Source organism: Embleya sp. NPDC008237, from assembly GCF_042956465.1.
In the GTDB taxonomy this organism is placed as follows: Bacteria; Actinomycetota; Actinomycetes; order Streptomycetales; family Streptomycetaceae; genus Embleya.
On the sequence record NZ_JBIBGL010000005.1, the window covers coordinates 38573 to 92986 of the forward strand.

At 72.2% G+C, this 54414-nt stretch carries 49 protein-coding genes and 2 riboswitches; of the genes, 19 read left to right on the forward strand and 30 right to left on the reverse strand.

Annotated features, from left to right (window positions below):
- Positions 1-1157: 1157 nt before the first annotated feature.
- Together ACFZBU_RS14025 and ACFZBU_RS14030 are read left to right on the forward strand one after the other, a co-directional pair.
- Complete coding sequence (locus ACFZBU_RS14025) at positions 1158-1961, forward strand: peptidoglycan-binding protein (protein ID WP_391583787.1); 804 nt, start codon at positions 1158-1160, stop codon at positions 1959-1961.
- Between the two features lie 1734 nt (positions 1962-3695).
- Positions 3696-4682: an aldo/keto reductase gene (locus ACFZBU_RS14030; protein ID WP_391583788.1), complete on the forward strand. Its 987-nt coding sequence runs from the start codon at positions 3696-3698 to the stop codon at positions 4680-4682.
- 824 nt (positions 4683-5506) lie between these two features.
- Here ACFZBU_RS14030 and ACFZBU_RS14035 read toward each other — a convergent pair.
- A complete protein-coding gene (locus tag ACFZBU_RS14035) occupies positions 5507-5632 on the reverse strand; it encodes a hypothetical protein (RefSeq protein ID WP_391583789.1) in 126 nt (41 codons plus the stop codon).
- Between the two features lie 126 nt (positions 5633-5758).
- Here ACFZBU_RS14035 and ACFZBU_RS14040 point away from each other — a divergent pair, with 126 nt between their 5' ends.
- Complete coding sequence (locus ACFZBU_RS14040; protein WP_391583790.1) at positions 5759-7252, forward strand: amidohydrolase family protein; 1494 nt, start codon at positions 5759-5761, stop codon at positions 7250-7252.
- A gap of 296 nt (positions 7253-7548) precedes the next feature.
- On the opposite strand, the gene ACFZBU_RS14045 is transcribed toward ACFZBU_RS14040, so the two are convergent.
- The 3 genes from ACFZBU_RS14045 to ACFZBU_RS14055 form a co-directional block, all read right to left on the reverse strand.
- Positions 7549-8799 carry a sensor histidine kinase gene (locus tag ACFZBU_RS14045; protein WP_391583791.1) on the reverse strand — a complete coding sequence of 417 codons (1251 nt, stop codon included), beginning with the start codon at positions 8797-8799 and terminating at the stop codon, positions 7549-7551.
- A 535-nt stretch (positions 8800-9334) separates the two neighbouring features.
- Positions 9335-10120, reverse strand: coding sequence for a CmcI family methyltransferase (locus tag ACFZBU_RS14050; RefSeq protein WP_391583792.1), 786 nt, complete (start codon positions 10118-10120; stop codon positions 9335-9337).
- A 102-nt stretch (positions 10121-10222) separates the two neighbouring features.
- The gene (locus ACFZBU_RS14055; RefSeq protein ID WP_391583793.1) at positions 10223-10603 is read right to left on the reverse strand and encodes a MerR family transcriptional regulator; all 381 of its coding nucleotides are present in this window, start codon (positions 10601-10603) and stop codon (positions 10223-10225) included.
- 133 nt (positions 10604-10736) lie between these two features.
- Between ACFZBU_RS14055 and ACFZBU_RS14060 the strand changes: the two genes are divergently transcribed.
- The gene (locus ACFZBU_RS14060; protein WP_391584339.1) at positions 10737-11669 is read left to right on the forward strand and encodes a hypothetical protein; all 933 of its coding nucleotides are present in this window, start codon (positions 10737-10739) and stop codon (positions 11667-11669) included.
- 133 nt (positions 11670-11802) lie between these two features.
- On the opposite strand, the gene ACFZBU_RS14065 is transcribed toward ACFZBU_RS14060, so the two are convergent.
- Positions 11803-12228 carry a nuclear transport factor 2 family protein gene (locus ACFZBU_RS14065; RefSeq protein ID WP_391583794.1) on the reverse strand — a complete coding sequence of 142 codons (426 nt, stop codon included), beginning with the start codon at positions 12226-12228 and terminating at the stop codon, positions 11803-11805.
- Between the two features lie 402 nt (positions 12229-12630).
- Entirely contained in the window at positions 12631-13254 is a 624-nt protein-coding gene (locus tag ACFZBU_RS14070; RefSeq protein WP_391583795.1) for a TetR/AcrR family transcriptional regulator, read from the reverse strand.
- Positions 13255-13458: 204 nt separating this feature from the next.
- Between ACFZBU_RS14070 and ACFZBU_RS14075 the strand changes: the two genes are divergently transcribed.
- The 4 genes from ACFZBU_RS14075 (at position 13459) to ACFZBU_RS14090 (ending at position 15935) form a co-directional block, all read left to right on the forward strand.
- A complete protein-coding gene (locus tag ACFZBU_RS14075) occupies positions 13459-14724 on the forward strand; it encodes a cytochrome P450 (RefSeq protein ID WP_391583796.1) in 1266 nt (421 codons plus the stop codon).
- A 20-nt stretch (positions 14725-14744) separates the two neighbouring features.
- Complete coding sequence (locus ACFZBU_RS14080) at positions 14745-14936, forward strand: ferredoxin (protein ID WP_391584340.1); 192 nt, start codon at positions 14745-14747, stop codon at positions 14934-14936.
- 260 nt (positions 14937-15196) lie between these two features.
- Positions 15197-15589, forward strand: a complete 393-nt coding sequence (locus ACFZBU_RS14085; protein WP_391583797.1) for a hypothetical protein — start codon at positions 15197-15199, stop codon at positions 15587-15589.
- Between the two features lie 112 nt (positions 15590-15701).
- On the forward strand, positions 15702-15935 hold the full coding sequence (locus ACFZBU_RS14090; RefSeq protein ID WP_391583798.1) for a hypothetical protein: 234 nt from the start codon (positions 15702-15704) through the stop codon (positions 15933-15935).
- Between the two features lie 293 nt (positions 15936-16228).
- Here ACFZBU_RS14090 and ACFZBU_RS14095 read toward each other — a convergent pair whose 3' ends face one another.
- Positions 16229-17488 (reverse strand): glycosyltransferase 87 family protein, encoded by a 1260-nt coding sequence (locus ACFZBU_RS14095; protein ID WP_391583799.1) that lies wholly within the window; start codon positions 17486-17488, stop codon positions 16229-16231.
- 392 nt (positions 17489-17880) lie between these two features.
- Between ACFZBU_RS14095 and ACFZBU_RS14100 the strand changes: the two genes are divergently transcribed.
- The gene (locus ACFZBU_RS14100) at positions 17881-18207 is read left to right on the forward strand and encodes a nuclear transport factor 2 family protein (protein ID WP_391583800.1); all 327 of its coding nucleotides are present in this window, start codon (positions 17881-17883) and stop codon (positions 18205-18207) included.
- Between the two features lie 104 nt (positions 18208-18311).
- The gene (locus tag ACFZBU_RS14105) at positions 18312-18842 is read left to right on the forward strand and encodes a hypothetical protein (RefSeq protein WP_391583801.1); all 531 of its coding nucleotides are present in this window, start codon (positions 18312-18314) and stop codon (positions 18840-18842) included.
- 209 nt (positions 18843-19051) lie between these two features.
- Here ACFZBU_RS14105 and ACFZBU_RS14110 read toward each other — a convergent pair whose 3' ends face one another.
- Positions 19052-20365, reverse strand: a complete 1314-nt coding sequence (locus ACFZBU_RS14110) for an alpha/beta hydrolase family protein (protein WP_391583802.1) — start codon at positions 20363-20365, stop codon at positions 19052-19054.
- Between the two features lie 277 nt (positions 20366-20642).
- Here ACFZBU_RS14110 and ACFZBU_RS14115 point away from each other — a divergent pair, with 277 nt between their 5' ends.
- Complete coding sequence (locus tag ACFZBU_RS14115) at positions 20643-22016, forward strand: cytochrome P450 (RefSeq protein ID WP_391583803.1); 1374 nt, start codon at positions 20643-20645, stop codon at positions 22014-22016.
- Between the two features lie 43 nt (positions 22017-22059).
- On the opposite strand, the gene ACFZBU_RS14120 is transcribed toward ACFZBU_RS14115, so the two are convergent.
- Together ACFZBU_RS14120 and ACFZBU_RS14125 are read right to left on the reverse strand one after the other, a co-directional pair.
- Positions 22060-22668, reverse strand: coding sequence for a hypothetical protein (locus ACFZBU_RS14120; protein WP_391583804.1), 609 nt, complete (start codon positions 22666-22668; stop codon positions 22060-22062).
- Complete coding sequence (locus ACFZBU_RS14125; protein ID WP_391583805.1) at positions 22665-23591, reverse strand: oxidoreductase; 927 nt, start codon at positions 23589-23591, stop codon at positions 22665-22667. Before ACFZBU_RS14125 ends, ACFZBU_RS14120 begins: the two co-directional genes overlap by 4 nt.
- A gap of 70 nt (positions 23592-23661) precedes the next feature.
- Between ACFZBU_RS14125 and ACFZBU_RS14130 the strand changes: the two genes are divergently transcribed.
- Positions 23662-24651 carry a DUF5937 family protein gene (locus ACFZBU_RS14130; RefSeq protein WP_391584341.1) on the forward strand — a complete coding sequence of 330 codons (990 nt, stop codon included), beginning with the start codon at positions 23662-23664 and terminating at the stop codon, positions 24649-24651.
- 168 nt (positions 24652-24819) lie between these two features.
- A riboswitch (guanidine-III (ykkC-III) riboswitch) is annotated at positions 24820-24882 on the forward strand.
- 14 nt (positions 24883-24896) lie between these two features.
- A complete protein-coding gene (locus ACFZBU_RS14135; protein ID WP_391583806.1) occupies positions 24897-25211 on the forward strand; it encodes a DMT family transporter in 315 nt (104 codons plus the stop codon).
- Positions 25212-25371: 160 nt separating this feature from the next.
- Here the strand turns inward: ACFZBU_RS14135 and ACFZBU_RS14140 are convergent, their stop codons facing one another.
- The 9 genes from ACFZBU_RS14140 to ACFZBU_RS14180 all read right to left on the reverse strand — a co-directional run bounded on the left by ACFZBU_RS14140 (position 25372) and on the right by ACFZBU_RS14180 (position 36048).
- Positions 25372-25695: a putative quinol monooxygenase gene (locus ACFZBU_RS14140; protein ID WP_391583807.1), complete on the reverse strand. Its 324-nt coding sequence runs from the start codon at positions 25693-25695 to the stop codon at positions 25372-25374.
- A gap of 92 nt (positions 25696-25787) precedes the next feature.
- Positions 25788-26624, reverse strand: a complete 837-nt coding sequence (locus ACFZBU_RS14145) for an SMP-30/gluconolactonase/LRE family protein (RefSeq protein ID WP_391583808.1) — start codon at positions 26622-26624, stop codon at positions 25788-25790.
- A 248-nt stretch (positions 26625-26872) separates the two neighbouring features.
- Entirely contained in the window at positions 26873-27316 is a 444-nt protein-coding gene (locus ACFZBU_RS14150; protein WP_391583809.1) for a GNAT family N-acetyltransferase, read from the reverse strand.
- A 47-nt stretch (positions 27317-27363) separates the two neighbouring features.
- Positions 27364-28971 (reverse strand): glycoside hydrolase family 13 protein, encoded by a 1608-nt coding sequence (locus ACFZBU_RS14155; protein WP_391583810.1) that lies wholly within the window; start codon positions 28969-28971, stop codon positions 27364-27366.
- Between the two features lie 103 nt (positions 28972-29074).
- Positions 29075-29926, reverse strand: coding sequence for a sugar ABC transporter permease (locus ACFZBU_RS14160; RefSeq protein WP_391583811.1), 852 nt, complete (start codon positions 29924-29926; stop codon positions 29075-29077).
- A complete protein-coding gene (locus ACFZBU_RS14165; RefSeq protein WP_391583812.1) occupies positions 29923-31548 on the reverse strand; it encodes an ABC transporter permease subunit in 1626 nt (541 codons plus the stop codon). Before ACFZBU_RS14165 ends, ACFZBU_RS14160 begins: the two co-directional genes overlap by 4 nt.
- A gap of 23 nt (positions 31549-31571) precedes the next feature.
- On the reverse strand, positions 31572-32837 hold the full coding sequence (locus ACFZBU_RS14170) for an extracellular solute-binding protein (protein WP_391583813.1): 1266 nt from the start codon (positions 32835-32837) through the stop codon (positions 31572-31574).
- The gene (locus ACFZBU_RS14175; protein ID WP_391583814.1) at positions 32834-34306 is read right to left on the reverse strand and encodes an alpha/beta hydrolase; all 1473 of its coding nucleotides are present in this window, start codon (positions 34304-34306) and stop codon (positions 32834-32836) included. The genes ACFZBU_RS14170 and ACFZBU_RS14175 overlap by 4 nt, the downstream gene beginning before the upstream one ends.
- Positions 34303-36048, reverse strand: coding sequence for a glycoside hydrolase family 13 protein (locus tag ACFZBU_RS14180; protein WP_391583815.1), 1746 nt, complete (start codon positions 36046-36048; stop codon positions 34303-34305). The genes ACFZBU_RS14175 and ACFZBU_RS14180 overlap by 4 nt, the downstream gene beginning before the upstream one ends.
- Positions 36049-36304: 256 nt before the next feature.
- Here ACFZBU_RS14180 and ACFZBU_RS14185 point away from each other — a divergent pair, with 256 nt between their 5' ends.
- The gene (locus ACFZBU_RS14185) at positions 36305-37321 is read left to right on the forward strand and encodes a LacI family DNA-binding transcriptional regulator (RefSeq protein WP_391583816.1); all 1017 of its coding nucleotides are present in this window, start codon (positions 36305-36307) and stop codon (positions 37319-37321) included.
- 102 nt (positions 37322-37423) lie between these two features.
- Here ACFZBU_RS14185 and ACFZBU_RS14190 read toward each other — a convergent pair whose 3' ends face one another.
- Complete coding sequence (locus ACFZBU_RS14190; RefSeq protein WP_391583817.1) at positions 37424-39415, reverse strand: GTP-binding protein; 1992 nt, start codon at positions 39413-39415, stop codon at positions 37424-37426.
- 456 nt (positions 39416-39871) lie between these two features.
- Between ACFZBU_RS14190 and ACFZBU_RS14195 the strand changes: the two genes are divergently transcribed.
- From ACFZBU_RS14195 to ACFZBU_RS14210, 4 genes are all read left to right on the forward strand, one after another.
- Positions 39872-40381, forward strand: a complete 510-nt coding sequence (locus ACFZBU_RS14195; RefSeq protein WP_391583818.1) for a GNAT family N-acetyltransferase — start codon at positions 39872-39874, stop codon at positions 40379-40381.
- A gap of 263 nt (positions 40382-40644) precedes the next feature.
- The gene (locus ACFZBU_RS14200; RefSeq protein ID WP_391583819.1) at positions 40645-41148 is read left to right on the forward strand and encodes a GNAT family N-acetyltransferase; all 504 of its coding nucleotides are present in this window, start codon (positions 40645-40647) and stop codon (positions 41146-41148) included.
- Between the two features lie 322 nt (positions 41149-41470).
- A complete protein-coding gene (locus tag ACFZBU_RS14205; RefSeq protein WP_391583820.1) occupies positions 41471-43114 on the forward strand; it encodes a GMC oxidoreductase in 1644 nt (547 codons plus the stop codon).
- A 91-nt stretch (positions 43115-43205) separates the two neighbouring features.
- Complete coding sequence (locus ACFZBU_RS14210; RefSeq protein ID WP_391583821.1) at positions 43206-43517, forward strand: NIPSNAP family protein; 312 nt, start codon at positions 43206-43208, stop codon at positions 43515-43517.
- 69 nt (positions 43518-43586) lie between these two features.
- Here ACFZBU_RS14210 and ACFZBU_RS14215 read toward each other — a convergent pair whose 3' ends face one another.
- The 5 genes from ACFZBU_RS14215 to ACFZBU_RS14235 form a co-directional block, all read right to left on the reverse strand.
- Positions 43587-44648, reverse strand: coding sequence for a lanthionine synthetase LanC family protein (locus tag ACFZBU_RS14215; RefSeq protein ID WP_391583822.1), 1062 nt, complete (start codon positions 44646-44648; stop codon positions 43587-43589).
- Between the two features lie 124 nt (positions 44649-44772).
- On the reverse strand, positions 44773-44907 hold the full coding sequence (locus ACFZBU_RS14220; protein ID WP_391583823.1) for a hypothetical protein: 135 nt from the start codon (positions 44905-44907) through the stop codon (positions 44773-44775).
- Positions 44861-47605: a class IV lanthionine synthetase LanL gene (gene lanL / locus ACFZBU_RS14225; protein ID WP_391584342.1), complete on the reverse strand. Its 2745-nt coding sequence runs from the start codon at positions 47603-47605 to the stop codon at positions 44861-44863. Before lanL ends, ACFZBU_RS14220 begins: the two co-directional genes overlap by 47 nt.
- A gap of 157 nt (positions 47606-47762) precedes the next feature.
- Positions 47763-48866, reverse strand: coding sequence for a glutamate--cysteine ligase (locus tag ACFZBU_RS14230; protein ID WP_391583824.1), 1104 nt, complete (start codon positions 48864-48866; stop codon positions 47763-47765).
- A gap of 226 nt (positions 48867-49092) precedes the next feature.
- Positions 49093-49314: a hypothetical protein gene (locus tag ACFZBU_RS14235; RefSeq protein ID WP_391583825.1), complete on the reverse strand. Its 222-nt coding sequence runs from the start codon at positions 49312-49314 to the stop codon at positions 49093-49095.
- 392 nt (positions 49315-49706) lie between these two features.
- Positions 49707-49837, forward strand: a riboswitch (FMN riboswitch).
- Between the two features lie 251 nt (positions 49838-50088).
- Between ACFZBU_RS14235 and ribB the strand changes: the two genes are divergently transcribed.
- Entirely contained in the window at positions 50089-50760 is a 672-nt protein-coding gene (gene ribB, locus ACFZBU_RS14240; protein WP_391583826.1) for a 3,4-dihydroxy-2-butanone-4-phosphate synthase, read from the forward strand.
- A gap of 83 nt (positions 50761-50843) precedes the next feature.
- On the opposite strand, the gene ACFZBU_RS14245 is transcribed toward ribB, so the two are convergent.
- From ACFZBU_RS14245 to ACFZBU_RS14265, 5 genes are all read right to left on the reverse strand, one after another.
- Complete coding sequence (locus ACFZBU_RS14245; RefSeq protein ID WP_391583827.1) at positions 50844-51758, reverse strand: SigB/SigF/SigG family RNA polymerase sigma factor; 915 nt, start codon at positions 51756-51758, stop codon at positions 50844-50846.
- Positions 51759-52004: 246 nt separating this feature from the next.
- On the reverse strand, positions 52005-52508 hold the full coding sequence (locus ACFZBU_RS14250) for a hypothetical protein (protein WP_391583828.1): 504 nt from the start codon (positions 52506-52508) through the stop codon (positions 52005-52007).
- Complete coding sequence (locus tag ACFZBU_RS14255; protein ID WP_391583829.1) at positions 52505-52792, reverse strand: helix-turn-helix domain-containing protein; 288 nt, start codon at positions 52790-52792, stop codon at positions 52505-52507. The genes ACFZBU_RS14250 and ACFZBU_RS14255 overlap by 4 nt, the downstream gene beginning before the upstream one ends.
- Before the next feature lie 276 nt (positions 52793-53068).
- The gene (locus ACFZBU_RS14260; RefSeq protein WP_391583830.1) at positions 53069-53578 is read right to left on the reverse strand and encodes a hypothetical protein; all 510 of its coding nucleotides are present in this window, start codon (positions 53576-53578) and stop codon (positions 53069-53071) included.
- Positions 53575-54054 (reverse strand): RNA polymerase sigma factor, encoded by a 480-nt coding sequence (locus ACFZBU_RS14265; RefSeq protein WP_391583831.1) that lies wholly within the window; start codon positions 54052-54054, stop codon positions 53575-53577. The genes ACFZBU_RS14260 and ACFZBU_RS14265 overlap by 4 nt, the downstream gene beginning before the upstream one ends.
- Positions 54055-54414: the final 360 nt, after the last annotated feature.

Sequence of the window (54414 nt, forward strand, 5' to 3'; positions counted from 1 at the left end):
ACCCCGGAGCACCGCTCTCCCCTCGGTCCGGCGCTCACCACCCGGAGCACCGCTCTCCCCTCGGTCCGGCGCTCACCACCCGGAGCACCGCTCTCCCCTCGGTCCGGCGCTCACCACCCGGAGCACCGCTCTCCCTTCGGGGCGGCGCTCACCACCAGAACAGCGCTCACACTCGAGAGCACCTCTCCCGCCCCCACCGAGCCCACAAACCAACACCCCACCCATATTCCCGAGCGCCTGCCCCGACCGCGTTCGGCGCCCACAAAGCGATACGGTGCTCACAACTCGGAGCACTGCTCTCGCTTTTGTGCGACGCTCACCACCGAGGCGGTGCTCACTTGTGAGAGCACTGCTCTCGCCATCTCAATGACGATGTCGCGCGACCCTGGCACTCCGGGAAGGCGATGGCCACCAGGTCCCGCACAAGGGCGCGATCGCCCCGAGCGAAGGCTTGGATCCGCGGCTACGCCGAGTGCGTCGCCCCTCCGGCCTCCGAGCCTTCCAGGTACGGGACGCACGCCCGCTGCGGAACCAAACCATGGGAGTGCGCGCTCGGGGCTGTGCGGTAGTGCCTTCCGTCCGAGACAGATGGCGAACGTCCCTCGCCTGCCATGTCTTCTTCGCGCGCTCGCGCGCCCGCCGCCGTCGGCTTCACCGGCCCGGCGAGGATGGCCGACTCCCGGCCGACCCGCGACTCTCGCGACTGATGGCGCCCGCGCCTCTTTCGGTCCGATCGACGAGCGACGGGATCGGTGGGTTGCACCGAGTGCGCCGATGCGGGATTTGCCGCTAATCACTCGGGACGGAGTCGTGGCCTCGATGCCGATTTCGCCGACTCGGAGGGCTGACGCGACCCAGCAAAGCTTGGCAAGTGCCCCACCGCTGGCGGGAATTCGGAACATCCGGCAGAGCTGCGGCGGCCCAACGCACACCGAGGCTTGGGTAGGGCGATACATATTATGGTCTGATTACTTAAAGTCATCGAACATACACTCGTGGTACACGATGCAGGTCACTGGGTATGCCCCGGTCGACGTCAGAGTGCGCTTCGTGCCGGTTGCGGGGCGTGCCCGAGGTGTGGGTGGGTCCATCGGAACGGGGCCTCTCGCCTCGGCCATCGTGTGTACGTTCCGCCTGGCGTGAAATGGGGGGCGTCCATGGCTACATGGGACGACCTGATCGCACATCTGCAAGCTGTTCCCGAGGGCGTGTACGAGGGCTGGGACGCCCGGAACGGATACGACAACCACACCACGTGGGGTCGGGAGTTCGGCGAGGACGGCGTGCCGTGGTGCGTCATCTTCGACTGGTGCATGTACAACGACGTCGGTCTCGCTCGGATCGTGCCGAAGGTGGACAACGTGTCCGCGTTTGCCGATTGGGCGCGGGCGCGCGGCCAGTGGTCGGAGTATCCGAGTTGGGGGGCGTGGGTCGACTTCGGCAATGGGGCGCACACCGAGATCGTGGTGCGCTTCGACGACGTGCACGTGTACACGAAGGGCGGCAATACGATCCCGACCGGTGGCGACGCGGGCCAAGGCAACGGCGTGTACTCGCACACGTTCCGCCGCACCGACCCGAGGGTGACCGGCTACCTCGCACCCCGCTTTCCCGACGGATGCCCACCGACGGCGGATCCGCACGACCCGCGCGGCAGCGCACCGAGCAGCGGCAGGCCCACGGTTGCCCTTGCGAACGTGATCGACTCGGCCCGGCTCGACCCGCCTGCGGCACAGGGGGCCGCAGCGCACCGCACCGACGTCCTTCTGGTCGAACAGGCGCTTCAGGCGGAGGGATTGCTCGCGTCCGGTTTGGTCGACGGGTCCTACGGCACCGCGACGATCCGGGCGTACGCGGCCTATCAACGTCGTCTGGGCTTTTCCGGTACCGACGCCAACGGCATACCGGGCCAGACCTCCCTGACCCGCCTCGGCAACCAACACGGTTTCCGAGTGCGCTGACCCTCGAACCGTGACGGCCGACGAACGGAAGTGATCTACGAGGGCACGAACCCTGGGCCGAGCTGTGTGTGAGGCATCGAACCCTGTGGGTCGATCGAACCCGACGGGATCAGGCTCTGCGGGATCAGACCCTCTGGGATCGAGACGTGTGGGATCGAACGCTGTGGCGATCGGACCGGTTCCGACAACCGAACCCGGTCCGATCGCCACCCCACCTCCCACCGCTCGCCGGCGCCGCCACCCCACCTCCCACCGCTCGCCGGCGCCGCCGCGCCACCTCCACCGCCACCGCTACCGCGACCCACCCTCCGATCGCCCCACCGAGGCCCATGCCGCCTGTCGCCCCGGCCGGAGGGAGTGGAACCCAACGCCCGCGGTGCGTTCCGACCGCCCTGACTCCGCCGCCTCGTCTCGGCACGTGCGTGCCTTGCGGTTGGCCGCCCGTGGTGTGGAGGACGACTGCCGCAACAACGGGAACTCGAAGCGGTGGCAGCGCTGTTCGGCGTGCACGGAACTCGAGTCGGTGCACGCGGACTTCCTCGTACAGCACGGCTTCGCCCACGTCGTCGACCGCGACGTGGGGGCGGGGTTGGAGGCGGTCGAGCCGGACTTGCGATACGACACCTCCGCCCGACCACCTCGTCTCGGCGCGTGTATGCCCTCACGGTTGGACCGTGGCGTTGAAGTCGACTGCCGCCACAGCCTCGAAGTGGACGCCGCGGCGGCGCTGTCGGAGGGCACGGAACCGGCCACGGTGCTCGCCGACTTCCCTGCGCGCAGCATGGCTTCGGCCACGTCGTCGACGGCGACGTGGGGACGGCGTTCGACGCGGTCGAGCCGGACTTGCGACGCGACATCCCCGCCCGACCACCTCGTCCCGGCCACAACCGTGAGGGTCGATGCGGCGGCGGCGCTGCAGGCGGGCACGAAACTGGCCGTCGCGTGCGCCGACTTCCTGGCGCACCACGGCCGGCCGCGCCGGCGACGGAGACAGCGCCGGCGACGGCGACGTGTGGTGGGGTTCGAGGCCGTGGAGCCGGGCTTGCGATACGACGGCGGCCCTCGCCCGATCGGCTCGTCGCGATGCGTGCGTGCCACGGCGGTTGGGCGCTCGTAGTGGAGGGCAGTTGCCGCCACAACGTGGGAGTGGAGGCGGCGGGGGCGCTGTCGCGGGCGCGGACTGGCCTCGGTGCACGGTGACTTCATTGCGCGCCAGGGCTTCCGGTTACGTCGTCGACGGCGACGTGTGGACGGGGTTCGACGCGGTCGAGCCGGACTTGCGATACGGCACTCGGCTGCCCGAGCACCTTGGACGCAATGCGCGGGTCGGCCTCGATCACGACTCCGACTCGCTTCCCGGCTTCTACAGCCCGTCGTTCAACGACCCGGCGCTCGGTGGCCGCGCATTCGACGACTCCTCGTTCGTCGACCCGGCCTTCAACGACCCCGTGGTCGCCGAGGCCGATGCCGATGCCGACGCCCCGCATACGTCGAGCACGCGGCGGCGATGGTGGTGGTGGTGGTGGTTGCCCCTGTCCAGGAGGTGGCCCGCGTACGCATGGCCCCCGGATGCCGGCTGGCCCCGCGCAACTCCGTGGCCGGTATCCGGATGTCTGGCGGGAGGGGCCGGGCTCATCGGGGTCCGCTGTGCTCGATGCTTGACCTGGAGCGCGCTCCAGGTTGTTGACTCCCGTTCCAGGCCCGACACGAGGGGCCGAACGGAAGGGAAGACCCATGAAGTACCGCACCATAGGCACCGATCCGGCCACCCGCCGCACCGTGAGCGTGCTCGCTCTCGGCGCGATGCTCTTCGGTACCCGGACGGACGAGAAGACCTCCTTCGCGGTGCTGGACCGCTACGTCGAGGCCGGTGGCACCTTCATCGACACCTCCGACAACTATGCCTTCTGGGAGGACGACGGCGTGGGCGGCCAGAGCGAGGCGCTGCTCGGGCGGTGGCGGCGCAGTCGTGGCGTCGGCGACGAGATCGTGATCGCCACGAAGTTGGGCGCGGCCCCGCTGGCGCCGGGCACCGGCTACCTCGACAACCCCGAGGGCCTGTCCGCGAAGGCGATCCGCGAGGCCGCCGAGCGCAGCCGCGAACGTCTGGGGGTGGACCGGCTCGACCTGCTCTACGCACACATCGAGGACCGGACCGTACCGCTGCGCGAAACCGTCGAGGGCTTCGGTGAGTTGGTACGGGAGGGCACGGTCGGGCTGCTGGGTGTGAGCAACCACGCGATGTGGCGGGTGGAGCGGGCGAGGGCACTGGCTGCGGCAGCCGAATTGCCCGGCTACGAGGTATTGCAGTATCAGCACAGCCACTTGCGGCCGCGCTACGACATGCCCGACGCGCTGTTCGAGGACGGCAGCCTGGGGCACGCCGGTCCCGATCTGCTGAGCTACCTGCGGGCCGAGCCCGACCTGACCCTGGTCGCCTATTCGCCGCTGCTGGGCGGCGCGTACGGGCGGGCGGACAAGCCACTGCCGCCGGACTACGACCACCCGGGGACGCCCGCGCGGCTGGCGGTTCTGCGCGAGGTCGCGCAGGAGACCGGAGCCACGGTGAACCAGGTGGTGTTGGCCTGGCAGATGGGCGGGGCGTTCCCGATCATCCCGCTCGCCGGCGCCTCCTCGGTCGAACAACTGGAGGAGAACCTGGCCGCGGTGGACCTGGACCTGACCCGCGACCAGCGCACCCGACTGGACGCGGCCCGCTAGGCCGACGAACCCCGGCACCATCGGCACCGGCACGGCAACGGGCCCGTCAGCACTGCAACCACCATCGCCGAAACCGGCATTGCTGCCCCTACCGGAACCGCCACCGAACGGGACGGCACCTCCCCACGCGAGCCCGTCGCCATCGCCGGTACCACCGGACCAGTCACCGCCACCGCCGCTGCCGCCACGACCGGACCCATCACCGCCGCCGCCATCTCCGGAACCGGAACCTGCACGGCACGGCACGGCACGGCACGGCACCGGCAGTATCGCCGCTACCGGAATCGGAACCGCACAGTCGCCACCGCCCATCGGGCGCGAAAGCACCTCGTCACCCGCGCCCGTCGCCTCCCCGGTGCCGGCCGGGCGGGCCGGGCGGGCCGGGCGGGCCGGGCAACCTAGGCTCCGTCCGGCTGCGGGGGATCCATGCCGGATCCGTCACCATCGCCACCTCCGGAACCAAGCTGGCACCGTCGCCGTAACCGCCCCACCGGACGCGCCAAACGTCTGCCCACCCAGCCCATCGCCACCACCGCCGCCTCCGCCGCGCCACCGCCCCCGGAACCGGCACGGGCACCACCGCTACCGCCCCACCCAACGCGGCAACACCTCCCACCCCAGCCCGTCACCACCGGCACCATCACCGCATCCGCAACCGGCGCAACCATCCCTAGCGAACGCGGCAACACCTCCCTACCCCAGCCCGTCACCACGCCACTTCCGCCGCGCCACCGCCACCGGAACCAGCACGGCTACCACCATCGCCACCGCCACCGCCCCACCCGACCCGACCCGCCCCACCCACATCTCCCCACCCCAGCCCGTCACACCACCGCCACCCCCCGCCGCGCCACCGGCACCCGCACCCGCACCCCAACCGTCGCCACCTCCACTGCCATCGCCATCACCGGCGCCACCGCCACCGCCACCACCGGCACCGCCACCACCACCCCCTCATCGACGCCCCCATCCTGGTAGAACCCGTGCCCGGCTGGTCGGTGTGTACGAAGACGTGGGCCGAATTTCAGTCGCTCGGACGGATCCGCCCCGGCGTCGAGTGCCTACTGTGTGGTCCCATGACGCAATCAGCCGCTCTGCCGTCCGGGACCCACGACCTCGTGTTGCGAGGTGGTCGCGTGCTCGACCCCGAAACCGGGTTCGACGCGGTGGCCGATGTGGGGGTGACCGCCGGCGCGATCAGTGCCGTTTCCCGGGAGCCACTGACCGGCCTGCGGACGTTGGACGCGCGCGGGCTGGTGGTCGCTCCGGGCTTCATCGACATGCACAGCCATTCGCACGACGTGGCCGGCCACCGCCTGCAGGCCATGGACGGGGTCACCACCGCGCTCGACCTCGAAGCCGGCCTGTCGCCGGTCGACGAGGGCTATCGGCAGGCCGGCGCCGAGGGCCGACCGCTCAACTACGGCTTCTCCGCGTCCTGGTGCCAGGCTCGGATGACGGCCGTCGGCGGGTTTCCGCACGGCGGAGGCATCGGCGTCGCGCTCGGCCAACTCGGCGCGCCGGCGTGGCAGCGCGAGGCGGACGACCGCCAGGTGGACGAGTTGCTCGAACTGCTGCGCCAGGACCTCGCCGCCGGTGCGCTCGGCATCGGGATCGTGGTCGGCTACGCACCGCGGGTCAAGCCCGAGGAGTACCTCGCCGTCTCGCAGTTGGCCGCCGGCGCAGGCCGCCCGACGTACACGCACGCCCGGAACCTGGTCGAGCAGGACGAGAACACGCTTGTCGACGGTGCCGAGGAAATCGCCCGCGCGGCGGCGGAAACCGGGGTGCATGCACACTTCTGCCACGTCCAGTCCACCTCGCTCCGGCACACCGACCGGGTGATGCGGCTGATGGACACCGTGCGCACCGAGGGCGGGCGGGTCTCCACCGAGGTCTACCCCTACGGCGCCGGGATGACGGCCATCGGCGCGGCCTTCCTCGCCCCCGAGCACCTCGGCTGGGCCGGCATCACGCCCGGCGACATCGTCTACGCCCCCACCGGCGAACGCCCGGCCGACGCCGCGCGGCTGCGCGAGTTGCGCGCGAAGGACCCGGGCGGCCTGGCCATCGTGCACTTCCTGGACGAGACCGACCCGCACGATCGCGCGTTCGTGGACCGGGCCCTGCTCAATCCGGGCAGCGTGATCGGCTCCGACGCGATGCCGTTGACCTGGACGAACGGGCCGGCCGACCCGATGGCGTGGCCGCTGCCGCCGAGCGCGATGACCCACCCGCGCACCTCGGGCACCTTCTCGAAGGTGCTGCGCCGCTACGTACGCGAGCAGGGCGCGCTCACCCTCATGGACGCGATCGCGCGCAGCAGCTTCGGGCCCGCGCAGATCCTCCAGGAGAGCGTGCCCGCGATGCGCCGCAAGGGCCGCGTGCAGGCGGGGTGCGATGCCGACCTGATCGTCTTCGATCCCGACACGGTCACCGACCAGGCCACCTACGAACACAGCACGCGCCCGTCCACCGGATACGCGCACGTCCTGGTCGGCGGCGTACCCGTCGTCCAGGACGGGATCCTGTGCCTCGACGCCCTCCCGGGTACCCCGGTCCGCGTCTGACACCCCCGGCCGCGGAGCGCACGGGCAGCCCCGACGGGGCGCAGCCGACCACACGTACGCCCCGCGGCCGGGTCCGTCCGCGCCACGGCTCGGCCGAGGTTCCGTTCGCCCCGCGCCCCTGCGGATGGCTCCGTCGGCTCCGTCCGCTCCGCCTCGCAACGCCCCCGAACTTCGCACCCGGCGCGGGCCCAGCGCTCCACCCCCACCCCGGCCCGCCCCACGTACCCGGCCCGGCCCCACCACCTACGGACACCACCCCCACCCCACGTACCCGAACACCCACACCCACCCCCGCCCTACGTCCCCGCCCCGGCCTCCGCGTCGAAGGGCAGTGTGAGGTGGACGCGGAAGCCGCCTTCCGGGCGTTCGCCGGCGGACAGGGTGCCGCCGAGGATCTTGGCTCGCTCGTGCATGCCGATCAGGCCGTGACCGGTGCCCGAGCCGACCCGTGGTCGGGCCGCGTCGCGCCCTGGGCCGTCGTTGGCAATGCTGACGGACAGCCGGTCCGACAGGTGCCGGATCCGGACGTCGGCACGCGGCGTCCCGGCGTGCTTGACCACGTTCGTCAGTGCCTCCTGGACGATCCGGTAGACGCACAGTTCCAAACCGGGGGCCAGGTGCCTCGGTGCGCCCTCCGTGGTCAGGTCGACCGTGACGCCGACCGCGCTCATCCGCTCGGCCAGATCCGCGAGCCGATCCAGCCCCGGCATCGGATCGGCTGCGCCATCGACACCGCCGACACCGCCGACACCATCGACTCCGCCGACTGCGCCGACTGCGCCGACGCCATCGATGTCGCCCACACCGTCGGCCCGTTGCCCCTCGCCGCCGTCCTCGTCGAAGTCGACGCGGAGCAGCGACAACAACCGCCGCATCTCGTCCAACGCGTCCCGCCCCGCGTCCCCGATGACGTCCAGGGCGGCGCGCGCCGCGCGAGGGTCGGAATCGAAGACGTACGAGGCCAAGCCCACCTGCACGGTGATCACCGACATGTGGTGCGCCACCACGTCGTGCAGTTCCCGGGCGATCCGTACCCGCTCGTCGACGATCGCGCGCCGGGCCCGTTCCTCCTGCTCGCGTTCCAGGCGCGCGGTGAGCAGGACCAGTTGGCGGTTGCGCTGCGCGAGTCTGCGCACGGCGTCGCCGATCACCACCGCAACGACCGGGACCAGTACGGCCTGGGCGAGTACCAGCGCCGGCCCCAGCCGGCCCCGCATGCCGCTGAAGGCGACGACCGCGGCTACGAATACCGCTCCCATGGCCGCGCTCCGCGGTGGTCGCTGACCGGCCAGGGTCACCAGCGCGATCACCGGCGCCCAGAAGTTCAACGAGGGCTGGTAGCCGGCGGCCAGGTACACGGTGTACATCGACCCCGACGCGATCAGCACCGGTACGGGAGCGCGCCGGCGCAGCGCGAGCGGCAGGCTCAGCGCACAGGTGAGCAGGTACGCGGTCGCGTCGAAGCGCACCCAGCCGTCCGGATGCAACTGCTGCCCCGCCACGCAACCGCCCGCGGCCATCGCCACCGCCAGGATCGCGTCGACCATCCACGGGTCCGGGCGCCGGATCAGGGCCCGGACGTGGGCACGTCCGGGCCCCTCCCGGCGCGAGCCGCGCGGCCTATCGCGGAACACTGGGCCTCCGGCTCCGCCGCCCGATGGGCGGTACCCGTTCGTTCATGTCCTACCGGCGACGGTCGACGGAAGCCGAGAGGGATCCGCGCAGATCCCGGCAGTCCGAACCGAGCCCCCGTCCCCCGAGTCGCGGCTACGTTCCACCACACGCATCGCGCTTCCGTCTCCCGTCGACCACCCCGCGCCGCCGCCCGGCGTCCTTCGACGTCGACCGGCCGAGACCAACGCTATGAATCCGGCGCCGGTTCGACATTCCCTCGTCGGATGAGAACCGAGTCGAACTCCGGCGGTACATGCCGCGCCGACTCCACCCACCGCGGTATACGGCGCCCGCCGCGCGGCCGGGCCCACCCACCGGCAAGTCGCCACGCGGATCCGCGAGCGGCTCGTCACCAGGCGGCACTCCGCCCGCGGCCACTCCGCCCGCCGCCGCTCAGCCCCCAGCCGCTCAGCCCCCGGCCTCGATCCGTTGCAGCCACCCGTGCGGATGGCTGGTGACCCCGTACAGCTCCAGGTCGCGGCGGGTGGTGAAGGCGCCACCCTGTTCGGTGGCCAGCCAGTCGGCGATGGCGGGCAGCACGCCGCCGGGCATGCCGGGCGGGCACAGGTCCGGGTCGTCGACGATGCCGTCCTCGACGACGAAGAACCCGCCCTCCGGGACCAGATGGGCGAAGTTGCGCAGCGCGGCGGTGGTCGTGGCGTATTCGTGCAGGGTGTCCTCGACCACCAGGCAGCGCGCACCGGGCGGGATCAGGTCCGCGACGCGGTCGACGAGCCTCGGGTCGGTGACGTCGCCGGCCACGAGGGTGATCTCCCGTTCGAAGGCCGGGTCGGCGGCACGCAGCAGGCCGGCGGCACGATCCTGATCGAGGTCCACCGAGATCACCCGGATCGCCTCCGGCACGCGCCCGTAGCCGGCCTGGGTGCGCAGCCGGTCACGAAACCACAGGGCCGAGCCGCCCAGGTGGGTTCCCAGTTCCACCACCACCTGCGCGCGTGAGGACCACATCACGTGCTCGAACACGCGCAGGTCCTCGGGAAACTTCTTGATCCGCAGCCCGGCGTACCAATCGCGGACGTGTTGCCGGCCGCGCGCTCGCCGGTATTCCAGAAGCGTCGCCTCGTGGTCGGCGGTGACGGTCGGCGGCAGTTGTGCGACCTCGATGTGATCGGTGATGGTGATCCTCTCCTGTCCCGGTGTCTCGACGGGTCGGGCCACGGGCGGGCCGCGCACGGCTCGACCCGCTTTCCATTGAAAAGGTGGATCACCGATTCGGGCAGCCTTTTACCGATCGTTTCACCGTAATTGGGGCAGTCGACGCCTCGCCGTTCGGAATCAGTCCGGCAGGATCGAGCGGTACCAGTCGATCTTGCCGCGCAGGTGCCCCTGCTGGGTGCGCAACAGCGCGATCTGCCGTTCGACGGCGGTGTCGTGCTTCTCCAGCAGGGCGATGCGCTCGGCCAGGGATTCCTTGTCCCCCGTGCGCGCCAGTTCGGCGTAGCGGAGCATGTCCGCGATCGGCATGCCGGTGTCCCGCAGACAGCGCAGGATGCCGAGCCACTGGAGGTCGTCCTCGGTGAAACGGCGGTGGCCGCTGGGCGCCCGGTCCACGTCCGCCAGCAGGCCGATGCGTTCGTAGTAGCGCAGGGTGTCAAGGCTGAAACCGGATCGTTCCGCCGTCTCGGCCGGGGTCAGGTAGCGCGTCGCGGTGGTCATGACCGCATTGTGCCCGCAGTCCACACCACCCCGCGCCCCCTTGCGGGCACCCGGTCGGCGTGCCGGCCCCGGATGTCGGTCCGAACCGTGCGCGGTTGACCCTGACACCGTGTCAGGCGCTGTGCTGGGTCGCATGATCGCCTACAACGGCTCCGGGCCGTACTGCTACACCCATTGCCTGTGCATGATGCTCGGCTCGTACGCGCCGGCTCCGGCCGTGGTCGAGACCCTCACCGGCTCACCGTTCGGGATGCAACTCGTCGCCGGCGAAACGCCGTTCTTCGACCCGTTCGGCTGGGATCCGGAAATCGGCCTGGACGCCGCGATCGCCGCGCTGGGCTGGACCTGCGAGCGCGAGTGCGGCGGCTCCGCGGAGGAGGCGCGGGACCGGTTGCGGGCCGCCTGCGCACGGGGTCCGGTCCTGGCCGGGCCGCTGGACCTGGGACTGCTGACGTATCGGCCCGGCACGCCGGCGGCGGGCGGCGGCGACCACTACGTGGTGGTCCTGGCCGCCGACGAGGACACCGTGCTCCTGCACGATCCGCAGGGGCATCCCTACGCCCGGCTGCCCATCCGGGAGTTCACCACCGCGTGGCGCGGCGCGTCGATCGCCTACCTGGACGCGCCGTACGTGCTGCGCACCCGGTTCACCCGGGTCCGCGAGGTCGCCGCCGCCGATGCGCTGCGCGAGTCGCTGCCCGCCGTCGTGCGCTGGCTCGAGGGCCGCCAGGACCTGCCGGTACCGCCGGGCACGCTCGGCGGCGCGGACGCCCTGGCGGCCCTGGCCGACGCGGTCGCGCACGGGCTGGCCCCGGACGTGCGGGCCCTGTTGGCGGCCTTCGGCATCCGGGTCGGCGCCCGCAGGCTGAACGACGCGGCCGTCTGCCTGGCCGAGTCGGGCCTCGCCCGGGCGGCGCGGGTGGCGGCCCGGCAGGCCGCGTCGGTCGGAGCGCTGCAATATCCCCTGGTGGTCGAGGACGACGCGGCACTGGCCGCCGGGCTGCGTCGTCTCGCTCCCACCTACGCGGCACTTCGCGGGGAGCTCGCGTCCGCGCTGACCGACTGACACCCCGTCAGGATCGGTCGCCGACGCGCACGTTCCGCGTCGGCGACGGACCGGTCGCGGTCCGTCCCGGGTCGCCCGCGTCGTGTCGTCGCGGGCGGACCGGGCCACCGTCGAGCCCCCACCGGGTCCCACGTCACGGCGACTTGCTGTAACCCAGCGCCTCGACGATGCGTCCGTCGCGGTTCTGCATCAGGTTGACGCCGGCCACCCACGCGGAGTCGGCATGTGCGTCGCCGAACACCTCGTTGACCTCGCCGGCGGCGAAGGACACGTGCCACTTGATCACCGCACGGTCCCCGAAGACGTACACGTCCTGCGGCTGGAAGCTGGTGCCGGTGTCCGCCGCCAGGTCCTGCCAGAACCCGAGGCAGGCGTCCAGGCCCTCGTACCGCGTGCCCTCGGGCGCCGGTTGCACGCTCACCATCACGCAGTCGTCGGCGACCAGACCGACCAGCAGCGCCGGGTCGTGCGTGGTGAACGCGAGGTTGAACCGCGCGATGACCTCGGCGGTCGTCCGGGTGGCGGTGGTGGCGGTGGCCGTGGTGGTGTTCTCCGACATGGCATGGCTCCTGTTGTACTCGCTGTGAACTCGGTGGAACTTTGTGCGCGCTCGCGAACTCCCGGAACGCTGTCCGGCCCGGCCCACCCGCGTCCCGACTCCGTGTCGGCCCACTCGCGGCCCGGCCTCCGTGCCGGTCGACTCGCGACCCGATGTCCGTACGGCCCGACCTGCGGCCCGAACTCCGCGCCGCCCGACCGGCGGCGGCTCGTGGAAACAATCCTGGGCCCGGCGCACAGTCCGAACAATTCCCTGCAGGGAATGACCGAGCCCCCGGCGGCGGGGTCGGACCCGGCGGCGTCCGAGGCGCTGAACCTGGGCGCCGCCGCCGGCCCCGTGCGGCGGATCCCGGCCGAGCCGCACCGTCGGACCGCCGCACCGCCCCCGGCGGCCCGCCCGGCCCTAGAGTGCGCACCCCGGATCCGTGGCCGGGTGCCGGATCAGCGGCAGGTAGACGTCGTCCACGATGTCGAGGACGACCGCGTCCTCGATCGGTGCCCCGAACAGCAGAAACTCGTTGCGCAGCAGGTCCGTTGCCACCGTGGCGCGGCGCGAGGTCGGGATCGTGTCCTCGATCTCGCCGCGCTCGACCGCCCGTTCCAGGATGACCCGGAGCGACGACGGGCCGACCGTGTGGAAGCGCTCGCGGATCAGCCGGGCGAGTTCGGGATCGTGGCCCGTCTCGGCGAGCAGGCCGCGCAGGATGTCGCCGACCGGACCGGCCAGCTTGGCCGAGATCCGCCGCAGCAGCGTGATCATGTCGGTACGCAACGCCCCGGTGTCGGGCGGGTCGACGTCCGCCACGCCGGGCAACTTGCATGCGTCCACGGCCAGTTCGGCTCGACTGGACCAGCGGCGATACAGGGTGGCCTTGCCGGTGCGGGCGCGCGCGGCCACCCGCTCCATGGTCAACCCCGCATAGCCCACCTCGACGAGCTCCGCCAGGGTCGCCGTCAGGATGGCGGACTCCAATTCCTCGCCGCGCCGACGCGGCCCCTTGCGGTGGTCGACCGTCTCGTCGACCACAATCCGATCGACTTTGGGTGACAGCTTAACTCCCTTGAGTCATGGAGAGGTCGTTGCGTTCTCTGAACGGGCAGCCTAGCCTCCCAACCAGAGAACTATTCGTTCTCTACGCGATCGGCCCAACCCAACCTCCCGATCACACCTGCCGATCACGCCGATCACGCCCAACCATGCCCAATCCGCGCCAAGGCTGCGAGGGGATCGATGAACGAGACCGCTGCAAGCTTCCGGACCGGACAAACCCCATCAACCCCAACCTCCACCCCAACGCCGACCCCAGCCCCCACCCCCGCCTTCCCGAGCAACCGCACCTGCCCCTACCGACTCCCCGAGGACTACACCAGGCTGCGCGACGAACCGGGTCCGTTGCAGCTGGTGACCCTGTACGACGGCCGTCCCGCCTGGGTGGTGACCAAACACGAGGCGGCCCGCAGGCTGCTGGCCGACCCGCGGTTGTCCTCGGACCGCGCGCACGCCGCCTTCCCCTCGACCTCGCCCCGCTTACGGGCGCTACGCGATCGTCCCGCGGGATTCATCAGCCTCGACCCGCCCGAACACGGCCCCCGACGCCGGATGACCATCTCCGAGTTCACCGTTCGGCGGATCAAGGACATGCGCCCGGACGTCGAGCGCATCGTGCACGGCGCGATCGACGACCTGCTGGCCGCCGGTCCACCCGCCGACCTGGTCTCCCGGTTCGCCCTGCCGGTGCCCTCGATGGTGATCTGTCGATTGCTCGGCGTCCCCTACGCGGACCACGACTTCTTCCAGGACGCGAGCCGGCAACTGCTCCAGTCCACCGAAGGGGCCGACGCCCGCGCCGCGCGCGACCGGCTCGAACGCTACCTGGACGGGCTGGTCACCGCGGTCGGGACGAAGCCCGGTCCGGGCCTGCTGTCCACCCTGGTCGGCGAACAACTCGCGACCGGCGCGATCGAGCGGGAGGAACTGGTCTCCACCGCGATCCTGCTGCTGGTCGCCGGCCACGAGACCACCGCGTCGATGACCTCGTTGAGCGTGATCACCCTCCTCGAACACCCGGACCAACACGCCGCGTTGCGCGCCGACCCCACGCTCGTGCCGGGCGCCGTCGAGGAACTGCTGCGCTACCTCGCCATCGCCGACATCGCGGGCGGTCGGTTCGCGACGGCCGACATCGAGATCGACGGGCAGCTCATCCGGGCCGGCGACGGGGTGATCGTCACCAACTCCATTGCCAACCGCGACGGTTCGGTGTTCGAGGATCCGGACACCTTCGACGTGCACCGCTCGGCCCGCCATCACATCGCCTTCGGCTACGGCGTACACCAGTGCCTCGGGCAGAACCTGGCCCGCCTGGAACTCGAGGTGATCCTCACCGCCCTGTTCGAACGCATTCCGACCCTGCGCCTGGCCGTCCCGGTCGAGCGACTGACGCTGCGCCCGGGCACCACCATCCAGGGCGTCAACGAACTCCCGGTCACCTGGTGAGCAGCGCGAAGGCGGCCGGCATGCGCGTCACCGCCGACCGCACGGTGTGCGTAGGCGCCGGCCTGTGCGCCCTGACCGCCCCCGAGGTCTTCGACCAGGACGACGACGGCCTGGTCACCGTCCTGGTCCCCGATCCCGCCGCCCCGCTGCACCGGGCCGCCCGCGAGGCCGGCCGACAGTGCCCCTCCGGCGCCATCCGCACCATCGAATAGCCGCCCCGGGACCGGCCCGCGCGCGGCCGGTCCCGGCCCTACACGGCGACCCTGCGGAACGGGTGGCGGAGGTGCCCGGGCAGCGCCCCGGGCTGCCCAGGCACCCACCGATCGGAGTCGCCACCGCCGCGCACGACCTCTCCCTCAGGGTCGTGTCGGTACGACGAGGGGGTGTTCGTCGGCCGGCGAGGCTACGACGCCGCTCGCCTGGAAGTCGCCTTCCCGTTCGGACACTGCCTGTCCTGCACCACCGGGTCAGCATGTCCTTGACCGCCTGCTCCATGTCGATCGAGCGGCCGTTCAACCACTGCGACCGGATGCCGTCCGCGAGCGCGATCGACAACACCGCGAGCCGCTCCGGCGGAATCGCACTCGCGATGGCGCCGTCCCGGATCCGCTGCTCCATCACGCTCAGCACCGACTGCCACGCCCGCGGATACCGCTCGGCGAAGAACGCGTGCGCCGGATGCTCGGGGTCGCTGCCCGCCGCGGCCATCGACACGTACAGCTCGATCAGGCCCGCCGCACGCGCGCCCGCCCGGACCGTCTCCAGATGCGGATCGGGCCCCTCGCAGCCCTCCCACAACCGGCGACTCTCCTCGTCACGGGCCCGGAGCACCCGGGTGAGCAGGTCCTCCTTGGACGCGAAGTAGTGCATCAGGCCGGGCAGGGCACGTCGGTGGTGCGAGTGACACAAAGGCAGTCGATCGGATGGTGTGCCGGCATACGCCGTTGCGGCCGGCGGCGGGGGCTCGTTGATCCGTCATGACCACATCCGCGTCGCTCGACGAGGCATTGGGCACACTCGCCACGGCAATCGAGGACATCCTCGACCTCCTCGCGCCCTCCGCCACACCCGAGCCCGTGCCGGAGCCGGCGCCTGCTCGCCCCCGCACCCACCCCGACGGCCCCGGGCAGGCCGTACCGGTACTGCACCTGGACCCCGGAATCGACCCGGACGCCCTCGTCCAAGCCCTCCGACACGCCCTGCAGCAGTAGCCGGCGGACACCGACATCGCGCCCGTGTCGCGCGAACCCGCGACATTCACACGGCATTTGATGGCGTCGGCGGACGAACTCTCGACCGTCACCGCTCCCAAACCGCCGACGGCCCCACCGAGGCGCGGAACCCTCGTGCCGAGGCGCCGAGTTCGCAGGCAGCGGCGATGCCAGCGCGCCTGCAACCCCCGGTCGCGCACGCGCAGCGTCCGCACCCGGTCGCGCACGCGCAGCGGCTGCGCCGCGCGTCGCGCACGTGCATCGGCCGCGCGGACCGCTCCTCGCCCGCCCGGTCAGCCGAAAAGCGTCGACGAGGCCGCCGCCTGCCTCGACGGCTCGGGTGCGGGGCGTGCGGCCACGAGCAGGAATGCCACGCCGAAGGCCACGTAGCAGGACGAGCGCAGCAGTTCGAAACCGGTCAGGTGCCATTCCTGACCGGGCAGGTGCGGTACGGACCAGACCAGGAAGCTCGGGAAGACGATCAACCCAGCGGACAACAGTGTCTCGCACCGCCGATGCGGACCCCGCGCTCTCGCCCACAGCAGGATCGCGATCGGCACACACCACACCCAGTGGTGGCTCCAGGAGATCGGACTGGCGAGCAGCCCGGCCACCGCCGCCGCAGGCAGCCCCCACGCGTCCCCGCGCCGACGGTGGGCGAGCACGGCGCACAGCATGCCGAGCACCCCCACCGCGACGATGGTCGCCGTCCCGCCGATACCGGGGTCGAACAACCGGGTCACCCGGGTGAGCAGTCCACGCACCGACTGATTGGCGGCGTTCTCCACCCGTCCGACTCGTTCGGGGTCGAACACCAGGTCGGTCCAGAATCGCCGGGTGGCCCCGGGCAGGATCACGGCCGAGAACAGCACGGTCCCGGCCGCGGTGCCGATGGCCGTGAGCGCCTCCCGGCGGCGTCCGGTGAGCAGCAGGTAGACGATGAAGACCGCCGGGGTGACCTTGATGCCGGCCACCAGTCCCAGGCCCACCCCCCGCAGGCGCGCGCCGGCCGGCCGGGTGAAGTCCCACAACACCACGGCCAGCACCGCGAGGTTGACCTGCCCGTAGCGCATCGTGGTGAACACCGGCTCGAACCAGATGGCGAAGGTGGTCGCGGCCGGAACCACCCAAGGGCCCAGGCGACGCCCGTCCGGGTCCACCAGGCGCATCGAGAGCCGAACCACGACCGCCACGAGCAGCAGGTTCGCCGCCACCCCCAGCCCGAGCAGCAGGTCCGCGGGCAGGTAGGTCAGCGGGACGAACAACAGGGCGGCGAACGGCGGATAGGTCGCCCTGAGTCCGTGCGGCGTGTCGAGCGGGCCGTACAGGTCGATCCCGTCGCGCACGGCCAGCCCCTCCACGCGGTAGACCACCAGGTCGACCATCGAGGGGTGGCTGAGGTGGCGCACGAGCAGGTACACGCCGATCGACGCGGCGCAGGCGAGCGTCCACAGGCACATCCGGCGCGCCTCGGGCGATCCGGCCGGCGCGTCGCCGAGCGGGCCCCGTCGCCGCACGCGGGATCGGCCGCCGAACCCGGTGGGGCGTCTCATGCGACGACGCTAACCCGCGCATCGGCCCGTCCCCGGCGCTTGCGGTGCGGCCATCAAGGTGGTGTCGAGCGCTCGGCCGACACCACCCGTCGGATCGGCGGCCGCTGTCGAACCGCCCGACCGGCTGATCACCGCGAACGGCGTTCGACCACGCCGACGCCCCGATGCTCCGCGGCCGCAGGCCCCGCAGGCCCCGCGACCCCGCGACCCCGCGACCCCGCGACCCCGCGACGGGCACCCTGACACGCCGTCCTGCGGCAAACGGGTGAGGGTCGGCGTCCCCGGGCCGGCCGTGTTGTTCCCTGGTGAGGCACCACCCCGCGCACGACGTACGGAACACACGCACGCCGAGCGCTCCTTCGCTCCTTCGCTCATCCGCCCAGGAGGCCCCCGTGAGCATCGCCCCCGGCAAGTTGTCCGAACCGGCGGTCGGCGCGTTCGTCGCCGCCGTCAACGCGCGCGACAAGGACGCCTTCACCGCGCTCCTGACCCCCGACGCGACGATGTCCGACGACGGCTCGGACCGCGACCTGCAGGACTGGGCGGATCGGGAGATCTTCTCCTCCAACGGCCACATGGACGTGGTGACCGAATCCGACGGCGGACGCACCCTGATCGTGGGCTACCGCAACGACACGTGGGGCGAGATGCGCACCACCTGGCGCTTCACCGTCACCCCCGACGGGCACATCAGCCGCTTCGAGACGGGCCAGGCGTAGGTCCTCGACCGCAGGGGGGTGGCGTGCCCGGCCCGCCGGCGACCCCTTCGACCCGTGACCACCCGCCGGATCCGGGTTCAAGCCGACGCGTACGCCGAGCCGCCATGAGCCCCGAAGCCGACGAGCGCGGAAAGGCGTTGCGCCGGGAGATGTACGCCACCGGCACGGCGCGGCGCAACGCTCTCGCGCTGATGTCCGGCTGCTGCCTGATCCTCATCCCCTGGACCGGCTACCTGCTCGTCAGCCTGCCGATGCACTACGAGGCGCGCCGGTGGCGGGACGCGTGGGCCGGCTTCGACGTGGGCCTGCTCGTCGCGTTGGCCTGCACCGCGTACTTCGGGTGGCGGCGTCGCCAGGCACTGATCCCCGCCGCCCTGATCACCGCGACCCTGCTGGTCTGCGACGCGTGGTTCGACGTGATGCTCGCGTGGGGTACGCCCGACCTGCGGCTGAGCATCGCGTCCGCCGCGCTGTGCGAACTGCCGCTCGCCGCGTTCCTGGCCACCCGCGCCCGTCGGCTGCTGCGCTACACCCTGCGGGCGCACTGGTACCGACTCGGTCTGCCGGGCGAACCGCCTCCGCTGTGCCGCCTCCCGCTGTTCGGCCTGCCGGGCCCCGACGACCGCCCGGAATAGCGCCGCCGCACACCTCGGGCCGATCGGCCGCGCACGGTCCCGGCGCATCGGTCGGGAAATCCGCGTCGAGGCATCGCTGTCGTGCCATCAGGCCGGCCCGACCGGCAGCCGAGCCGGGCAGCCCGAGGGAACAGTCCCTTCGCCTCCTCGGCACGCTGTCCGCCGCGCCTGCGACCGGAGCCTGACGCCGACCGCGATCCGACGGCGGGTCAACCGAGTTCGCGGAACCAGCGGACCACGGCGGCGGTGCCCAGGCGGTTGGAGTCCGAGTGCGTCACGTCGGGCCCGAAGCGGGTCACCCGGACATCCGTTCCGGACGCGCGCAACGCGGCCCGACAATGCGCCGTGTTCGCGGGTGCGGCCTCCCGGTCGTCGACCGCCACGTACAACCGCACCGGCACACGCGGACGCCAGTCGGTGCACACCGAGTCGGTCTCCCGCAGCGCGGCGGCGAACGCGCCGGTGGGTCGCTCCAGGAGGTCCCGACCGGGCCCGGTGAGCAGGCCGTCGATGTTCGCCGGGGTCCCCTCCAGGATCTCTCCGGGCCGGTGCGAGCCGTCCAACAGGCCCTCGATGGTGTCCGCGTAGGGGGACCGGAAGACGTCGGCCGGCCGGTCGTAGACGTGGTGCAACCGGTTGTAGGAGACCAGGAGCAGGCTCGCGTAGATCACGCTCGCCTTGTCGTCCAGGTCGCCGCGCAGCAGCGCGGGCAGTTCGGCTCGGCGGAAGTCGTAGGCACCGCTGATCGGGGCGATCGCGCCGACCCGGAACCACGGGTCCGCGCCGGACCGGAGCGCCCGGGCCAGGCCGAGCGCGGCGGAGGCGCCCTGGGAGAACCCGCTCACGTACACCTCCCGGGCCAGGCTGCGCCCCTGCCCGGCGGCGAACCGCCGGGCCGCGCGCAGCAGATCCAGCGAGGCGGTGGTCTCCGACGGGATGTCCATCCACGGATGTGCACCCGGGCCCTCGCCTTGGCCGAGGTAGTCGGGCATCGTGGCGGCGAAGCCGGCCGAGGCCAGGGTCAGCGCCGGCGCGATGCCCCACGTGTCGTCCGCGGTCGACGGCGCGTCGGCCCGGTACAGCTCGGTGCCGTGCGTGAACGACACCGCGCGCAGCCGCCGTTCGTCGTTCACCGGGAGTGCGAGCAGGCCGGTGGCGGTGGTGGGTCGACCGGTCGCGTCGATCGTGCGATAGACCAGCCGGTACAACCGCACGTCGTCGCGGACCGTACCGAAGTCCCAGCCGTCGCGCCCGAGTTCGTCCCGAGCCTGCCCGGCGGTCACGGTCCGCAGCGGCACCGCGTCCACGAGCGCGCCGCGGTCGCGGCCCTCGCTGGCCGCGGCGGGCGGCGGGGTCGAGGCGTCGGCCCGGGCCGTCGCGGCGACGGGCACGGTGAGCACACCGGCCAGGGCGAGCGCCACCGTGAACCGGCGGGCGAGCGCGCCGGCGATGATGGTCGGGGCACCCCGGAGGGGTGCCGTACGGGTGTTCCTGCCTCGGGTGTCGAACCCTCGCGTATCCATGCCTCGACGCTAGGGATCGGGGACGCCGGCCGACATCCGGGCACCGGGTGCATCCGCCTCCGCGCGTCCCGGGTGTCGCCGGTGGGGCACCCCGGGTTGACACACGTATCGATGTGTGCCGCCGTGCGGCGACCTCGTCGGCCGGCCCGACACGCCCTCGATCCGGGAAACCTCCCCCCGCGTTCGGCCCGGCGCTGCTGGAATGGAACCGGACACCGCACGGGACCACGGCGGCGGGCAGCGAATCGGCGCCGCGCGGCAGGCGAGGGAGCGACCCATGACGACCGCACATCCGCCACGCCCGTCGTCGACCCCACCCGCATCGGCGGCCCGCTCCGGCCGGGCCCCGGGCGCGTGGCCCGGGCTGGGTCATCTCCCGCACCTGCTCCGCGCACCGCTGCGCTTCCTCGGCTCGCTGCCCGCATACGGGGATCTGGTGGAGATCCGGCTCGGCCCACGCCCGGCCTTCGTGCTGTGCCATCCCGAACTCGCCCGGCACGTCATGGCCGACGGCCGCACCTTCGACCGCGCCGGACCGCTCTACGAGGGTTCGCGCGCCGCGCTGGGCAACGGCCTGGCCACGTGTCCGCACGGTGACCATCGGAGGCAACGGCTGATGATGCAGCCCGCGTTCCGCACCGAGCACCTGCCCGGCTACGCCGACGCGATGCAGCGCGAGATCGGCGCCGCGCTGGATCGCTGGCGGCCGGGCCGGGTGGTCGACATGGTCGACGAGATGTTCGCACTGACCACGACGGTGGCCGTGCGTACCCTCTTCGGCGCCGGTATCGCCGATCGTGACATCGCCGAACTGCGCGACAGCCTGGACACCTTCCTCAAGGGGGTCTATCTGCGCGCCCTGCTGCCCGCCGTCGACTCCCTGCCCACCCCGGGCGCCCGGCGCTACACCCGTGGCCTGGCCACCTGGCGGGCGCACGTGAGGCGGATCATCGCCGCGCGGCGCGCCGCCGACCCCGACGACCGGGATCTGCTCGGCCGGCTGCTCGCCGCCCGGGACGAAGCGGGCGGGGCGATGTCCGAGGCGGAACTGCACGACCAGGTCGCCGTGTTGATCCTGGCCGGCGCCGAGACCACGTCGTCCGCACTGGCCTGGGCGCTGCACCTGATCACCACGCACCCCGAAGCCGAGGAAGCCCTGCACGCCGAGGCCGACACCGTGCTCGGCGGACGCGCGGCCGGCCCGGACGACCTGCCCCGGCTGCCCTGGACCGGCCGGGTGATCCGCGAAACGCTGCGCCTCTACCCGCCGGCCTGGGTGCTCCCGCGCACCGCCACACGCGAGATCGAGGTGGCGGGCCGCCGACTGGACGCGGGCAGCACACTCGTGTTCAGCCCGTACATCCTGCACCGCCACCCCGGGTTCCACGCCGAGCCGGACCGGTTCCGGCCGGAACGCGAACACGCCGACGGCATCGGGCCGCAGACTTGGTCGCGCAGTTCGTTCGTGCCCTTCGGCAGCGGTCCGCACAAGTGCATCGGCGACACCTTCGCGCTGACCGAGGCCACCCTCGCACTGGCCTCGATCGCGTCCCGCTGGCGATTGCGGCCGGCCTCCGCCGCTCCGGTCCGGGCCGTCCCACGCAGCGTGCTGACCCCGCGTGCCCTGCCCATGCACCTGATCCGCCGCTGACTCGGCCACACCCGAACTGCCGGACCGGATCCGGATCCACCGCTCAGCCGTGGGCGGCGACGCACTCCCCCACCGGGTCGAACAGCAGCGTCCAGTTGCCCGGCACGCGCCGTACGGCGGAGCCGAGATGGAACCGGACCACCGTCCACTCGTCCGGCCGCGCCGGCGCACCGTGGGCCCGGACCACCTCCAGGGCGTGGTCCAGGGCCTCGATCTGGTCCTCTTCGTCGAACCCCAGTCGCGTGTACGCCCGTTCCACCTCCGCGGGCTTCGACAACGACTCGTCCCACCCGGCGACCGCGTCGAGCAGGTACAGCACATGGCTGCCGGGCAGCGGTAGTTCGGCACGCAGTCGGGCCGTGTCGAACTCCCGGTCCGCGTCCTTCGCCACCAGGTCCGAGCCGTGCACCGCCCACGCCACCAGGTCCGCCCAGTAGTCGGGTTCGTGCCGTCCGTCGATCTGCCGGATGTGCTCGCTCGCGAACGCCGCCATCGTGTCCGGGTCGTCGATCAGCGGCGAGACGACCATGTCGCTCCGGCCGTCGAAGCCGAAGAAGTAGCGTTGTCCGTCGAGGACGAGCGACTCGATGCCGGCCACGTGGCCGACCCGTCCGGGCAGCGGGTCGAGGTGCTTGGCGGGGTCGGAATTCATGCCGACGACGGTAGCGGGGAGCGCCGGTGCAGGTCGTCCAGGGTCGCCAGGTCGGCCGCGGTCAGACGCAGCGCACCGGCGGCCACGTTGGAGACCAGGTGGTCGGGATTGCCGGTGCCCGGGATGGCCAACACGTGCGGCCCCTGATGCAGCGTCCAGGCCAGCCGCACCTGCACCGCGCTCGCGTCGTGGGCGCGCGCCACTTCGAGGACCTCCGGCGCCTCGGCGCCGACGTTTCCCCTCTCGCGTCCGGTCCCGGCGATCGCGTAGAACGGCACGAACGCGATGCCCTGTTCGCCGCAGTCCCGGACGAACTCGTCCTGATCGGCCCGGATCCCGAGGCCGTACTGGTTCTGTACGCAGACCACCGGTGCGATGGTCCGCGCCTCGGCGAGTTGGTGCGGGTGGATGTTGGAGACGCCCAGGTGCCGAATCAGGCCGGCTTCGCGCAGTTCGGCCAGTGCGCCGAAGCGCTCGGCGATCGAGTCGGTGCCCAGGATCCGCAGGTTCACCACGTCGAGGTGGTCGCGGCCGAGCTGGCGCAGGTTCTCCTCGACCTGGCCGCGCAGTTGGCCGGGCGTGAGCGCGTGCGGTGCCCAGTGGCCCGCCGCGTCGCGGCACGGGCCGACCTTGGTGGCGATCACCAGGTCGTCCGGGTAGGGCGCGAGCGCCCGGTTGATCAGTTCGTTGGCGGAACGCAGCGGGGAGAAGTAGAAGGCGGCGGTATCGATGTGGTTCACCCCGAGGTCGACCGCGCGGCGCAGCACCTCGATCGCCCGGTCCCGATCGCCGGGCACCGCATCGACCGCGAATGCCTTGCCCTCCTGGGGCAGGCGCATCGCCCCGAAGCCGATCCGGTTGACCGTCAGGTCGCCGAGCGTCCAAGTACCCGACGCCGCTGCGGTGATCGTCTGTGAAGTCATGTCCGCATGATCGCGGCGAACTGGGCTGATGGCCATCGATTCAGATATGTGCGAATCCTCGGGAGTGGCATTGCCGGCGGAACTGGCCTTCTCTGCGGGCGATCTGGCCCGGATGCGGTTCGCCGTCTCGCCGATGTGGGAGGTCGGCCCGAGCTTTCGGCTGCTGAGTTCCGGCGTCGCGCATCCGGTGCACCGGCCCTGGATCGAGCAGGTCCGCCCGCGGCTGACGGCCGCCGGGCTGGACCGGGGCCGGCTCGCCGAACTGATCCCGCCGTCGGGCTACGTTCCCGACTTCCTCAACCCGACGCCCCCGGGGCCGGCCCCCACCCTGGCGGCGGAGTTGGCCGGGATCGTGGCCGCCCCGGTCGCCGCGGTGCGCCGTGATCTGGACCGGCTGCGACACGAGCGGGGTGGGCTCGGCCCCAGGGCCGAGGCGCTGTACGCCGACCCTCGCGCCCGGCTGGTGCGGGTCGCGGAGGAGATCGAGGTCTATTGGCAGTTGGCGCTCGCGCCGTACTGGGCGCGGATCCGGGAGGTGCTCGACGCCGATGTCTTCCACCGGGCCCGACAGGTCGCCGAGCGCGGCGCGGGTCGAGTCCTCGACGAGCTGCATCCGTCGATCAGTTGGCACGACGACGCGTTGCGGCTGGCCCGCCGCGAACGGACGCTGTCCCGACGGACGGCGGGCGCGGGGCTGCTGCTGATCCCGTCGGTGTTCACCGGGCCGGATCCGTTCACTCGGGTGAACCCGCCGGAGCCACCGCAACTGGCCTATCCGGCCCGGGGCATCGGCGCGTTGTGGACCCCACGCCCGGTCACCGGGACCGGCGCCCTGGCCGCCGTCCTGGGCCGTTCCCGAACGCTGCTGCTGACCGAACTGCACACCCCGGCCTCGACCACCGAGTTGGCCCACCGGACCGGCCTCTCCCCGGCCGGGGTTTCCCAACAACTGACCGCCCTGCGCGACGCGGGTCTGGTCACCGCCCACCGGGTGGGTCGCACGGTCCTGTACGCCCGCACCTCGACCGCCGAATCCTTCCTCACCTCGACGCCCCGCTGATCGCGCGGGCACCTCACCGGCACCCGGCGGCGACCGTGGGTGATCGGCTTCGACCGGGTCGCCGCGCGGGCGGCGGCCACGCGGTGACCCACACCACCGGAATCGACCGCCCGGAGGGTGGACGATGCCCGAATTTTGTGCGCCGAGAGGGGCGTGCGAGAGTGGTTCACGGAGCCCGAACAGGCTCCCGGACGAGGCACGCCGTACCCGGTTGAGACAAGACGGTGTCAGGGAGCGTGCCTGTCATGGCTTGGATCGTCCTGCTCATCTCCGGTGTCCTGGAAGCCGTCTGGGCGACGGCACTCGGCAAGTCCGCCGGGTTCGGCAAAATCGTGCCGACCATCGTGTTCGGCGTCGGCTTGACCGCCAGCATGGCGGGCCTGGCGTACGCACTGCGCACCCTGCCGGTCGGCACCGGCTACGCGGTGTGGGTGGGCATCGGTGCCGTGTTGACCGTCACCTACGCGATGCTCTTCGACGGCGAGGCATTCTCCGTCGTCAAGCTGCTCCTGCTGGCCGGCATCGTCGGCAGCGTGGTCGGCCTGAAGGTCCTGCACTAGGCGCCCGCAGGCGCGCCCGGCACCCCGTCCTGCGCCGGTCCGCGGTGCCGCCGGGCAGGCGATCGGGCCTCGCGCTACGGCGAGAGTCGGCCGGCGACCCGGCGGGCCGATGCGATCCGGCCCGCCCCGGCCCGACCCGGTCCGGTTCGGTTCGGTTCGGTCAGTCGATCTGCAGTTCACCCATCGCACTCCACCCGTTCGCGTCCGGGATCACCGTGCTCACGATCTCGGGCGTGTGCCGGACCAGTGGACGGAACCGCTCCAGGGCCGCCTTGAAGTGGTCGGAGTTCACGTGTGCCGCCGCCGCGTCGTCCCGGAACGCCTCGACCAGCACGTAGGTGTTCGGGTCCTCCAGGCTGCGCGACCACTCGAACCACAGGTTGCCCGGTTCACCCCGGGTGGCCTCGGTGAACGCCGCAGCGTGCTCGGGCCAGTCGTCGGCGTATTCGGGCTTCACCGGAAACTTCACCACGATGAAAATCATTGGGTAACTCTAGGTCATCACACCTGCCCACAGGGGCGCACAGGACCGATCCCGACGGTCGCGTCCGTCCCACCGGGCCGACCCGCCCGCCCTCACGGGCCGGCCGCCGGCACCGCGACGAGTCGACCGGTGCGCGGGCCGCCCGTCGGGTCGTCCATGCCGCGCCATTCGGTGGCGGCGACGAACAACGTCCCGCCGTCGGCGCCGCCGAGCGCACAGGAGAAGCAGCCCCGGTCCGACTCGATCCTGCGCAGCACTTCGCCGCCCTCGCGCACCCGCACACAACACTTGTTCGGCACGTCCGCGTACCAGACGGCGCCCTCGGCATCGACGCAGATTCCGTCCGGAACCCCGTCGCCGAGGTCCGCCCACACTCGGCGCCCCGACAGCCCGCCGTCGGGTGCGATGTCGAATGCGGTGAGCCGGTTGCCGTACGACTCGGCGACGATCAGCGTCGAACCGTCCGACGTCACCGCCATGCCGTTGGGGAAGACGACGTCCCCGGCCACTCGGCGGGCCGAGCCGTCCGCACCGATCAGCGCGACGAACCCGGGCCGGAACGGCTCGCCCGCCGCCATGTCGAACCCGATCGCGTTGACGTACGCGTGGCCGCGCCCGTGCACCACGATCTCGTTGAAACCGGTCCCGAGCCCGCGCAGATCCGCGTGGGTGGCCAACGATCCGTCCGCTTCCAGGCTCACCACCCGCGCCTCGGCGGACGAGACGATCAGCAGGCGCCCGTCCGGCAGCCAGTCGATGCACATCGGCATCGACGGAAACGGCACCCCCACCACGACCTCCCCGACGCCGTCGGGCCCGACCGCGACGATCTCCCGGGCACCCCAGTCGCAGAACCACACCCGATCCCGATGCCACCGCACCGACTCGCCGAAGACGATGTTCTCCCGCAGGACGGTCCACTCGGACATGAGCCACGACCCTTCGTCGACCCCGAGGCGCCCACCGCCGCCGCCGACGGCGGATCCTTCGCCTCATGGGGTAGACCCGAGCGCACCCGAAAACTCATCGCCGCCGGGTCCCGCACCTCGCGGAGCCACGCCCGGCCCGGCGAACACGGCCGTGGGGCAGCGCACGAAGCCGACCGCCGAGGTCCCCGACCCACGCCACGCACACGAGGCACGGCGCCGGGTCGGGGCACGGCGGGGCCCGGCGGTGTTCAGCCCAGGCGCTTGGCGAAGATGTACTCGGTACTGCCCGGCGGGTAGTCCGGCACGGTGCCTACGAGTTCGTAGCCCTGTTTCCGGTAGAACCCCGGCGCCTGGAACTCCCAGGTCGCCAGGCGCACATGCCGGCAGTCGCGCTCGTTCCGCGCGGTCTTCTCGGCCCGGGCCAGGAGTTCGGCACCGAGCCCGGTGCCGCGCCGGGTCGCGTCGACCCACAGGAGATCCACGTGCAGCCAGTAGGCCCACGTGTATCCGGCCAACCCGCCGACGATCGTGCCGTCGTCGTCGAGGGCGAACAGATGCAAGGCGACGTCGTCCTCGGCATCGGTCCCCTGCAGCCCGGCCAGGTGTGGCGACGCCGCCACATTCGTCGCACCGAGCTGCCGTCCGAGCCAGGCCCGGCGATCCGCGTCCACCTTCGTTTCGAACTGCACCACACGCTCAGCCTAGGCCCCCGGACGTCCTCCTCGCATCGGGCCCGGCCTCAATCGCCGTCCACCGCGTACCAGACCGCCGTGTCCGCGGGCAGTACGCCGCCGCCCGGCAATTCCGCACTGGCCAGCAGCACCGTGCCGTACTCCGGCAACGGCACCGGCTCCGGGCCCGGGTTCACCGCGCAGACCAGCGATCGCCCGCGGCCGAAGACCAGCGTGCCCGCGGGCGCGTCGAGCCGGCGCAGCCCGGCGCCGTCGCCCGACTCCGGGTGCGTGCGCCGGATCGCCAGCGCGGAGCGGTACAGCGACAACGTCGACGCCGGGTCGTCCCACTGCGCCTCGACGCTCAACTCGCGCCACTCGGGTGGCTGCGGCAGCCACGGGGCCGCGCCACCCGGCGCACCGAATCCGTACGGGGCGCGCTCGCCCGACCACGGCAGCGGCACGCGGCACCCGTCCCGGCCCCGTTCGGTGTGCCCGGACCGTACCCAGCGCGGGTCCTGGAGCACGTCGTCGGGCAGGTCGAGCACCTCCGGCAGGCCCAGTTCCTCGCCCTGGTACACGTAGACCGAGCCGGGCAGCGCCAGCGTCAGGAGCGCGGCCGCCCGAGCCCGCCGCAGGCCGATCGTGCCGCCGCCGTAGCGCGTCACATGCCGTTGCACGTCGTGGTTGGACAACACCCAGGTCGCGGGCGCGCCGACCGCGGCGGCGGCGGCAAGCGAGGCATCGATCACCTCGCCCAGCGCATCGGCGGCCCAATCGGTGCCCAGATAGTGGAAGTTGAAGGCCTGGTGCAGCTCGTCCGGGCGCACGTAGCGTGCGGTGCGCTCGGGGCCGGGCGTCCAGGCCTCCGCGACGGCTATCCGGGCGCCGGGGTACGAGTCGAGGATCCGCCGCCAGGAGCGGTAGATCTCGTGCACACCCTCCTGGTCGAAGAACGGGAGTTCGGCGCTCCCGAGCAATTCGATGCCCGCGCCGGTGCCGATGTCCGGCAGGCCGGGGGCCTTGATCAGACCGTGCGCCACGTCCACCCGGAACCCGTCCACGCCCAGGTCCAGCCAGAAGCGCAGGATGTCCTCGAACTCGGCCCGGACCTCGGGATGTTCCCAGTTCAGGTCCGGCTGCTCGGGGGCGAACAGGTGCAGATACCAGTCGCCGTCCGGCAGCCGTGTCCAGGCCCGCCCACCGAACACCGACTCCCAGTCGTTGGGCGGGTGTTCGCCGTGCTCGCCGCGGCCGGCCCGGAAGTGGTAGCGCTTCCGGGCGGCCGAGCCGGGACCGGCCGCGAGCGCCTCCACGAACCAGGCGTGCGCCTCGGACGTGTGATTGGGCACCACGTCGACGATCACCCGCAGGCCGTGCGCATGCGCGTCGCCCACCAGCGCGTCGGCGTCCCCCAACGTCCCGAACAGCGGGTCCACGGCCCGGTAGTCGGCCACGTCGTAGCCGTGGTCGGCCTGTGGGGAGGCGTAGAACGGGGTGAGCCACACCGCGTCCACACCCAGCGCGCTCAGATAGCGCAACCGGCTGCGGACCCCGGGCAGGTCGCCGATTCCGTCGCCGTTGCCGTCGGCGAAACTGCGCACGTACACCTGATAGATCACCGAATCGCGCCACCAACCGGTGGTCGTACGGGAGTTCGTGGATGTGACGGTCATCGATGAGCATCCTTCACTGGAATCGGGCAATGGGTACGAGGACACCGGGCCGGGGGTCGCAGGCGGACCGCCGCGCCGCGGCCGGCCGGGCGCGGGCGGGACCTCAGCTCTTCACCGCCCCCGCCGTCAGCCCGCCCACGATGAACCGCTGGAGGAACTGGAACAGCACCAGCACCGGGAGCGCGGCGATCAACACCCCGGCGGCGAACACGCCCCAGTTCCGGCCCACTCCGTACGAGATGAAGTGGTAGAGCCCCACCGCCAGGGTCTGCTTGTCCGGGTCGTTGAGCACCAGACTCGCGATCACGAAGTCGTTGAGCGTCGCGACGAAGGACAACAGCGCCACCACGGCCAACACCGGTGCCACCAGGGGCAGCACGATCCGGAAGAACACCTGTGCGTGGGATGCGCCGTCGATCCGGGCGGCCTCGTCCAGGTCGCGCGGCACGGTGTCGAAGAAGCCCTTCATCAGGTAGGTGTTCACTCCCAGCGCGCCGCCGAGGTAGATCATCACCAGGCCCAGCCGGCTACCCAGGCCGATCACCGGGAACACGTCGTCGAACGTGGACAGCAGCAGGAACAGCGCTACGTATGCGAGTAGTTGCGGGAACATCTGGACCAGCAGGAGCGTGGTCAGTCCGGCCTTTCGCCCCCGGAAGCGGAACCGGGAGAACGCGTAGCCGGCACACGCGCCCAGGAACACCGACCCGAGCGCGGTGGCCAGGCCGACCGCCATCGAGTTGACGAACCACTTGCCGAACGGATGCAGCGGGTCGTCGAACAACTCCCGGTAGTGCGTCCCGGCGGTGTCGGCGAACAGCTCGTTGGAGCCGGTCAGGGTGCCGCTGGGATTCAGCGACGCGGACAATACGAACACCAGCGGGAAGACCGCGACCAGCACCGCGAGGACGCCGACCAGGTGCCGCCATCCGATCCGGACGAACCAACGGATCATGTCTGCTCCTCGAATGCGCGGCTGCGACGCAGGCCGATGACGGAGATTGCGGCGACCACCACGAAGATCAGGATCGAGACTGCGCAGGCCATGCCGTACTGGCGGTTGCTGCCGCCGAAGGCGAGCTTGTACACGAGCGAGATCAGCAGGTCGGTGGAGCCGACCTCGATCGGGGCGTCGGGGTCCTTGGGCCCGCCGCCGGTGAGCATGTAGATGACGTTGAAGTTGTTGAAGTTGAAGGCGAAGGTCGCGATCAACATCGGGGTGACGGCGGTGAGCAGCAGCGGCAGCTTGATGTGCCGCAACACCTGCCGTCGCCCGGCCCCGTCGATCCGGGCCGCCTCGGTGACCTCGGTCGGGATCGCCTGGAGCGCGCCGGTACAGATCAGGAACATGTACGGAAAACTGATCCAGACATTGACCGCGAGCACGCTCAGGCGGGCCAACCACGGGTCGGTGAGCCACGGGATGTGCGCGTCGCCCAGCAGCGAGACGTTGACGTAGCCATAGTCGGTGTTGAGCATGCCCTGCCACACCAGTGCGGCCAGGAAGGCCGGGAAGGCGTAGGGCAGCATGATCAACGAGCGGTAGATCCGGTGCCCGCGCAGGCGTTTGCCGTTCAGCACGGTCGCCAACACCAGGCCGATGGCGAACGGCAGCGCGACCGAGATGCCCGCGAAGACGAAGGTCCACACCAGCACGCCCAGGAACGGGCCGCGAATGTCCTCGTCGGTCAGAATGCGTCGGAAGTTGTCCGGGCCGACGAAGACCTTCCAGCCCGGACTGAGCCGGGTGCCGTCCGGCGCCGCGAACACGCCGTCCGAGGTGGGCCGGTAGACGACGCCGCCGGCCCGGTCGGTGATCGTGTCCGCGCCGCGGTCGTAGACGAGCGTGGACCGGTAGGCGGCGGCGCTGATCCCGTCGGCGGTGCGCAGGCTGCCGCTGTTCGGGTCGTCCGTCACCGGCACCCGCAATTCGCTGATCTCCTTCTGTCGGCCCGCGATCCCGCTGTACGTCAGCGCATCCCAGCCGGGCGCGGCGACCGCGCGGCCGGCCGCATCGCGGACGGGTTGCTCGACCGGCTCCAGCGGATGGCCCGACCAGCCCAGGTGCACGCTGCGGTCGGGTCGGGTCACCAGCAGGCCGACCCGGTCGCCGCGCACGACGACCGAGGCGGGCTGCACCGGCGAGTCGGGGACACGGGTCTCGCTGTGCGCGAGGATCGCCGCGACCGCGTCGGGTTTATCGCTGTTGTGTCCGTCACCGTAGTTGGTGAACGCGGCGACACCGGTGTACAGCACCACGTACACCTGGTAGACGAGCAGCAGCGCGATGCCGGGTGCGAGGTACTTGGCCGGCACGTGCCGCTTGGTGGCGTAGACGACGTTCACCGCGACCGTGCCCACGAGCAGGGCGCCGAACATCCACCACGAGCGTTCCGCGGCCAGGGCGAGCAGCCCGTGGACCGCGAGGGCGTCGACGACGGCGAGCAGGACGATCCGGACGGCGAGGCCGCCGAGTCCGCGGTGGCGGGCCGGGGTCGGCCGGCGCTCGCCCGATGAGGCCCGGGGCCGCCGGCCCGGTGGGCCGGGTGGCGGCTGGGTGGGCAGGGTCTGGGTCACGGTGTCTCCTCGTCCGCTCCGCGTCAGCCGGCGGCGATCTTGGCGCGGATGCGGCCGGCCATCGCGGTGGTCAGCTCCGCCGGGTCGCCGCGGCCCTGGACGATGGCCAGTTGGGTGAGGCCCCAGTCGGCCCAGACGCTGTCCATGGCGGGCAGGTTGGGCGTGGGCACGCCGGTCTGGGCGGCGCGGGCGAAGCCGGCCACGACCGGGTCGTTCTTCACCTGGTCGAGCACGGCGGTGGTGGCCGGGACCCGGCCGCCGGTGTCGTACAGCGCACGCTGGGCCTGCGCGGTGGACAGGTAGTTCAGCACGAAGTCCTGGGCCAGGATCGGGTTGGCCGACTTGGCCCCGACGAAGAAGCCCTGGACGCCGACGAACGGCCGGGCCGGCGCGGTGTCCGCACCTGGCACCGGGTCCACCGCGAACGGGACGTGCGCGGCCTTGAAGGTGGCGGCGTCCCACGGGCCGGCGAGCAGGAAGGGGGTCCGGCCCTTGAGGAACGCGTCGGTGGCGATGTCGGCGGTGAGCGAGGTGGAGATCACCCCGTCCTTGCCCAGCCCGCGCAACCAGGAGGCGAAGCGCAGGCAACCGGGGCTGTCCAGTTCGAGCTTGGCCGGGTCGTAGGCGCCGTCCGGCTCGGTGCCGAACACCCGGCAGTCGAACGAGGTCTGCAACGGGTAGAGGTGGTAGGGCGATCCGCTCTTGGGATCGACCGGCACCGCGACCGGCAGCTTGGCCTTGCCCTCGTCGACCAGGCGCCGCCCGGTGGCGAGCAGTTCCTCGAACGAGGCGGGGGCCTGCGGCGCCAGTTCGGTGTTGCGCAGCAGCGCGATGCTGTCCACCGCGTAGGGCAGCCCGTAGGTGCGACCCTCGTAGCGCATCGCCTCCAGTGCGACCGGGGAGAACGCCGCGGCGCGGTCGCCCGGTTCCAGCGGCGCCAGGACGCCGTTGTGCACGAGCTTGCCGAGCCAGTCGTGCGGGCCGACCACGACGTCGGGGCCCTGCCCGGTGGGGGCCTGGGACACGAAGTCGTCGCGGATCTCGCCCAGCCCCTTCTGCACGACCTTGACCTTGACGCCCTTGTCCCGGGTGAACGCGGCGGCGATCTCCTGGAGCGGCTTGGCCCGGGCGTCGTCGGCCCACACGGTGAGCGATCCGGTGGCCGCGGCCGGGCCGGACGCGGCGGGGGCGGTGTTCTTGTCGCCGTCACCGCTGCCACCGCCACCGCCGCATGAGGTGGCGAGCAGCGTCGCGGCGAGCACGGCCGGAAGCAACAGGCTTGATCTCACTTGGTTTCCTCCTCGGGGGTGCTCGCGTCGGCGTCGCCGGCCGGCCGCGTGTGGATGTCCGACGCCTGCTCGGCGTTCGGGTCGCTCCAGGCCGGCACGTGCAGCCGGATCTGCCGGTCGCCGTCGTGGTGGAACGGGTCGCGGATAGGGATGCCGTCCTCGTCCAGGCCGTCGCAGCGCCAGCCGCGCCCGACCGCGCCGTTGAGTCCGACGCCGCGCGGCAGCCGCCAACTGCCGTGGTACGTACCGGCGGCCACGCGTGTGGTGACCAGGCCGGAGTAGTACACGGTCTCCTCGGGAGGCAGGTCGGCCGCGGTGGTCAGGGTGACCTCCAGGAGCGCGTCCGCGCCGCCCTCGACCACCTCGATCGTGCCGTGCGCGGTGTGCCCCTCGGCGGTCGCGGTCAGTTCGACCACGCCGGGGCGTACCGGCGCCACCCGAGCCGGGCCGAGCGCACGCAGCGCGTCGGCCGGCGTCCAGGACGATGCGGCGCCGAGCACCGAGTACACGCAGCCGTCGGCGCGCACGCCCACCGGCGCCACGCTCGCCTCCGCCTGCCCGGTGGCGAGCACGACCCGCTCGGGCAGCCGCAGTTGCGTCAGCGGCGCGTCGGGGTCGCCGAACAGGTGCAGCAGCGCGCTGCCGACCCGTTGGGCCCACGCGCTCTCGTGGTGCGGAGCCTGTGGATCCTCGTGGAAGCGCACCTCGCGGTCCGGCACGTAGCCGAGGTCGGTGATCAGGTGCTCGACCAGGTCGCGGGTGTGCCGGACGGTGATCAGGCCCTCCATGCCGCCGATGTCGGCCCAGATCCGGGCCGGCCCACGGGCGTTCTGCCGCCGGTGGACCGGTGTCTCGTCGAGGGTGACCGGGTCGACGAAGACCAGGAACGGCGAGAGCACCCCGAGCAGGCCGAACACGTCCGGGCGACGGAACGCCAGGTGGTAGCTGACCAGGCCGCCCATCGAGGAGCCGAGCACGGCGGTCGCGGCCGGGTCCTCGGTGACCGCGTAGCGGGCCGCGATCAGCGGGCGCAACTCCTCGATCAGGAAGCGCTCGTACAGGTCGCCGCGGGCCAGTGCGCGCGGGTCGCGCGGGTAGGGCACGTGGTGGCTGTACTCGGCGCCGCGCGAGTCGCGACCGTTGTCCACGGCCACCGCCACCAGCGGCGGCAGCAGGCCGGCGGCGATCAGCCGGTCCAGCGTCTCCTCGACCCGCCAGCTGGGTTCCGGGCCGGTGCGGGCGAACACGTGTTGTCCGTCGTGCAGCCACACCACCGGGTAGGGCCCGGCGAGCGGGTCGTAGCCGGCCGGGAGATACACGTGTACGTCGCGGGTGTTGTCCAGGTGCGTCGAGCGCACGTCGGTCAGCGTCTCGATCACGCCGGTGCCGGCCGAGGTCGCGGGCATGTTCGGGTGGTCTCCCGTCTCGGTGGGGGATGCGGGCGGGCCGGCGGGGGTGGGTCGGGTCACGGCTGCTCCACCCGCCAGACGTGGAAGGCGGGTCCGTCGCCGGGCAGCGGTTCGCCCGGGCGCAAGTCCGGGCCGCCGGTCAGACTCCGCGCCGCCACCGGCGCCGCGATCGGGCTGTGCCCGGCCCGGTTGACCTGGATCAGCAGCGTCTCCTCCGGCAACCACCGCTCGTACAACACGGTGTCCGCCGCGCAGTGCAGCCAGCGCAGGCCGCCCGCGCGCAGCGCACGATGCTCGCGGCGCAGCGCGATCAGGTCGCGATAGGTGCGGTGGGTGTCCCGGTCCCAGCGGGAGGAGTCCCACGGGAAGGGCCGCCGGCCGTCCTCCAGGTGCACGCCCTCCACGCCGACCTCGTCGCCGGCGAACACCATCGGCAGCCCGGGCAGGGTGAACATCAGTGCCGCGCCCAGGTGTTGGTGGTCGCGGCCGGCCATCGAGCGGAACCGCTGGGTGTCGTGCGAGTCGAGCAGGGTCAGGTTGTGGGTGTACGAGCGCCACGGCAGCAGTGCGGCGAAGTCGCGCATGACGGCGGCCAGATCGGCGCCGCCGTAGGCGGGGATCGGGCCGGGCACGCCCCAGAACTCGGTGAGCGGTGCGTCGGCGAGCCAACCCCAGACCGGGCGGGTGAAGCCGGAGTAGGCCATCGTGCCGTGCCAGCCGTCGCCGCGCAGCGCGGCGGAGGCGTCGTGCTGGTGCTCGGCGAGCAGCAGCGCGTCCGGCGCGGCGGCGGCCAGCGTGGCCCGGGTCGCGCGGGCCACCTCGGCGTTGCGGTCCTGGGTGCCGTAGCGGCCGGCGGACTGTGCGACGTCGATCCGCCAGCCGTCCAGGCCGAAGTCGCGCGGGTATCGGGCGACCACCGAGTCGGGCCCCTCGTACAGCCGGGCGCGCAGCTCGGCCGAGGCGTGGTCGAATTTGGGCAGCGTGTCCACGCCGCAGAACGAGGCGTAGCGGCCGCGGTCCCGGGGGTCGAAGTAGTAGAAGCCCGCCTCGACGGAGTCCGGTTCGGCCTGTCCGCGGCGGAACCACTCGTGTCCGTCCCCGGAGTGATTGAGCGTCAGGTCGCCGAGCACCCGCATTCCGCGTCGGTGCGCCTCGGCGGTCAGCGCGCGCAGCGCCTCGTCGCCGCCGAGCATCGGGTCCACCCGGTCGAAGGTGGTCGCGTCGTAGCGGTGGTTGGAGCGGGCCGGGAAGAACGGCGTGAGGTAGAGGACGTCGGCGCCGAGGGCCTGGATGTGGTCGAGCCGGTCCAGGACTCCCCACAGGTCGCCGCCGTACATCTGTTGCAGTGCGCCGGGGGTGCCCCAGCCGACCGGTTCGTCCCACGCGGCGGGGCGGGCCCAGTCCGGCATGGCCGCGTCGCGCTGCCGGGCGGAGCGGGCGAAGCGGTCCGGGAAGATCTGGTAGACCACCGCGTCGGCTGCCCAGGCGGGTGGCGCGGGGTGGGTGGTGAGCGTGAAGTCGCCGGTGTCGGGCACGTCGCGCGCGGCGATGCCGGCGCCGGTGAGCCAGCGGTTGCCGTCGGGGGTGTCCAGGAGGAAGCGGTAGCCGAACTCGGTGCTGCCGACCTCGACGCCGACCCGCCACCAGGTCTCGTCGCCTACCACCCGGTCCACCGTCGCCTCGGTGAACACCGGTTCGCCGTCCAGCTTGGTGCGCACGTGCACGCGCCTGGTGCCGGCCGCGCTGCGAGTGCGGACGAAGAGCTCGACCTGCTCGCCGGGTTCCGGCGACGGGTTGCTCACGTATCCCGGCGAACCGTCGTGATGTGCCACTGTGTTACAGAGTGTTTCCGGTGGGTGCATGGTGTTTGCGACTCCGAAACGTGCCGTTCATCAGGTCGAATGCCGAGGAGCGTAAAAGCAATCCGTGAGCGACTGCAACACTCTGCAACATGTTTCAAAGATTTTGTTGCAACGGTGAAACACGTTTCGATAGCCTGGGCCGCGCCGCCGAACGCTTCGGGGAGAGGCCCGGGACACAGGGAGAGGTGACTGTCGCGTGACGCTGGAGCGACCTTCGGTCCGCAGGATCGCCGACCGGATCGGGGTGAGCGCGGCAACAGTGAGCCGGGTGCTCAACGACAAACCCGGGGTCGCCGAACACACCCGCACCCGGGTCCTGGACGCCATCCGCGAGCAGGGCATGGTCGCGCCCGCACCGATCGGCCGGCCGTTCGTGGGCATCGTCGTCCCGGAGCTGGAGAACCCGGTCTTCGCGCTGCTTGCCGGCGCGATCGAGGCGCGGCTGAGTCAGTACGGTGTGACCGCCCTGATCGGCAGCTCGACGAAACACGGCCCCACCGAGCTGGACTACATCGAAACCCTGTTACGGCGTGGCATCGAGGGACTCGTCCTGGTCTCCGGACGCCATGCCAACCCCGAGGCCGACCACGGCTTCTACTGGCACCTGCATCGCAAGCACGTGGCGATGGTCCTGGTCAACGGCGGCGTACCGGGCCTGCCGGTGTCCACCGTCACCACCGACGAGGCGGCCGGAGCCGCGATGGCGGTCGCCCATCTGCACAGCCTCGGGCACACCAGGATCGCGCTGGCGGGCGGTGAGGAGTTCTATCGCCCTTCCCGGCATCGACTGGCCGGCTACCGGGCGGCGATGACGGCCACATTCGGCGGCTGCGACGACGCGTTGTACGTCGAGTCCACCTACTCGATCACCGGCGGCCAGGCCGCGGCACGCCGGCTCCTGGACGCGGGGGCGACCGCGATCGTCACCGGCAGCGACCTGATGGCGCTCGGCGTGGTCTCGGCCGCGCGCGAGGCCGGCCGTCGGGTGCCGCACGACGTCTCGGTGGTCGGCTACGACGACTCCTATCTCGCGGCGCACAGCGACCCGCCGCTGACCACCGTGCAACAACCCATCGAACAAATGTCCACCGCGATCGCGACGGCGATGTGGCAACGACTCCAGGGCTACCACACCCCACACGTCGACCACCGCTTCGCACCACGCCTGATCGCCCGGGCCTCCACGGCCGCCCCGCGCCCCGAGCACACCTGAGCCGGGGCCGCCGGTACGGGCCCGTACACGCTTCGGGCCCGTACCGGCCGGGGCATCGGGCGACGGATGGTCCCCACCCGTCGCCCGGTGCCGGCCCTCGCCTCACGCGCCGGGGACCCGGCCCAGTGTGTGGAGCAGGTAGCGGTCGTGGTCGTACGGATCGGGGCCCGTGTGCGGGCGGGTCGGGATCGGGTGTCCGGTGAAGGGCCGGTGGCCGTCGAACTCGCTGACCAGGACCCCCTCGCCGCGGGTCGCCTCCGGCAGCCGCCGGGTGACCCCGTGCACCTCGGCCGCCGGGATCGTGCCCCGCACCAGGCATCGATCCCCCCGCGTGGACTGCTCCTCGGGGATGGCCCGCGCACCCGTCAGCAGTGCGACGACCGCGCCCGCGCTCGCCGCGGGTGCCTCCAGTTCGAAGCGGTGGATCGGCTCGAACACCCGGGTCCCGGCCTGCTTGAGCGCCTCGCCGACCACCAGGGGCGTCACGCTGCGGAAGTCGCCCGCCGCGCTGATCGGACTCGCGTAGCCGGTCCGGGTGAGCGTCACCGCACAGTCCAGCACCTCCCAGCCGTGCACGCCCTGGCGCAGTGTGCCGTGCACGGCTTCCTCGATCGCCCGGTGAAAGGCGAGCGGCAACCCGCCGAGCCGCACACCCAGCCGAAAGACGATCCCGGCCCCGGGCGCCGCGGGTTCGATCCGCAGGCCCACGGTCGCCCAGAAGAAGTTCACCCCGTCGCCGGCGATCTCCCGCACGGCCTCGCCCACCCCGACCGGCTTCTCGAAGTACAGCGGACGGGATTCCTCGAAGGCGACCCGGAGGCCGAACGTGTCGGCCAGCGTCGCGCCGATCACCTCCTTCTGCACCTCGCCGTACAGGCGCACCGAGATCGCCCCGGTCTCCTCGTCCCCGCGCACGTCGATCATCGGATCCTGCTCGGCAATGCGTTGCAGTGCGGCGTAGAGCGCGGGCCGCTGCCGGGGGCTCTCCGGCGTCACCTGCGACTCCAGGGTGGGCGGGGCGAACAGGCCCCGGGTGGGCAGCCCGTCGGCGGATCCGAGTTGGTCGCCCACCCGCGCCTCCGCCAGGCCCCGGACCTTGGCGATGGTGCCCGCGATCGCGTCCGCGTCCCGCAGCCGGGTGCCCTCGTCGAACACCTGGATCGCGGAGGTTCGCCCGGTCAGCTCGACCACCGCGCCCGCGTGGTCGCGGCGATGGAGGGTGACCTCCGCACGCGGGCGAAGGGTGCCGCTCCGGATGCGGACGTAGGCGATCTTCTCCCCCGCGCGACCACGCTCGATCTTGAGCACCACCGCGCGCAACGGCTCCTCGGCCGCCTCCGCGCCCACTCGGGGCAGCAGTTCGGCGATGCCGCGGACGAGGTGGTCGACACCTTCGCCGGTGATCGCGGAGCCGAAGAACACCGGGTAGGCCCAGGCGTGTTCGACGTGACGCGTCAACTCGCGCCGGTAGTCGGCCTCGGTGAGGGTGATCCGGTCGTCGAGATAGGAATCCACGAACGCGTCGCCGTGGTCGGCGAAGGCCTCCGCGAGTCGGGCGGTGAACCGCGCGTCGGTGCCGGTGAACGGCGTGAAACGCGCGCCGGGGGTGCCGATGTCGTCGACCGAGCCCATCGCGACGCAGTTCGGGCCCAGTTCGGCGGCGATCGCTGCGAGCACGTCGTCATAGCGCGCGTCGCGGCGGTCGATCTTGTTGACGAATACCAGAACGGGAATGCGCAGACGGGCAAGTGAACGGATCAGTACGCGCGTTCGGGCCTGGACACCCTCGACCGCGGAGATCACGAGCACGGCGCCGTCGAGCACCCGCAATGCCCGCTCGACCTCGGAGACGAAGTCGGAGTGGCCCGGCGTGTCGATCACGTTGACCCGGAGATCGCCGATCCGAAACGCCACCACGGCGGACTGGATGGTGATGCCACGCCTGCGTTCGAGTTCGAGCGAGTCGGTCTGCGTGCTGCCCGCGTCGACGCTGCCGATCCGGGTGATCACACCCGCGTCGAACAGCAGACGCTCGGTCAGACTGGTCTTGCCGGCGTCAACATGCGCGACGATCCCGATGTTCAAGTGGTTCATGACGGCCAGTGGCTCCCGCGGCTGCATTGATGGGACGAACTCCGTTGGGACCGCTGGTCTTTCGGGGCATGATCCGGTTCCTCTCCAGGTCGATTCGTCCCATGCAATGCGCACCGACCCTAACATCGCGCCCCGCGGACGCCCGGGTTCCCGCCCCCGAGTCGGCGAGGCGACCCACCGGACGCCGACGCGCACACCACGCGGGGCCACGCGGACCTCGCGCGGCGCACCGAGGCCGGCTCCCGTTCCACCCGCCGCTGCGTTGCGCGCTCCGGCCCGCGCCGCGTCTCCCGCACCGTCAGCCGCTGCCGCCTCCGTACCTTCCCGCGTGCCTTCCCCCGTACCCTCTCGCGTTCCACATTCCGCTGCGGCTCGCGTTGCAGTTCGCGTTGTAGTTCGCGTTGCAACCATCGTCCCACCTGCGCCTTCGCACAAATCGCATGCCACCATGGGGCCATGACCCGGTTTCAGCGCCTGCGCCTCGACCACGCCCCGGCCCTGCTCGATTTCGAGCAGCGCAACCGGGCCTACTTCGCAGCGTCGATCTCCGACCGGGGCGACCACTACTTCGCGCACTTCACCGAGCGCCACCACGAACTGCTCGCCGAACAGGCTTCGGGGCTGCACCACTTCCACGTCCTGGTCGACCCGGACGGCGAAATCGTGGGTCGGGTCAACCTGATCGACGTGGCGGACGGTGCGGCCGACCTCGGCTACCGGATCGCCGAACGGGCCGCCGGCCGCGGACTGGCCACGCGCGCGGTCCGCGAGGTCTGCACGCTCGCCCGCACGGAATACGGCCTGGCCACGCTGCGCGCCATCACCACGCTCGACAACATCGGCTCACGAACCGTCCTGGCCCGAACCGGATTCAGCCCCACCGGCGAACTCGACCTCAACGGCCGCCCCGGCCTGAGCTTCGTCCGGCACCTGCATGCGGAGCCGGGCGAGCCGTCACCTTCCTGACCCCGCCCGCGCTCGTACCGCGGAGCCACCTCCGGGCACCGGCGCAACCGCGCCGGACCCGCACGCACGATCGCACCGGCTTCCGCGGCCGGTGACACTCGCCGGAACCGGCCCGGCCTGCGACGATCCTCGGGCGTCGGGCATCCGCGCGGCGCACCGTCGTGCCCGGTCGGCCGCGTCCGACGACCGGGTCGAGGAGCAGGAGGTCCGGTATCACCGGGGAACACGACATCCGCACATCACGTCACATACACATACGCACCGTGGACACCACCGTCCTGCCGATCGTCCTGGGCATGCTCGATCGCGCGGTGGCCTGGCTGGTCGCCGACGGCCGCGAGGGCCAATGGGGCACCGAACCGTGGTCCACCCGCCCCGAGGCCGTGGACCACGTGGAGACGGTCCTGCGCAACGGGCACGTTCGGCTGGCCGAGATCGACGGCGAGCCCGCCGGCGTCTGCGTCGCCTCGAACACGCCCTCCGCCTATGTCCCCGCGGTCGACGAACCCGAGTGGTTCGTCAACCTGCTGGTCACCGACCGCCGCTTCGCCGGAGCGGGGGTCGGCGCCGCGCTGATCCGGGACGTGCGCCGCGAGGCGGCCGTCCGGGACGCCGGTCTGGTCCGGGTGGACTGCTATGCCGGCGGCGACGGCGCCCTCGTCCGGCAGTACGAAGCATTGGGCTTCACTCCCACCGCGACCTTCTTCGTGGACCGTCCCGGACAGCCGCCCTGGCCCGGCCGGTTGCTGGAGTGGCGACCGAACTGACGGCAGTCGTAGCCGATCGGCGGTCGTATCGCAGCGCGCCCGCGCGGGGGACGAACGAAGCCGAGCGTTCCCCGCGCCCGGAGCCACCCGGATCCGCGTCCCGCGAGCGGTCGAGCGCGGGCCCCGACTCGACCCCTCCGACCCCGCTTCCGGACAACGAGTCGGATGTTTCGGGGTCGTTTCCGTGACCGCACACCGACGCTCCGCGATCCGCGGGCAACTCCCCTACCCCAATAGCAAGTTACTCACGAGTATGCCGTGACTTGTCACGCATTCACGCCTAGAACTTGTTCTCACTCCGTCCCAGAGTGAGGAACGTCACATGAGCGATTCCGCCATGCACCGTAACGGTTTCAAGGGTTTCTCGCGCCGCACTTTCATTGCAGGAACAGGTTCCATCCTGGGCGTCGCGGCCGTGGCCGGCCGCGCCTCGGCAGCCCAGCCGACGGCGGCTCCCTCGGCCGCCTCGATTCCCGCCGGGGCACACGTGCCGGCCCTGGTGATCGGCACCGGCTACGGCGGCTCCGTCGCCGCACTGCGACTGGCCCAGGCCGGCGTCGACGTACACATGATCGAGATGGGCATGTCCTGGGACACCCCCGGCCCGGACGGCAAGATCTTCGCCAACACCACCTCCCCCGACGCCCGTTCCTTCTGGCTTCGCACCAAGACCAAGCAGCCGCTGAGCAATTTCCTCGGTTTCCCGATCGACCGGGACATCCCCAAGTACACCGGCATCCTGGACGCCGAGGAGTTCGCCGGCATCACCGTCTACCAGGGCCGAGGCGTCGGCGGCGGCTCGCTGGTCAACGGCGGCATGGCGGTCACGCCCAAGCGGGAGAACTTCGGCGCCATCCTCCCCTCGGTCAACGCCGACGAGATGTACAACACCTACTACCCGCGCGCCAACGCCGGACTCGGGGCGGCCACCATCGACCCGGCCTGGTTCGAGAGCACCGCCTGCTACCAATACGCCCGAGTCGGCCGCAAGCATGCCCAGCGCGCCGGTTTCCCGTTCGTCTTCGTACCCACCGTGTACGACTGGAACTACATGAAGCAGGAGGCCGCCGGCGCCGTCCCCAAGTCCGCGCTGGCCGGCGAGATCCTCTACGGCAACAACTACGGCAAGAAGTCGCTGCAGAAGACCTACCTCGCCCGCATCAAGGAGACCGGTCGGGTCACCATCTCCGCACTGCACAAGGTCACTTCGGTCTCCCCCGCGGCCGGCGGCGGCTACACCGTGACGATCGACCAGATCGACACCACCGGCGCCACCACGCTCACCAAGACCGTCACCGCCGACAAGGTCTTCTTCGCCGCCGGCAGCGTCGGCACCAGCAAACTGCTGGTCCGGCTCAAGGCCACCGGCGCGCTGCCCAACCTCAATGCCGAGATCGGCCAGGGCTGGGGGGACAACGGCAACGTGATGTGCGGGCGCGCCAACCACCTGTGGGATCCCACCGGTTCCCTCCAGGCGTCCATTCCCACCGGCGGCATCGACAACTGGAACGCCGGCGGCGCGTTCGCCGAGGTCGCCCCGCTGCCCACCGGCATCGAGACCTACGCCTCGTTCTATCTGTCGATCACCAAGAACCCCAACCGGGCCCGGTTCTCCTGGAACGCCGCGACCGGCAAGGTCGAACTGAACTGGCAGGCCGCCTGGAAGCAGCCCTCGATCGACATGGCCAAGACCATCTTCGACAAGATCAACGCGAAGGAGGGGACGATCTATCGGACCGACCTCTTCGGCGCGTACAAGATCTGGGGCGACCACCTCACATACCACCCGCTCGGCGGTGCGGTGTTGACCAAGGCCACCGACAACTACGGGCGTCTGTACGGCTATTCCGGCCTGTACGTGATCGACGGCGCACTGATCCCGGGAAACACCAGCGTGAACCCCTTCGTCACCATCACCGCCCTCGCCGAACGCAACATCGAGAAGATCATCGCGACCGACCTGTGACACCGCCCCGATCGGGTCGCCGCCCCCGCACCGGGTCGGCGACCCCCGGGCCGTGCTCGCGGCGCGAGTCGCGACACTGCATCATGTGGGCGTGATCACCATTCATCTCAAGTACGAGATCGACGCCGACAAGCTGGCCGACTTCGAGGAGTACGGTCGCCGCTGGGTGGGCCTGGTCAACCGCTTCGGCGGCACGCACCACGGCTACTTCCTGCCCAGCGAGGGCGACAGCGACATCGCCTACGCGCTCTTCTCCTTCCCCGGTTTCGCCGCGTACGAGCAGTACCGCACCGACAGCGCCACCGACCCCGACTGCCAGGCGGCCATCCGACTGGCCCGCGACACCGGCTGCATCAAGCGCTACGAACGCCGCTTCCTCCGCCCCCTCGACAACGGTTCCTGAACCCGGGCACCGGCCCCCGGAGCGTGTCGTCGATCCCGCGTCGTGGCGCCGGGGAATCGGGGACACGCCCTATCCGAGGAGCAGGGCCCGGTCCCACAGTGGCGGTGTCGCCGTGGTGGCGGCGAGCAACGCGAGGATCACCCCGCCGGCACCCTCCAGCAGGCCCGGGCCCGCGTCTGCGGGCGTCGGGTGGCGCACGAGCAGCTCCTCGGTCAGCCGGGTGGCCGCGGCCCGCAGCATCGCGTCGCCCGTGTCGTGCGCAAAGCGCACGGTGATCTGGAGCAGCCCGGCGAGTCCGTGACAAAGGCCCGGCGCCCGGTCGACCGACCGCTGCCGGGCCGGCCGGGCCAGCACGGCCGCCAGCGCGTCGACCGCCAGTGTGCGCATCGCGGCGTCGTCCAGGGCGTTCCCGGCCAACCACAACGCCCGCGCGATGCCGGGCGCACCCGCACACCAGGAGCCGTGTACGGATCGGGCGTCGGCGCTGCCGGCCGACCAGTCGGGCCCCCATGCGTCGTCCCGCCGGTACTCGCCGAGCAGGCCGGCCATGCGCTCGATCGCGGCGCGCTGCCCGCTCACCCGCACCTCCGCCGCATGGGCCAGCGACAGCAGGGCCAGCGGACCGGCGATGCCGTGCGCAAGACCCGGTTCCGCCCACTCCCCCGGCTCGGCGGACCGGCACAACACGGCGAGCCCCGCGCGCAGCGCCGCCCCGGCGGCGGGCTCGGCGGCGCGACCCAGCAGGTTCGTACAGGTCCCGGTGAGGCCGGAGATCAGGTCGAGTTCGCGCCCGCCGCGCGGCTCGACGCCGGATCGTCCGGCCGCCGCCGCGGCCATCGGCCGCTCGTGTCCGAGCACCCAGGCGGCGAACACCGGGCCGCCCAGGCCGCCGAACAGACCGGACGCGGTGACCTGCGGCCGGTCGGCGCCCGCGTCCGCCGCCGCCAACCAGCTCTCGGCCGTCGCGTCCCACCCCCGACCGGGCCGCCACCGATCCAGCTGTCGGCACACCACGGCCAACCCGGCACCCCCGCCGCCCAGGTCGTGCCGCACCCGTCGCGGCGTGGCCGCCGGTCGCCCGGCCAGCAGCGCGACCCGCTCCAGCGCGGCGACCGCGATCGGCCCCGACACCGCCGGCGTCCCCCGTGCGCCCCCGGCACGTCCCGACACCCCGCCCCCCCCCGCCGCGGCCCGGGCCCCCCCCCCGGGGGGGGGGGGGGGGCCGCCCCCCCCCCACGAAACCCCCGACGGTCGATCAGTCGAGTGCCGCCACGCACAGGTCGGTCCACTCGTAGCTGTGGTGACCCGTGTCGCAACACATCATCGGTTCGAGGTCCTGCTGTTCATCGGTCTCCGGCAGTTCCTGAAGTTCCAGAACGGAGCTCTCCATGCCTCATCTCCCCTTTCCGGGGGTCTCGGTCGTGCCCGGTGGCCGGCCGGTCGACCAGCCACGAACGAGGTCCGCCGTGTTCCAGGCGGAGCAGGAAATCCAACACGCCGGCCATCCCGACGCCGTACGCGGCGCACATCTCGCGCATCGTGTCGTCCGGGACGAGCCACCGGCCGTGCCGGTGGGCGGCGCGCACCGCGATACAGCCGCCGAGTTCGTGCGCCCGGGACCGGTGGCGCTCGTCCCCGGTGGCCGCGTACAGATCGAGCAGCAACTCGGCGTTGCCGGCCACGCCATGGCACGAGCCGGGCCCGATCCGCCAGCGATCGGCATACACCGCGCACGCCGCCCCCTCGGCCAGATCGAGCCAGCGCTCCGTGCCGGTGACCTGCCACAGCCGGACCAGGAACGTGCCGACGCCGGACGTTCCATTGCACCAAAAGTCCAGTCCCGGTCGCTCGGTGCGCCCCGGCCCCTTCGGCCACATCACCACGCCCCCGCGCCGATCGGCGACCGCCGCGAGCGCGTGCGCGCCGCCGACCGCGATGTCGATCAGCTCGGGCCGGTCCAGGTCCCGGCCCGCCGACAGCAGGAACGTCGCGTTGCCGGCCACTCCGTGGCCGAAGCCGTACAGCGCCGACCCGGCCAGCTCGGCGCGCACCTCGGGACCCACCGGCCAGTCCACCCCGGCCTCGGCGGCCGCGAGCAATCGCAGCACGGCGTCCGCGCACTGCCCGGCCCGCTCGGCGAACCGCCGGTCACCGGTGGCGTGCCACAGGTGCAACTGGGCCGTGCCCGCCCCGGCCAGACCGTGGCACACGTCGGGGTTGGTGCCGATCAGCGGGATGGCCAGGGCGTAGGCCGCCGCGCGCTCGGCCAACGCGTCGTCGGCCAGCGTCCGGGCCGCCTCGTACAGCGCCCACGCCGTGCCGGAGCGCCCGAAGTACAGCCCGGGCAGCACCCGGTCCGGTCGGGTCAACCGGCGATCGAGCCAGTGCGCGGCGGTGCGCAGCGCCGGCTCCGCATCGCGCCGACCGCACCGCACGGCCCGGTCCAACACCGCGAGCACACCGGCCGCGCCGAGTTGCACGTTGCACGGATCGCCGTCCGGCAACGAGCGCGGGGCGGGCCAAAGATACTCGGCGTCCGGGTCCATCGTGTCCGCCAGGTGGGCAGGCCCGTCCGTCAGCAGGCGGTCGGGATCGACCGGGGCGGGCGGCCGGATCCCGAGCGGTCGGGTCGGGTCGGGTTCCGCCCGCAGGAAATCGGCGGCCTGTTCCAGCGTCCATCGCCGGGCGACCTCGCCGGTGAGCCCGACGATCAACGGGGCCAGGGCGCGCAACATCGGCAACGCGGGCGCGGCGGCTGCGACGATCGCGGCGATCCGCTCGCCGACGGGGCGCGCGGGTGCGCTCTCGGCGGCCAGCACGGGGTTGATCCCGGCGCCGACCTGGAGCAGGGTGGCGCCCAGACTGAAGCAGTCCGCCGCGAAGTCCGCCGCCGGAACGGCCCGTTCGGATCCGGCCGCGCCCAGGTACTCGGGTGCGGTGAAGCCGCGGGTGCCGACCGCCGGAACCCTGCTCCCGACCGCGACCGCGCTCTCCAGGTCCACCAGCATCGGGCAGTCCTTGGGCGTCATCATCACGTTGCCCGGCTTGAAGTCCCGCAGCACCAACGACTCGGCGTGCACCTGGGCCAGCAACCGGGTGAGTTCGCGGGCCAGTTCCCAACCTGCTGCGACCGGGATGCGGCCGTCGTCGCCGTGTCGGCGCTCCAGTCGGTCCGCGGTCCACCGGGTCAGGCTGATGCCCTCGATCAGCTCCTCGACCAGGAAGACGTGCCCGGCGCTGTCGAACACCTCGCGCGGCTCGGGTGCGATCCGGCGCGGCGCGAGGCGGGTCAACACCTGTGCCTCGTGCCGCAACCAGTCCCGGGCGTCGCGCCCGTCGGGCCCGGCTCCGACGTGCGGACGGGCCTCCTTGATCAGGACCTGTTCGCCGGTGCGCTCGTCGTGTGCCCGGTAGACCCCGCCCCGGTTGGAATGCCGGATCGCCTCGCGGACCCGATAGCGGCGCGCGAGCAGGACCGAGTCGCCGCGCCGCCGCCCGAAGTGCCGCGGGCCCGGCACGGCCAGCGGGTCCACCGCCCAGGGCGGCGGCGAGAACCAGGCCTCGCGGCGGTCCGGCTCCGACGTGCCGTCGGGTGCCTGCAATCGGCCCTCGTAGAAGCCCTCGTCGTTGAGTTCGCGAGGGCGGGCGAAGCAGCCGAACCGGTAGTGCACCACGCTGCCCGGCCGATAGCGCCGGTCCGAGAGAATGGCCGGCCCCGGCAGACCCTCGGTCGCCGCATGCAACTCCGCGGCGAGTAGCACCAGTTGCTCGTCGTCGGCCGGATATGCGGTGATGAACTTGCCGGACCGGGCCCGGGCGGCCCGGACCGCGTTCAGCTCGGCGGCGACGTCCGGATCGGCCGCGAACTTGAACGCACAGCCGTGGGCGACGAGAACCCGGGCCGCGCGCTCCAACACGTCCGGCGCGGATCGGGCGGTGGCCGACAGGTGCAACTTCCAACCCTGGCGCCGTCGTACGTGCCCGGGAGGCGACACCATGCACCAGGGATCGCCGTGCCATACCCGCCATGAGTCGGTGCGGTTCGTCTCGGCCAACACTCGTGCAACCAACAACCGGTAGCTCGACATCACCGGCCCAGCGTCCCACCGCGCCCGGGTCCCGACCAGAGTCCGACCCCGATATATCACCCGAATGCCGTACGCACTCCGCGCCCGACCCGCGCCGCTCCCTGCCGTGTCCGAGCCCCGGCGCCGCGACCCGCCCGGCAACACGGCGCTTGCGCGATCATCCGTGGGTGGACATCGACTCGGACACCAACAGGCCCAGCAGCGCGTCCCGGCCGCCGCGCCGGAATGCCTCCCGCTGTCGATCGGCCCCCGTTCCCTCCCGCAGCAGTCGGTGCACCAGCGCATCGATCTGACGGGCGTCCCCGGTGTCCGCCAGCGCCGGGGCGACGTACTCCATCAACCGGCCCACCAGTTCACCGGCCTTGAGCCGGCGCGGCGCGTGCGGGTCGATCAGCGCATCGGTCAGGCCGTGCCGCGCGGCGTGCCACTGGGCCGCCGAGACGAACTCGGGTGCGGGTCGGGACGACAGTTGCCCGGCCGTCGCGTCCCGCAGCACCTGGGTGACCAGGGCCCGGACCAGCCCGGCGAGCATCACCGCGTCCTCGGCCCGCAGTTGCACGTCCATGGCGCGGATCTCGACGGTGGGGTAGCGGTCGGAGAGCCGGACCTGCCAGTAGACCCTGGCCCGGTCGCGCAGGACGCCCGCGGTCAGCAGATTCTCGATCCGGCGGTCGTAGTCGGCCGCGTCGACGAAGTGGGGCGGCACCCCGGCGATCGACCAGCGGCCGAAGACGATGGTGCGCCAACTCGCGAAGCCGGTGTCCCCGCCCTCCCACAGCGGCGAGTTCGCGGCCATCGCGACCAGCAGGGGCAGCCAGGGGCGCAGCCGATTGAGCACGGTCACGCCCGCGTCCCGGTCGGGCACGGCGACGTGTACGTGCATGCCGTTGACGAACATCTCGTCGACCAGGCGCGGGGCGTCCGAGTGCAGCAGGCGATAGCGCGCGTCGTCGGTGACTCCGACCGGGATGTCGGGGCCGAAGGGTGCGGTGCCGGAGGCGACGAGCCGGCATCCCGCCTGTTCGGCCGCCACGGCCACCGAGTGGCGCAGCCGCAGCAGGTGTCCGCCGACCTCGTCGAGGGTCGCGCACACCGGCGTCGCCACCTCGACCTGCACCTGCAACAACTCGGGCTGGACCTCGCCGCCGGACACCGCCGGCTGCAGGTCCACCGCCGCCCGGACCGCCTCGGCGACCGGCATCGGCCGACCGTCGGCGGGATTCACGAGGAGGTACTCCTCCTCGACCCCGAAGGTGATCACGCCCGGACACCGGCCGCGGTGCCCGCGCCGAACGCGGATCCGCGGCCTGTCGAACGCAGTACGGGGACCACCGCGCGCCCCGGAATCGCACGCACCATCGTGCACTCCTTGGAACCGTGTCCATCGACGGGGCGCCCGCCCGCGGCGCACCGCCCGCCCGAGAACGTTCGGCCCGCATCATGCCTGGGGGCGCCGCCGGCGCGGCGCCCCCAGGGCGTGTCACGGGTCAGACCGGTGTCCCCTCGTCCGCGCGGTCGTCGGAACTGTCGACGGGGCGCATGGTCCGCTCGACCTCGCTCATACAGGGAACGCAGAACGTCTCCCGTCGGCGGGTGCCGTCCACGTCCCGACCGGGCGGCAGGGTCACGCCGCACAATGCGACGTCCTCGCTCTCCATCGCGTGCCACACCACGCTCTGTGCGTCCTGGACCGCTCTCATCACGTGCATGTCCGCTCCCGTGTCGTGAGATCCATCGACCTCACCATGTAATCCGCTGCCGGCCCACCCTGCACTCCCAGGGGCCGCCGGTCCCGGGTCGATCCGGCGTCCGTGGGCGCCCGAGCAGGGAGAATCCCCGGTCGGGCCCCTGGGCCGCGCGGGTGACGCCCGGCCTCGGGCGGTGTGCGCGTGCGGTGCTCCGATCTCGCCGCGACGGGCGGCTGCGGCGGGCCGTGGAAGCCCGGGTTGGCCGCGCAGCCGCCCGATTCCCGGCGCGGATACGACCTCCGCGACCATCCGTACCGACCAACGGGTCGGTCGATCCGGTCGATGGGCCGGAGTTGGTGATGCGGGACACGTATCGGCGCGGCCGTGGGTCGTGGAAGACTCACCGTGAGTGTTCGCGCGCTCCGGGATCGGTGCAATTCCGAACCGGCGGTGACAGTCCGCGACCCGACCGCAGCCGGCGGCCGGTTGACCCGGTGAAACTCCGGGACCGACGGTGAAAGTCCGGATGGAAGGCAGTGCGCGGCGACACGTCGATTCCCGCGGTCGGGCGCTGCCCGAGCGCGGACCGAACGTGCTCGCTCTCCCGGAACGGCGTCGGCGCACGGGAGAACGGGCCGTTGTCGGATCCGGATGCTCCCGTACGCCGTGGCCGTCCCCGGTGGCATGCGTCCGAACGCCTGCCCGCCGGGGCGGCCCCTCCTTGGCACGAGAACCACGCGTGCGACCGATTCCCTCCTCGGGCGCGGTCGTTGCGCAAACCACAGGAGAGTACGCATGACAGAGCAGATCCACGAGCAGCACTCCGGCCCGACGGTCGAGCGCTCGGCGAAGGTGGCTCGGGCGATCGAGGCGTTCGCCCGAGGGGCGTTCGTGATCGTCTTCGACGACGAATCCCGTGAGAACGAGGGCGACCTGATGGTGGCCGCGGAGCACACGACCGAGGCGGCCATGCGGTTCATGTTGGCGAACACCGCCGGGGTGGTCTGCGTGGCCATGCCGGACGAGGCGCTGACCCGACTGGAGTTGCCGCCGATGACGACGCGGAACACCGGCCTGCACGAGACCGCGTTCACCGTCTCGGTGGACCTGAAGGAGGGCGCCACCACCGGCATTTCCGCGGCCGAACGGGCGCGTACCATCCGGGCGTTGGCCGACCCGGGGACCCGACCGGACGACCTGGGCCGCCCGGGCCACGTGTTCCCGATCCGGGCGGTGCCCGGCGGCGTGTTGGCACGAGACGGGCACACCGAGGCGGGGGTGGACCTGTCCCGGCTCGCCGGGTTGTCCGGAGTCACCGCGATGTGCGAAGTGGTGCTCGCGGACTGGAGCATGGCCCGCCTGGGCGATCTGATCGCGCTGGCCGAGCGGGAGGACCTGCATCTGATCTCGGTGGGTGACCTGGCGGCGTATCGCACCACGGTCGAGGCGCGATCGGCCCTGGCCTGACGAACCCCCGGCCGGGGCGCGGTGTGTTCGCGTCCCGGCCGGGGCGCGACCGCGCCGCCCGCAGTGACCTCGGCTCGTTCCGGTCAGTCGGCGAGCAGGCCGGTGCGCAGACCTGCCAGGGTGCGAACGAGCAGCCGGGAGACGTGCATCTGGGAAATGCCGAGCCGTTCGGCGATCTGCGACTGGGTCAGTTCCCGGCCGAAGCGCAACGCCAGGATGGTCCGCTCGCGTTCCGGGAGGGCGGCTATCAGGGGCTTGAGCGCGTGCAGTTCCTCGACTCGGGCGAAGCCGGGATCGACGAACGAGGCCCGCGCCGCATGCGCCTGAAGGGGCCCGTCGTCGCCGGCGGGGGCGTCCAGCGAGTCGGCGGTGTACCCGGCCGCCGCGGTCAGGCCCTCGGTCACCTGCGCGACGTCCAGGTCCAGGTGCGCGGCGAGTTCGGCCGCGGTGGGTTCGCGATCGTGCTCGGCGGTGAACGCGTCCCGGGCCTCGGCGAGTTCCAGGCGCAGTTCCTGAAGTCGACGCGGCACGTGCACGGCCCAGGTGTGGTCCCGGAAGAAGCGCTTGATCTCGCCCGAGATGGTGGGCACCGCGAACGTGGGGAACTCGTACCCGAAGGCCGGGTCGAAGCGGTCGATCGCCTTGATCAGGCCGATCGTGCCGACCTGGAGGATCTCCTGCGTCTCCTCCCGGCGTGAGCGGTAGCGGGCCGCGACGAATCGCACCAGCGGGAGATTCAGTTCGATCAGGGTGTTGCGCACGTACTGGCGTTCGGGTGTGCCCTCCTCCAGCGCCTTCAGGCGGTCGAAGAGCACCCTGGACATCGCCCGCGTGTCGCTCGCGGTCGGCGATCCGTCCCGGTCCTCGACGTCCGGTTCCGGCCCGGCGAACAGGGCGGAGCCGACGGGCAGTTCGCCCCCCGCGGGCACGGCGACACCGGCGGTCTCCTCGACGAGAGCGGTGCCGGCCGGGGAGTCGGTCGCAATCCCAACGGTCATGTCACGTCCTTCCGGTGCGTCTCGCGCGGCGGGTGTCGACGACACACCCGATCCATGCACCATACACACGTTCCCTGGCGGGGCCGCGCCCCGGGCCCCGTCGCGCACGCGCATCCTCCGAGGGTGAGCCCGGCCCGGGGACCGAATCGGGCCGTGTCCGGGGCCGGACGGCCGTGCTCGACTCGGCACGCTGCGGTACCCGCCGGCACGAGTCGGCGCACCGGCCCCCCGGCGACGCCGGTCGGGTCACGGTGTGTTGCCCAGGGCCTGACGCAGGGGCAGGGCGCCGGTGGCGATGTGGATCCCGCGGGACACGATCCGTGCGTTGGTCGAGTCGAGCAGGGACAGTTGGGACAGCGGTGCCGGGCCGTCGTCGTGCAGCGAACAGCACAGCAGCAGCATCGTGCGCAACGCCCCCGGCGGGAACGGCGCGTCGGGGGCGGTGACCACTTCGCGCAGCGTCCGCCAGCGCACTGCCGCGTAGCGGCCGTCGTCGGACCAGTCCAGACAGACCGCGTACAGCTCGGGGCGGCGTACGAACGAGCCCTCCTCGGTGAGGATGTACGTGGTCGCCTGCGCCGAGTGGCTGCCCTCGGCCGCGCGGTAGAGCGCGGCCTCGATCACCTCCGAGGACATGGCCGGTACGGAGGCGCCGTCGTTGTGTCGGGCGGGCCGTGCGGCGACCCGTTCGATGCGGTGCTTGGCGTCGGTTCGGTTGCGCCGACTGCTCGGGCGACGGTCGGTGCTCATGAGACAACCCTTCGGGCCGGGTCCGGAGCCCACGTGTGGGCGGGGGCGAGCAGGTGCGCCGGTTCCACCTGGAAGAGCTGGGCCAGGCGCTCCACATCGTTGAGGTCGAAGGGCAGTTCGCCGGTGAATCGGCGCCACGCCCAGGACCGGCCGTGGCCCAGCGCCTCTCCGATGGCGCCGTCCGTGTAGCCGTCCCGCCGGGCGAGCATGCGCACGTTGCGCACCACGATCATCCGGATCGGTTCGTCCGTGTCCGTGTCCCGGTTGGGTATCGGCTCCGCCATTCTGGTCCCACGCACCCCAGGCGCAACATCTGTCATCTCCGCAGAGTAGATCGCCGATTGCGGGAGCGGTAGTCCGGAGGAAGGACAACCTTCCCTCTCTGCGGGAAAGTTGCCGCGTCATCCGAACGCGCCGCCGGGCCGGCAAGCCGTAATCGCCGCGCCGGAGCGGGACTTCGCACGGGGGCGCGGCGAACGCCTCGGGCCACCCGCCCGGTCGGCGGACATCCACCGGGCTCCGGGGACCGTCGGTCGCGCGCCGCGAGGCGGGCCCGTCGCTCAGCCGATGCGCCTGCCGTCGCCGGCGGCCGGCGGCGAGGTCCGCCTCGGGTTGTCGGTGCTCGGGGTCCGGGGCGTGTCGGGCGGGGTGTCGGGCGGAGGTACGGACGGGGGAACCGTGGCGGCCGACGGATTCACCGGTGCCACGCTCGCCGACGACGGCGCCGTCGCGAGGGGTGCGGGCGGGGACGTGTTCGGCGTCGGCGCGTCGGTCTGCGGTGCGGGTGCGGCCGGCGGCACCCGCACCGGGAGCGGGGCATCCGAGCCTGCGGTCGAGCCGAGCACGGCCCATCCGGCCGCGACCACGGCCAGCGCCGCCACCGGCAGCGCCAGGCGCAGCGGGACGCGCCGCCCGCGCACCGTCCCGGCCGGCAGCGGCACGTCCCGGGTCCGCAGCGTCTCGGCGGTCACCGCGTCCGCCCGCCGGCCCATCCAGTCGCGCAGTTCGGCCTCCAGCGCGGCATGCTCGGGCGTGCCCGAGCGCAGGGGTTCGGCACCGTGTCGGGTCACGCGTCGTCCTCCATAAGCAACCGGTGCAGCGCGGTCAGTCCGCGGCTCGCGGTGGATTTCACGGTGCCGGACGGGATGCCCAGCGTGCCGGCGATCTCGCTCTCGCTGAGGTTCTCCCAATAGCGCAACACCAGCACCTCACGTTGCCTGCCGGTCAGCCGCCCCAGCGCGTGCCGCAGCCGCCGGTCGCGTTCGGCCCGCAGCGCATCGTCCTCGGGCGAGGCCACCGGCGGCGGCACCGGCGGTATCCAGGCCCGGGCGGTGCGCCGTCGGCGCAGCACCGACCGGGCGCCGTTGACCACGCAGCGCCGCAGGTAGGCGGGTGGGTCGTCGAGTTCGCCCAGGCGCGCGCCGTAACGACGGAAGGCCGCCGTGAACGCCTCCTGCACCACGTCCTCGGCGGTCTCCTGGTCGTCCACCAGCAGCGTGGCCAGGCGCACCAGGCGGATCCGGTGCGCGTGGTAGAGCTGCGCCATGGTCGGCGGCGGCTCGCCCGCCTCCCGGGTCCGACGACGGAACAGGCCGAACGCACGCCGGCGGGGCGGGGCGCCCTCGGCGGGCGGCGCCCGGTGGGCCGGACTCGGGTCCTGGTGGATCCGGAGGTGGGATTCCTGGATGGCCGTGAACTCCTCGGGTGCGTACCGACGGGGTGTCGGCGCCGGGCGGACCGGCGGCGTACGTGGGCGAGCGCCGGTCGAGATGCGGACGGCGACGCGTACGCCGGGTGTGCCGTGGCCGGCCGGGGGGCCCGGGCCCGCCCCCGCCCCCCGGCCCCCGCCCCGTCCCGGCCCCCCACACCGGCCGCGACCCCCCCCGGCCCCGCCCCCCCCCCCCGC

What these genes read in the sequence shown, in the direction of transcription:
- ACFZBU_RS14095 (WP_391583799.1), bottom strand. Translation starts at nt 17,488, where the DNA reads ATGAGACGCCCCACCGGGTTCGGCGGCCGATCCCGCGTGCGGCGACGG.
- ACFZBU_RS14080 (WP_391584340.1), top strand. Translation starts at nt 14,745, where the DNA reads ATGCGCGTCACCGCCGACCGCACGGTGTGCGTAGGCGCCGGCCTGTGC.
- ACFZBU_RS14115 (WP_391583803.1), top strand. Translation starts at nt 20,643, where the DNA reads ATGACGACCGCACATCCGCCACGCCCGTCGTCGACCCCACCCGCATCG.
- ACFZBU_RS14030 (WP_391583788.1), top strand. Translation starts at nt 3,696, where the DNA reads ATGAAGTACCGCACCATAGGCACCGATCCGGCCACCCGCCGCACCGTG.
- ACFZBU_RS14120 (WP_391583804.1), bottom strand. Translation starts at nt 22,668, where the DNA reads ATGAATTCCGACCCCGCCAAGCACCTCGACCCGCTGCCCGGACGGGTC.
- ACFZBU_RS14205 (WP_391583820.1), top strand. Translation starts at nt 41,471, where the DNA reads ATGAGCGATTCCGCCATGCACCGTAACGGTTTCAAGGGTTTCTCGCGC.
- ACFZBU_RS14045 (WP_391583791.1), bottom strand. Translation starts at nt 8,799, where the DNA reads ATGGTCGACGCGATCCTGGCGGTGGCGATGGCCGCGGGCGGTTGCGTG.
- ACFZBU_RS14060 (WP_391584339.1), top strand. Translation starts at nt 10,737, where the DNA reads ATGATCGCCTACAACGGCTCCGGGCCGTACTGCTACACCCATTGCCTG.
- ACFZBU_RS14135 (WP_391583806.1), top strand. Translation starts at nt 24,897, where the DNA reads ATGGCTTGGATCGTCCTGCTCATCTCCGGTGTCCTGGAAGCCGTCTGG.
- ACFZBU_RS14090 (WP_391583798.1), top strand. Translation starts at nt 15,702, where the DNA reads ATGACCACATCCGCGTCGCTCGACGAGGCATTGGGCACACTCGCCACG.
- ribB (WP_391583826.1), top strand. Translation starts at nt 50,089, where the DNA reads ATGACAGAGCAGATCCACGAGCAGCACTCCGGCCCGACGGTCGAGCGC.
- ACFZBU_RS14220 (WP_391583823.1), bottom strand. Translation starts at nt 44,907, where the DNA reads ATGGAGAGCTCCGTTCTGGAACTTCAGGAACTGCCGGAGACCGATGAA.
- ACFZBU_RS14105 (WP_391583801.1), top strand. Translation starts at nt 18,312, where the DNA reads ATGAGCCCCGAAGCCGACGAGCGCGGAAAGGCGTTGCGCCGGGAGATG.
- ACFZBU_RS14145 (WP_391583808.1), bottom strand. Translation starts at nt 26,624, where the DNA reads ATGTCCGAGTGGACCGTCCTGCGGGAGAACATCGTCTTCGGCGAGTCG.
- ACFZBU_RS14195 (WP_391583818.1), top strand. Translation starts at nt 39,872, where the DNA reads ATGACCCGGTTTCAGCGCCTGCGCCTCGACCACGCCCCGGCCCTGCTC.
- ACFZBU_RS14075 (WP_391583796.1), top strand. Translation starts at nt 13,459, where the DNA reads ATGAACGAGACCGCTGCAAGCTTCCGGACCGGACAAACCCCATCAACC.
- ACFZBU_RS14245 (WP_391583827.1), bottom strand. Translation starts at nt 51,758, where the DNA reads ATGACCGTTGGGATTGCGACCGACTCCCCGGCCGGCACCGCTCTCGTC.
- lanL (WP_391584342.1), bottom strand. Translation starts at nt 47,605, where the DNA reads ATGTCGAGCTACCGGTTGTTGGTTGCACGAGTGTTGGCCGAGACGAAC.
- ACFZBU_RS14065 (WP_391583794.1), bottom strand. Translation starts at nt 12,228, where the DNA reads ATGTCGGAGAACACCACCACGGCCACCGCCACCACCGCCACCCGGACG.
- ACFZBU_RS14040 (WP_391583790.1), top strand. Translation starts at nt 5,759, where the DNA reads ATGACGCAATCAGCCGCTCTGCCGTCCGGGACCCACGACCTCGTGTTG.
- ACFZBU_RS14085 (WP_391583797.1), top strand. Translation starts at nt 15,197, where the DNA reads ATGTCCTTGACCGCCTGCTCCATGTCGATCGAGCGGCCGTTCAACCAC.
- ACFZBU_RS14125 (WP_391583805.1), bottom strand. Translation starts at nt 23,591, where the DNA reads ATGACTTCACAGACGATCACCGCAGCGGCGTCGGGTACTTGGACGCTC.
- ACFZBU_RS14140 (WP_391583807.1), bottom strand. Translation starts at nt 25,695, where the DNA reads ATGATTTTCATCGTGGTGAAGTTTCCGGTGAAGCCCGAATACGCCGAC.
- ACFZBU_RS14190 (WP_391583817.1), bottom strand. Translation starts at nt 39,415, where the DNA reads ATGAACCACTTGAACATCGGGATCGTCGCGCATGTTGACGCCGGCAAG.
- ACFZBU_RS14235 (WP_391583825.1), bottom strand. Translation starts at nt 49,314, where the DNA reads ATGCACGTGATGAGAGCGGTCCAGGACGCACAGAGCGTGGTGTGGCAC.
- ACFZBU_RS14025 (WP_391583787.1), top strand. Translation starts at nt 1,158, where the DNA reads ATGGCTACATGGGACGACCTGATCGCACATCTGCAAGCTGTTCCCGAG.
- ACFZBU_RS14055 (WP_391583793.1), bottom strand. Translation starts at nt 10,603, where the DNA reads ATGACCACCGCGACGCGCTACCTGACCCCGGCCGAGACGGCGGAACGA.
- ACFZBU_RS14255 (WP_391583829.1), bottom strand. Translation starts at nt 52,792, where the DNA reads ATGGCGGAGCCGATACCCAACCGGGACACGGACACGGACGAACCGATC.
- ACFZBU_RS14265 (WP_391583831.1), bottom strand. Translation starts at nt 54,054, where the DNA reads ATGGCGCAGCTCTACCACGCGCACCGGATCCGCCTGGTGCGCCTGGCC.
- ACFZBU_RS14155 (WP_391583810.1), bottom strand. Translation starts at nt 28,971, where the DNA reads ATGACCGTCACATCCACGAACTCCCGTACGACCACCGGTTGGTGGCGC.
- ACFZBU_RS14110 (WP_391583802.1), bottom strand. Translation starts at nt 20,365, where the DNA reads ATGGATACGCGAGGGTTCGACACCCGAGGCAGGAACACCCGTACGGCA.
- ACFZBU_RS14160 (WP_391583811.1), bottom strand. Translation starts at nt 29,926, where the DNA reads ATGATCCGTTGGTTCGTCCGGATCGGATGGCGGCACCTGGTCGGCGTC.
- ACFZBU_RS14250 (WP_391583828.1), bottom strand. Translation starts at nt 52,508, where the DNA reads ATGAGCACCGACCGTCGCCCGAGCAGTCGGCGCAACCGAACCGACGCC.